The organism is Antarcticimicrobium sp., assembly GCF_029212575.1.
Taxonomy (GTDB): Bacteria; Pseudomonadota; Alphaproteobacteria; order Rhodobacterales; family Rhodobacteraceae; genus Antarcticimicrobium.
The window spans coordinates 1-56,749 of the sequence record NZ_JARGPK010000030.1 but is presented as its reverse complement, the minus strand read 5'-3'; the positions used below and the strand labels follow the sequence as shown (position 1 = coordinate 56,749).

General features: G+C 64.8%; 52 protein-coding genes, 1 tRNA gene and 2 pseudogenes (1 of these 55 cut by a window edge). 27 read left to right on the top strand and 28 right to left on the bottom strand.

From position 1 onward, the window contains the following. Positions 1-64 carry the 5' end (the start) of a MarR family transcriptional regulator gene (locus tag P1U75_RS05400; RefSeq protein ID WP_300240671.1) on the bottom strand. Its footprint begins 449 nt before the window's first position, so 64 of the gene's 513 nt are visible here — the first part of the coding sequence; the start codon lies at positions 62-64; its stop codon lies beyond the left edge, outside the window. 176 nt (positions 65-240) lie between these two features. On the opposite strand from P1U75_RS05400, the gene P1U75_RS05395 reads away from it, so the two are divergent. After that, positions 241-1,107, top strand: a complete 867-nt coding sequence (locus tag P1U75_RS05395) for a branched-chain amino acid aminotransferase (protein ID WP_300240669.1) — start codon at positions 241-243, stop codon at positions 1,105-1,107. A gap of 113 nt (positions 1,108-1,220) precedes the next feature. Further along, a tRNA-Gly gene (locus tag P1U75_RS05390) sits at positions 1,221-1,294 on the top strand. A 47-nt stretch (positions 1,295-1,341) separates the two neighbouring features. Here P1U75_RS05390 and argE read toward each other — a convergent pair. After that, entirely contained in the window at positions 1,342-2,514 is a 1,173-nt protein-coding gene (gene argE, locus P1U75_RS05385; RefSeq protein ID WP_300240667.1) for an acetylornithine deacetylase, read from the bottom strand. Beyond that, a complete protein-coding gene (locus P1U75_RS05380; RefSeq protein WP_300240665.1) occupies positions 2,511-3,695 on the bottom strand; it encodes a M24 family metallopeptidase in 1,185 nt (394 codons plus the stop codon). Before P1U75_RS05380 ends, argE begins: the two co-directional genes overlap by 4 nt. A 304-nt stretch (positions 3,696-3,999) precedes the next feature. Between P1U75_RS05380 and P1U75_RS05375 the strand changes: the two genes are divergently transcribed. From P1U75_RS05375 to P1U75_RS05360, 4 genes are all read left to right on the top strand, one after another. Further along, the gene (locus P1U75_RS05375; protein ID WP_300240662.1) at positions 4,000-5,100 is read left to right on the top strand and encodes an ABC transporter ATP-binding protein; all 1,101 of its coding nucleotides are present in this window, start codon (positions 4,000-4,002) and stop codon (positions 5,098-5,100) included. A 95-nt stretch (positions 5,101-5,195) separates the two neighbouring features. Continuing rightward, positions 5,196-6,302: an extracellular solute-binding protein gene (locus tag P1U75_RS05370; RefSeq protein WP_300240660.1), complete on the top strand. Its 1,107-nt coding sequence runs from the start codon at positions 5,196-5,198 to the stop codon at positions 6,300-6,302. Positions 6,303-6,481: 179 nt separating this feature from the next. Beyond that, complete coding sequence (locus P1U75_RS05365) at positions 6,482-8,134, top strand: ABC transporter permease (protein ID WP_300240658.1); 1,653 nt, start codon at positions 6,482-6,484, stop codon at positions 8,132-8,134. Positions 8,135-8,210: 76 nt separating this feature from the next. After that, positions 8,211-9,389: an ABC transporter permease gene (locus P1U75_RS05360; RefSeq protein ID WP_300240656.1), complete on the top strand. Its 1,179-nt coding sequence runs from the start codon at positions 8,211-8,213 to the stop codon at positions 9,387-9,389. Between the two features lie 1,115 nt (positions 9,390-10,504). Here the strand turns inward: P1U75_RS05360 and P1U75_RS05355 are convergent. The 5 genes from P1U75_RS05355 to dapE form a co-directional block, all read right to left on the bottom strand. Beyond that, positions 10,505-11,449, bottom strand: coding sequence for a toll/interleukin-1 receptor domain-containing protein (locus tag P1U75_RS05355; protein WP_300240652.1), 945 nt, complete (start codon positions 11,447-11,449; stop codon positions 10,505-10,507). Positions 11,450-11,908: 459 nt separating this feature from the next. Beyond that, positions 11,909-13,063, bottom strand: a complete 1,155-nt coding sequence (locus P1U75_RS05350) for a lytic murein transglycosylase (protein WP_300240675.1) — start codon at positions 13,061-13,063, stop codon at positions 11,909-11,911. A gap of 282 nt (positions 13,064-13,345) precedes the next feature. After that, positions 13,346-15,598, bottom strand: coding sequence for a ribonuclease R (gene rnr / locus P1U75_RS05345; RefSeq protein WP_300240650.1), 2,253 nt, complete (start codon positions 15,596-15,598; stop codon positions 13,346-13,348). 52 nt (positions 15,599-15,650) lie between these two features. Then, positions 15,651-16,223: a TIGR04282 family arsenosugar biosynthesis glycosyltransferase gene (locus P1U75_RS05340; protein ID WP_300240647.1), complete on the bottom strand. Its 573-nt coding sequence runs from the start codon at positions 16,221-16,223 to the stop codon at positions 15,651-15,653. 7 nt (positions 16,224-16,230) lie between these two features. After that, entirely contained in the window at positions 16,231-17,376 is a 1,146-nt protein-coding gene (dapE, locus tag P1U75_RS05335) for a succinyl-diaminopimelate desuccinylase (protein ID WP_300240644.1), read from the bottom strand. 140 nt (positions 17,377-17,516) lie between these two features. Here dapE and P1U75_RS05330 point away from each other — a divergent pair, with 140 nt between their 5' ends. Beyond that, complete coding sequence (locus P1U75_RS05330; RefSeq protein WP_300240642.1) at positions 17,517-18,572, top strand: transporter substrate-binding domain-containing protein; 1,056 nt, start codon at positions 17,517-17,519, stop codon at positions 18,570-18,572. A gap of 12 nt (positions 18,573-18,584) precedes the next feature. Here the strand turns inward: P1U75_RS05330 and P1U75_RS05325 are convergent, their stop codons facing one another. After that, a complete protein-coding gene (locus P1U75_RS05325; protein ID WP_300240640.1) occupies positions 18,585-18,944 on the bottom strand; it encodes a hypothetical protein in 360 nt (119 codons plus the stop codon). Between the two features lie 176 nt (positions 18,945-19,120). On the opposite strand from P1U75_RS05325, the gene P1U75_RS05320 reads away from it, so the two are divergent. Further along, a complete protein-coding gene (locus tag P1U75_RS05320; protein WP_300240638.1) occupies positions 19,121-20,689 on the top strand; it encodes a choice-of-anchor L domain-containing protein in 1,569 nt (522 codons plus the stop codon). A gap of 71 nt (positions 20,690-20,760) precedes the next feature. Here the strand turns inward: P1U75_RS05320 and dapD are convergent, their stop codons facing one another. Beyond that, on the bottom strand, positions 20,761-21,588 hold the full coding sequence (gene dapD / locus P1U75_RS05315; RefSeq protein ID WP_300240636.1) for a 2,3,4,5-tetrahydropyridine-2,6-dicarboxylate N-succinyltransferase: 828 nt from the start codon (positions 21,586-21,588) through the stop codon (positions 20,761-20,763). Between the two features lie 99 nt (positions 21,589-21,687). On the opposite strand from dapD, the gene P1U75_RS05310 reads away from it, so the two are divergent. Further along, entirely contained in the window at positions 21,688-22,083 is a 396-nt protein-coding gene (locus tag P1U75_RS05310; RefSeq protein WP_300240633.1) for a VOC family protein, read from the top strand. 17 nt (positions 22,084-22,100) lie between these two features. Here the strand turns inward: P1U75_RS05310 and P1U75_RS05305 are convergent, their stop codons facing one another. Next, on the bottom strand, positions 22,101-23,018 hold the full coding sequence (locus tag P1U75_RS05305) for a serine/threonine dehydratase (protein ID WP_300240631.1): 918 nt from the start codon (positions 23,016-23,018) through the stop codon (positions 22,101-22,103). A 176-nt stretch (positions 23,019-23,194) separates the two neighbouring features. Between P1U75_RS05305 and P1U75_RS05300 the strand changes: the two genes are divergently transcribed. Together P1U75_RS05300 and P1U75_RS05295 are read left to right on the top strand one after the other, a co-directional pair. Next, positions 23,195-24,211: a hypothetical protein gene (locus P1U75_RS05300; RefSeq protein ID WP_300240628.1), complete on the top strand. Its 1,017-nt coding sequence runs from the start codon at positions 23,195-23,197 to the stop codon at positions 24,209-24,211. 93 nt (positions 24,212-24,304) lie between these two features. Next, on the top strand, positions 24,305-25,150 hold the full coding sequence (locus tag P1U75_RS05295; RefSeq protein ID WP_300240626.1) for a TIGR00730 family Rossman fold protein: 846 nt from the start codon (positions 24,305-24,307) through the stop codon (positions 25,148-25,150). A gap of 45 nt (positions 25,151-25,195) precedes the next feature. Here P1U75_RS05295 and P1U75_RS05290 read toward each other — a convergent pair whose 3' ends face one another. From P1U75_RS05290 to P1U75_RS05280, 3 genes are all read right to left on the bottom strand, one after another. Further along, positions 25,196-25,408, bottom strand: coding sequence for a hypothetical protein (locus P1U75_RS05290; RefSeq protein WP_300240623.1), 213 nt, complete (start codon positions 25,406-25,408; stop codon positions 25,196-25,198). Between the two features lie 139 nt (positions 25,409-25,547). Next, positions 25,548-26,747 (bottom strand): 23S rRNA (adenine(2503)-C(2))-methyltransferase RlmN, encoded by a 1,200-nt coding sequence (gene rlmN / locus P1U75_RS05285; protein WP_300240621.1) that lies wholly within the window; start codon positions 26,745-26,747, stop codon positions 25,548-25,550. 122 nt (positions 26,748-26,869) lie between these two features. Beyond that, positions 26,870-27,415, bottom strand: coding sequence for an invasion associated locus B family protein (locus tag P1U75_RS05280; RefSeq protein WP_300240619.1), 546 nt, complete (start codon positions 27,413-27,415; stop codon positions 26,870-26,872). A gap of 172 nt (positions 27,416-27,587) precedes the next feature. Between P1U75_RS05280 and P1U75_RS05275 the strand changes: the two genes are divergently transcribed. After that, complete coding sequence (locus P1U75_RS05275) at positions 27,588-28,589, top strand: asparaginase (protein WP_300240617.1); 1,002 nt, start codon at positions 27,588-27,590, stop codon at positions 28,587-28,589. On the opposite strand, the gene P1U75_RS05270 is transcribed toward P1U75_RS05275, so the two are convergent. Beyond that, positions 28,579-29,466 carry a LysR family transcriptional regulator gene (locus P1U75_RS05270; RefSeq protein ID WP_300240616.1) on the bottom strand — a complete coding sequence of 296 codons (888 nt, stop codon included), beginning with the start codon at positions 29,464-29,466 and terminating at the stop codon, positions 28,579-28,581. The genes P1U75_RS05275 and P1U75_RS05270 overlap by 11 nt on opposite strands. A gap of 93 nt (positions 29,467-29,559) precedes the next feature. On the opposite strand from P1U75_RS05270, the gene P1U75_RS05265 reads away from it, so the two are divergent. Beyond that, on the top strand, positions 29,560-30,183 hold the full coding sequence (locus P1U75_RS05265; RefSeq protein ID WP_300240614.1) for a class I SAM-dependent methyltransferase: 624 nt from the start codon (positions 29,560-29,562) through the stop codon (positions 30,181-30,183). A gap of 32 nt (positions 30,184-30,215) precedes the next feature. On the opposite strand, the gene P1U75_RS05260 is transcribed toward P1U75_RS05265, so the two are convergent. Genes P1U75_RS05260 through serB form a run of 4 tightly spaced genes read right to left on the bottom strand, consistent with a single transcriptional unit; the run spans position 30,216 to position 32,299 of the window. Then, on the bottom strand, positions 30,216-30,530 hold the full coding sequence (locus P1U75_RS05260) for a hypothetical protein (RefSeq protein ID WP_300240612.1): 315 nt from the start codon (positions 30,528-30,530) through the stop codon (positions 30,216-30,218). Positions 30,531-30,558: 28 nt separating this feature from the next. Next, complete coding sequence (locus P1U75_RS05255) at positions 30,559-31,026, bottom strand: SRPBCC domain-containing protein (RefSeq protein ID WP_300240610.1); 468 nt, start codon at positions 31,024-31,026, stop codon at positions 30,559-30,561. Further along, positions 31,023-31,358, bottom strand: coding sequence for a metalloregulator ArsR/SmtB family transcription factor (locus tag P1U75_RS05250; protein WP_300240607.1), 336 nt, complete (start codon positions 31,356-31,358; stop codon positions 31,023-31,025). The genes P1U75_RS05255 and P1U75_RS05250 overlap by 4 nt, the downstream gene beginning before the upstream one ends. 53 nt (positions 31,359-31,411) lie before the next feature. Next, on the bottom strand, positions 31,412-32,299 hold the full coding sequence (serB, locus tag P1U75_RS05245; protein WP_300240605.1) for a phosphoserine phosphatase SerB: 888 nt from the start codon (positions 32,297-32,299) through the stop codon (positions 31,412-31,414). A 160-nt stretch (positions 32,300-32,459) separates the two neighbouring features. Here serB and P1U75_RS05240 point away from each other — a divergent pair, with 160 nt between their 5' ends. From P1U75_RS05240 to P1U75_RS05230, 3 genes are all read left to right on the top strand, one after another. Next, on the top strand, positions 32,460-33,605 hold the full coding sequence (locus tag P1U75_RS05240) for a phosphoserine transaminase (RefSeq protein WP_300240603.1): 1,146 nt from the start codon (positions 32,460-32,462) through the stop codon (positions 33,603-33,605). Positions 33,606-33,695: 90 nt separating this feature from the next. Then, positions 33,696-35,294, top strand: a complete 1,599-nt coding sequence (gene serA, locus P1U75_RS05235; RefSeq protein ID WP_300240601.1) for a phosphoglycerate dehydrogenase — start codon at positions 33,696-33,698, stop codon at positions 35,292-35,294. Between the two features lie 111 nt (positions 35,295-35,405). Continuing rightward, positions 35,406-36,008, top strand: coding sequence for a dimethylsulfonioproprionate lyase family protein (locus P1U75_RS05230; RefSeq protein ID WP_300240599.1), 603 nt, complete (start codon positions 35,406-35,408; stop codon positions 36,006-36,008). On the opposite strand, the gene P1U75_RS05225 is transcribed toward P1U75_RS05230, so the two are convergent. Continuing rightward, on the bottom strand, positions 35,987-36,376 hold the full coding sequence (locus P1U75_RS05225) for a hypothetical protein (protein WP_300240597.1): 390 nt from the start codon (positions 36,374-36,376) through the stop codon (positions 35,987-35,989). The genes P1U75_RS05230 and P1U75_RS05225 overlap by 22 nt on opposite strands. Before the next feature lie 613 nt (positions 36,377-36,989). On the opposite strand from P1U75_RS05225, the gene P1U75_RS05220 reads away from it, so the two are divergent. Further along, a complete protein-coding gene (locus tag P1U75_RS05220) occupies positions 36,990-37,718 on the top strand; it encodes a metallophosphoesterase family protein (protein ID WP_300240595.1) in 729 nt (242 codons plus the stop codon). Here P1U75_RS05220 and P1U75_RS05215 read toward each other — a convergent pair. The 4 genes from P1U75_RS05215 to P1U75_RS05200 form a co-directional block, all read right to left on the bottom strand. Next, positions 37,715-38,671, bottom strand: coding sequence for a cysteine synthase family protein (locus tag P1U75_RS05215; protein WP_300240593.1), 957 nt, complete (start codon positions 38,669-38,671; stop codon positions 37,715-37,717). The two genes, P1U75_RS05220 and P1U75_RS05215, sit on opposite strands and share 4 nt — an antisense overlap. 60 nt (positions 38,672-38,731) lie before the next feature. Then, the gene (gene tdh, locus P1U75_RS05210) at positions 38,732-39,769 is read right to left on the bottom strand and encodes an L-threonine 3-dehydrogenase (RefSeq protein ID WP_300240591.1); all 1,038 of its coding nucleotides are present in this window, start codon (positions 39,767-39,769) and stop codon (positions 38,732-38,734) included. Further along, positions 39,766-40,953, bottom strand: coding sequence for a glycine C-acetyltransferase (locus P1U75_RS05205; protein WP_300240589.1), 1,188 nt, complete (start codon positions 40,951-40,953; stop codon positions 39,766-39,768). The genes tdh and P1U75_RS05205 overlap by 4 nt, the downstream gene beginning before the upstream one ends. 108 nt (positions 40,954-41,061) lie before the next feature. Further along, on the bottom strand, positions 41,062-41,628 hold the full coding sequence (locus P1U75_RS05200) for an XRE family transcriptional regulator (RefSeq protein ID WP_300240586.1): 567 nt from the start codon (positions 41,626-41,628) through the stop codon (positions 41,062-41,064). A gap of 126 nt (positions 41,629-41,754) precedes the next feature. Here P1U75_RS05200 and P1U75_RS05195 point away from each other — a divergent pair, with 126 nt between their 5' ends. Further along, on the top strand, positions 41,755-42,930 hold the full coding sequence (locus tag P1U75_RS05195; protein ID WP_300240584.1) for an acetyl-CoA C-acyltransferase family protein: 1,176 nt from the start codon (positions 41,755-41,757) through the stop codon (positions 42,928-42,930). Between the two features lie 33 nt (positions 42,931-42,963). Here the strand turns inward: P1U75_RS05195 and P1U75_RS05190 are convergent, their stop codons facing one another. Genes P1U75_RS05190 through ubiE form a run of 3 tightly spaced genes read right to left on the bottom strand, consistent with a single transcriptional unit; the run spans position 42,964 to position 45,451 of the window. Further along, positions 42,964-43,137 (bottom strand): hypothetical protein, encoded by a 174-nt coding sequence (locus P1U75_RS05190; protein WP_300240582.1) that lies wholly within the window; start codon positions 43,135-43,137, stop codon positions 42,964-42,966. 29 nt (positions 43,138-43,166) lie between these two features. Then, complete coding sequence (gene ubiB / locus P1U75_RS05185) at positions 43,167-44,702, bottom strand: 2-polyprenylphenol 6-hydroxylase (protein WP_300240579.1); 1,536 nt, start codon at positions 44,700-44,702, stop codon at positions 43,167-43,169. After that, complete coding sequence (gene ubiE, locus P1U75_RS05180) at positions 44,699-45,451, bottom strand: bifunctional demethylmenaquinone methyltransferase/2-methoxy-6-polyprenyl-1,4-benzoquinol methylase UbiE (protein WP_300240576.1); 753 nt, start codon at positions 45,449-45,451, stop codon at positions 44,699-44,701. The genes ubiB and ubiE overlap by 4 nt, the downstream gene beginning before the upstream one ends. A gap of 87 nt (positions 45,452-45,538) precedes the next feature. Here ubiE and mutM point away from each other — a divergent pair, with 87 nt between their 5' ends. The 9 genes and pseudogenes from mutM to P1U75_RS20590 all read left to right on the top strand — a co-directional run. Next, positions 45,539-46,390, top strand: coding sequence for a bifunctional DNA-formamidopyrimidine glycosylase/DNA-(apurinic or apyrimidinic site) lyase (gene mutM / locus P1U75_RS05175; protein WP_300240573.1), 852 nt, complete (start codon positions 45,539-45,541; stop codon positions 46,388-46,390). A 66-nt stretch (positions 46,391-46,456) separates the two neighbouring features. Next, positions 46,457-47,233 (top strand): enoyl-CoA hydratase, encoded by a 777-nt coding sequence (locus P1U75_RS05170; protein ID WP_300240571.1) that lies wholly within the window; start codon positions 46,457-46,459, stop codon positions 47,231-47,233. Positions 47,234-47,417: 184 nt separating this feature from the next. Then, entirely contained in the window at positions 47,418-47,681 is a 264-nt protein-coding gene (gene rpsT, locus P1U75_RS05165; RefSeq protein ID WP_300240568.1) for a 30S ribosomal protein S20, read from the top strand. Positions 47,682-48,240: 559 nt separating this feature from the next. Continuing rightward, positions 48,241-49,629: a chromosomal replication initiator protein DnaA gene (gene dnaA, locus P1U75_RS05160; protein WP_300240566.1), complete on the top strand. Its 1,389-nt coding sequence runs from the start codon at positions 48,241-48,243 to the stop codon at positions 49,627-49,629. Positions 49,630-49,844: 215 nt separating this feature from the next. Then, entirely contained in the window at positions 49,845-50,963 is a 1,119-nt protein-coding gene (dnaN, locus tag P1U75_RS05155) for a DNA polymerase III subunit beta (RefSeq protein ID WP_300240564.1), read from the top strand. 55 nt (positions 50,964-51,018) lie between these two features. Beyond that, a complete protein-coding gene (gene recF / locus P1U75_RS05150; protein ID WP_300240562.1) occupies positions 51,019-52,119 on the top strand; it encodes a DNA replication/repair protein RecF in 1,101 nt (366 codons plus the stop codon). Beyond that, entirely contained in the window at positions 52,116-52,736 is a 621-nt protein-coding gene (locus P1U75_RS05145) for a LysE family translocator (RefSeq protein ID WP_300240560.1), read from the top strand. Before recF ends, P1U75_RS05145 begins: the two co-directional genes overlap by 4 nt. Positions 52,737-52,813: 77 nt before the next feature. Beyond that, entirely contained in the window at positions 52,814-55,231 is a 2,418-nt protein-coding gene (gene gyrB / locus P1U75_RS05140; protein WP_300240558.1) for a DNA topoisomerase (ATP-hydrolyzing) subunit B, read from the top strand. Positions 55,232-55,818: 587 nt separating this feature from the next. Then, positions 55,819-56,508, top strand: a pseudogene (locus P1U75_RS20590) (DUF6880 family protein); the annotation flags it as partial. Between the two features lie 107 nt (positions 56,509-56,615). On the opposite strand, the pseudogene P1U75_RS05130 reads toward P1U75_RS20590, so the two are convergent. After that, positions 56,616-56,749 (bottom strand): annotated as a pseudogene (locus P1U75_RS05130) (transposase); the annotation flags it as partial.

The following is a 56,749-nucleotide window of genomic DNA, read 5'->3' as shown; positions in this document are numbered from 1 at the left end:
GCTCGTCGGTGAGAAACAGCAGGCTCTCGCCACTGTGCACCTGCGCCGTGCGCCCGTCCGTCATGGTTGTGCCCATCCCTGCTGGCAGCCTTTCTTACCGCGTCACTCCGACTTTACGTCAGTCTTATTGACATTCCAAGACCGGACCGATATCGAATCGCATCTTTTGCGCAACTTTATGTCCGACCCGGACGTAAAATTGCAACAAAAGGAAACGCACAGAAGAATGGAGAATGTGCAATGTCGGGATATGATGACCGCGACGGCAAGATCTGGATGGATGGCCAGTTGATTGACTGGCGTGAGGCGAACGTACATATCCTGACCCACGCGCTGCATTATGCCAGCTCGGTATTCGAGGGCGAGCGGTGCTATAGCGGCAAGATCTTCAAGGGCGTCGAACACTCCCGCAGGCTGCGCAATTCGGCACAGCTTCTGGACATGGAGATCCCCTATTCGGTCGAAGAGATCGAGGCGGCGAAATATGCAATGCTCAAGGCCAACGGTTGGACCGACGCCTATGTGCGCGCGGTGGCCTGGCGTGGCGCGGGCGAGGATATGGGCGTCTCGGCGGCGCGCAACCCGGTGCGCCTGGCGGTGGCCGGCTGGGAATGGGGCGCCTATTACGGCGACGCCAAGACCACGGGCGCCAAGATCGGCATCTCGCGCTGGAAACGGCCCAGCCCCGAGACGATCCCGGTGCACGCCAAGGCCGCCGGCCTCTACATGATCTGCACCATGTCCAAGCACGCCGCCGAGGCCCAGGGATTCTCGGACGCGCTGTTCATGGATTATCGCGGCTATGTGGCCGAATGCACCGGCGCCAACATCTTCTTCGTCAAGGATGGAGAGGTGTATACGCCGCTGCCCGACAGTTTCCTGAACGGGATCACCCGCCAGACCGTGATCGCCCTGCTCAAGGAAAAGGGAATCCGGGTCTATGAACGCCACATCGAACCCAATGAGCTGGAAGGGTTCGAGCAATGCTGGCTGACCGGCACTGCCGCCGAGGTCACCCCGGTCGGCCAGATCGCCGATTACACCTTCGAGGTCGGCGCGCTCACCCGTGACATCGCCCAGGCCTATGAGGAGCTGGTGCGGCGCTGATCCGGCCGGATTCGATCACCTCGGGGGCACTCCGGCGCCCCCCATGGCCCGGTTTGACCGCGAAAGGCGCCCTTGACGGCGCCCTGCGCATTGCCTAGGACTACCGGCGCCGAGCGGGCGTTGTGTAGTGGTAAGACCTTAGCCTTCCAAGCTAATGACGCGGGTTCGATTCCCGCCGCCCGCTCCAAAATCTCCCCTGATACCTGCCTTGCACCGCCGCCCCGGCGCCTGCCGCTACTCGCCCACCAGCACCGCCGAGCGGCCCAGCTTCTCCAGCATCTCAAGGCAGGCCCGCATCTGGTCGAGGCTGACGAACTCGTCAGGCTTGTGTGCCTGGTCGATCGAACCCGGCCCGCAGACAACCACCGAGGTGCCCAGTTTCTGGAACAGCCCGGCCTCGGTGCCGAAGGGCACCACATGCGCCCCGTTGGCCCCGACCAGCCGCGCCACCAGGTCGCGGGCGGCGTTCTCTTCCATCGGCAGCAGCCCGGCGACCTCGCCGATCACCTCGGTCTCGATCCAGGCCTCGTCGCAGACCGCGCGCATCGCCGGCAGCAGCTCGTGATCGACATAGGCCGCCACCGCCTCCTTGACGAAATCCACGTCGCCGTCCTGCACCGGGCGCATTTCCCATTCCACCTCGGCCTTGCCGGCGATCACGTTATGCGCCACCCCGCCGCTGATCCGGCCGACGTTCAGCGTGGTCCAGGGCGGGTCGAATCTTCCGTCGCCGGGCGCGCGCAGCATCAGCGCCTGGCGCAGCTCCATCAGCCGCGTGACATAGCGCGCCGCGTATTCCGCCGCGTTCACCCCCCGCTCGGGCGAGGAGCCATGCCCCTCCAGCCCGGCAAAGCGCACCGTGTACTCGCAACAGCCCTTGTGCCCCTCGATCACCCGCATCGACGTCGGCTCGCCGATCACCGCCATCGCCGGGCGCAGCCCGCGTTTCTCCAGCTCTGGCACCAGCGCCCGGGCGCCAAGGCAGCCGACCTCTTCGTCATAGGTAAAGGCGAAATGCACCGGCCGGCGCAGATCGGCCTGCGCATAGTCGCCCGCCATCACCGTGGCGGCGGCGATGAACCCCTTCATGTCGCAACTGCCGCGCCCGTAAAGCAGCCCGTCCTCCTCGCGCAGGGCAAAGGGGTCGCTGCTCCAGTCCTGGTCCTCCACCGGCACCACGTCGGTATGCCCCGACAGGACGATGCCGCCGGGCCCCTCCGGCCCCAGCGTGGCAAAAAGGTTGGCCTTGTGCCCGCTGTGATCGGCAAACAGGTCCACCCGCGCGCCGGCCTCCTCCAGCCGCTGGGCCAGTTCTGCGATCATCGCCAGGTTGCTGTCGGAGGAGACCGTCGGATGGGAAATCAGGCGCTCCAGCAGCGCCACGGTTTCGGTCAGCCGCGCGCTCATGGTTTGACGAACATCTTTCTTGGCCGGTTGCAAAAGGTCTCGGCCGGCCCCTCGTCGCGGATCAGGATGCTCTCGGTGATCTCCAGCCCCCAATCAAGCATCCACAGCCCCGGCATGAAATGGAACGTCATGCCCGGCTCCAGCACGGTCTCGTCCTCCGAGCGCAGCGAGATCGTCCGCTCGCCCCAGTCCGGCGGATAGCTCAGCCCGATCGGATAGCCGCAGCGTGCGCCGCGTTCGATCCCGGCCCGTTCCAGCGGTTCGGCCAGCGCATTGGCGATGTCACAGGCCCGGTTGCCCGGCCGCGCCGCCTCCAGCCCGGCCTCCAGCCCCTCGATCAGCGCCGCTTCCGCGCGCAGCAGGAAATCCGGCGGTTCGCCGAGGAAAATAGTCCGGCAGAACGGCGTGTGATAGCGCCGGTAACAGCCCGAGACCTCGAAAAACGTCGCCTGTCCGGTCTCGAACGGCTTGCCGTTCCAGGTCAGATGCGGCGCGGCAGCATCCGGCCCCGAGGGCAGCAGCGGCACGATCGCCGGGTAGTCGCCCCAGGCCCCCTCGACCCCGCGAATCGCATCGCGAAAGATCTCGGCCACCACCTCGTTCTTGGGCTCGCCCGGCTCGACCCGCTCCAGCAGCCCGTCCACGATCTTCTCCGAGATTGCCGCCGCCTTGCGCATGAAGGCGATCTCCGGCGCCGACTTGACCGCGCGCTGCCAGTTCACCAGCGCCGTCGCATCCACCCAGAACACCTGCGACAGCGTGGTCGAGAGCGTCTCGAAGGCCTTGGCCGAAAAATAGTAATTGTCCATCTCGACGCCGATCCGGCCCTGTTCCAGGCCCAGACCCGCCAGCCGGGCGGCCAGATCCTGCATCGGGTGCCGCTCGGTCGATTGCACGTAATTGTCGGCATAGTCCCAGATTCGATCCCGCTCCATCCAGATCGTGCGCAGCGCGCCGTTTGCGTCCTGGTTGCGGCCCCACCAGATCGGATCCTGGTCTGGCAGGACGATCACCCCCTGGTGCACGTAGAACGACCAGCCGTCATATCCGGTCAGCCAGGCCTGATTCGACGGATCGGTGACAAACAGCGCATCCAGGCCCCGTTCGGCCATCTCGCGGCGGGTCAGATCCAGCCGCCGCCGGTATTCGCCATGGGAAAAAGGCAGGTCGATCACAGTCATTTTGCGCCTCGTGAAACTGTCATGGAGTCGGCCCATATGGACACAAGCAACCGCCCCTACAAATATTTTTTTCCCCAGAGCAGAGCGCGCGAACCGCCAAACCGGCCCGCTGAAAAAATATGCACCGCATCATGTTGTGGCGCCGGTTTTTTCACCCACTATAGAGGCGGAAAGACCCACCCCCGAACAGGACCGTTCCAGTCCTTTTTTCTCAAACGGGTTGCACAACGGCGGCTAACAGGTTTTATTTCAAGACAGAAAGCGGCGCAGATCGCATAATAACGATTATCACGGGGAGCCACTCTTGGCCGATACATCAAGCAACGATGCGTTCGTCGAATTCGAGCGCGTACAAAAGAGCTATGATGGCGAGACGCTTGTCGTCAAAGACCTCAACCTGACCATGCCCAAGGGCGAGTTTCTGACGATGCTCGGCCCCTCGGGCTCCGGCAAGACCACCTGCCTGATGATGCTCGCCGGGTTCGAGACCGCCACCCATGGCGAGATCAAGCTCGACGGGCGACCGATCAACAACATCCCGCCGCACAAGCGCGGCATCGGCATGGTGTTCCAGAATTACGCCCTGTTCCCGCACATGACGATCAACGAGAATCTCAGCTTCCCGCTCGAGGTCCGCAAGATCGGCAAATCGGACCGCGAGGCCAAGGTCAAGCGCGCCCTCGACATGGTCGAGATGGGCGCCTTCGGCGGCCGCCGCCCGGCGCAGCTCTCGGGCGGCCAGCAACAGCGGATCGCGCTGGCCCGTGCGCTGGTGTTCGAGCCGGAACTGGTGCTGATGGACGAACCGCTCGGCGCGCTCGACAAGCAGCTGCGCGAAAAGATGCAGTTCGAGATCACCGACCTTGCACACCGCCTCGGCATCACCGTGGTCTACGTCACCCACGACCAGACCGAGGCGCTGACCATGTCCGACCGCGTGGCGGTGTTCGACGACGGCCGCATTCAGCAGATCGCTCCGCCGGACGAGCTCTATGAAAGCCCGCAGAACAGCTTCGTCGCGCAGTTCATCGGCGAGAACAACACGCTCGAGGGCACCGTCAAGGAACTCAGCGACAAGCTGGCGCTGGTGCAGCTCGACGATGGCGAGGTGATCGACTGCATGCCGGTCAACGTCAACGCGGTAGGCGAGCGCACCAAGGTGTCGATCCGCCCCGAGCGGGTGGAATTCCAGAAGGACCGTCTGAAAGAGGGGGCGCATCTGCTCAAGGCGACGGTCAAGGAATTCATCTACATGGGCGACGTGTTCCGCACCCGCCTGAGCGTTGCCGGTAACGACGATTTCATCATCAAGTCGCGCAACGCACCCGATCAGGTCCGGCTCAAGCCGGGTGAACAGATCGAGATCGGCTGGCTCCCCGAGGATTGCCGGGCGCTCGACGCGTGAGAGGCACCCAGGTGCCCCAACCCCGGCGCTCAGACCGGGGGAGAAACAAGGAAACGCGATCAATTCAACGCGATAACCACAAGGAGAGATCTAATATGAAAATCAAATCCCTTGCCGCACTGGCCGCCAGTACGGCCCTGCTCGCCCCGATGGCGATGGCAGCGGACATGGCCGACAGCATGACCCTGGTCAGCTGGGGCGGTGCCTATCAGAAATCCCAGGTCAACGCCTACTCCGAACCCTACATGGCAATGCACCCCGACGTCGAAGTCGTCTGGGACGAAAGCTCGGCCGAGGCCGTGGCCAAGCTGCGCGCCATGAACGAGGCCGGCAACGTCACATGGGATCTGGTCGACGTGGTCGCCGCCGACGCCATCCGCCTGTGCGACGAGGGCCTGGCGATGGAATATGACCCCGACGACCTGCTGGCCGCCGCGCCCGATGGCACCTCGGCCGGGGACGACTTCGGTGACCTGATCGTCTCCGACTGCTTCATCCCGCAGATCGTCTACTCGACCGCCTTCGGCTATCGCACCGATCTGGTTGGCGATACCCCGCCGGACGACATCTGCGACGTATTCGACCTCGAGACTTACCCGGGCAAGCGCTCGCTTGAAAAGCGCCCGATCAACAACATGGAATGGGCCCTGCTCTGCGACGGCGTCGCCAAGGACGAGGTCTATGACGTGCTGGCCACTCCCGAGGGGCAGGAAAAGGCCCTCGCCAAGCTCGGCACCATCAAGGACAGCGTGATCTGGTGGTCCGCCGGCGCCGATACGCCGCAGCTTCTGGCCGATGGCGAGATCGTGATGGGCTCCACCTACAACGGCCGCCTGTTCTCGGTGATCGAAGAGCAGAAGCAGCCGGTCGCCATGCTCTGGGACGCGCAGGTGTTCGACCTTGACGGCTGGATCATCCCCGCCGGTCTGCCGGCCGATCGCCTGGCTCGCGTCAAGGACTTCGTCATGTTCGCCACCGACACCCAGCGTCTGGCGGATCAGGCCAAGTATATCTCCTACGGTCCGGCCCGTGCCTCCTCGGCCCCGCTGGTCGGCAAGCACGCCGATCTCGGCATCGACATGGCGCCGCACATGCCGACCGATCCCAACAACGCCAAGAACACGTTCCTCTACAACTACGAGTTCTGGGCCGACTATCGCGACGACATCGACGCCAAGTTCCAGGCGTGGCTGGCCCAGTAAGGCCCTGTCGTGACGATTGCCGGATGGGCCCGCCCCGGGCCCATCCACCCCCGGCCTGCCACGGCGCCCTGCCCACGGGCAACGGACGCACCGCAGGACAACCGCCCCGGCACCCTCGGGGCACGGAACTTCAACGCCACGCGACCGGCCCCGCCGTCGCCGCGGCGGAGGGCACATAGATGAGCGACCTCAAGAGCACCGGCCAACAGACCGCCGACGCCCCCACCCCCGAAGACGCGCTGCACGAAGCCGCCTCGCTCGACGCGCGCGAAGCGGCGCACGCCCCCGGGGGCAAGGCAGCCGGACCGGTGCTGGCCGCCGACGGCACCCCGCTCAAGCGCAGCCTCGCCCGCGCCCTCAGAAGGCAGAAGATGCGCGCGCTGGCGCTGATCGCGCCGTTGCTGATCTTCGTGCTGCTCACCTTCATCGCGCCGATCGCCGACATGCTGTTCCGCTCGGTCGAGAACCAGATTGTCTCCGAAACGCTGCCCGAAACCGTCGTCGCCCTGAAGGACTGGGATTCCGAGGGCGGTGTGCCGCCCGCCGATCCGGTGTTCGCCGCGCTCTACGTCGATCTCTTCATCGCCGAGGCGCAAAAGCTGCACACCCGACTCGGCACCCGCCTGAACTACGAGAAAACCGGCGTGTCGTCGCTGTTCCGCAAGACCGGCCGCCGCGTCGGCCGCTTCGACACCGACACCTATACCGACCAGATCACCGCGCTGGACCCCAGCTGGGAGGATCCGGCAACCTGGGTCGCGATGATGGAAAGCGACGCCAATCGCGCCGCGCTGCCCTTCACCGCCCGCAGCTGGGATCGCTGGACCGCCTACCAGCTGTCCGAGGGCGACGACCCGGCCAAGGAGGATATCGAGGATGTCCTCTTCACCACGCTTTACCTCGACCTGCGCGAAACCGGCGGCACCGGCGCCGCCGACGCGCGCATCGCCCAGATTGCCGCCGCGGTCGGAGATTTCGATACCGTCTCCCTGTCCGAACAATTCGCCGATGCCGACAAAGACTGGCTCGATCCGGAGGTCTGGGGCACGATCAAGGCCTTCGCGCCAAACTATACCCCCGGCTATTTCCTGAACTCGGTGGACATGCAGAAAACCCCGCACGGGATCGAAGCGCGCCCCGAGAACCAGCAGATCTACATGAAGCTGTTCAAGCGCACGATCTTCATGTCGATGGTGATCACCCTGTCCTGCATCATGCTGGGCTACCCGGTGGCCTGGATCCTGGCCAACCTGCCGACGCGCACCGCCAACCTGCTGATGATCCTGGTGCTGCTGCCGTTCTGGACCTCGCTTCTGGTGCGCACCTCGGCCTGGAAGGTGATGCTGCAACAGCAGGGCGTGATCAACGATACGCTGGTCTGGCTCGGCATCGTGGGCGATGCCGACCGGCTGGTGATGATCAACAACCAGTTCGGCACCATCGTGGCGATGACGCATATCCTGCTGCCGTTCATGATCCTGCCGCTCTACTCGGTGATGCAGACGATCCAGCCGACCTACCTGCGCGCGGCGAAATCGCTCGGCGCCACCAACTGGACCGCCTTCTGGCGGGTCTATTTCCCGCAGAGCGTGCCGGGCATCGGCGCCGGCTCGGTGCTCGTCTGCATCCTGTCGATTGGCTATTACATCACGCCCGAGATTGTCGGCGGCACCACCGGTACCTTCATCTCGAACCGGATCGCCTATCACATCTCGTCCTCGCTCAACTGGGGGCTGGCCGCCGCGCTCGGCTCCATCCTGCTGGCCGCCGTGATGCTGCTCTACTGGGTTTACGACAAGATCGTCGGCATCGACAACGTGAAGCTGGGCTAGGGCGATGACCGGCATCAGCATACCCCGCCATCACCGCGCCGCGGCGCCGGCGCAAAACCGAAACGGAGGCTGAGACGTGGCCGCACTGACCCCGATTTTCCGCACACCCGTCACCTTTTACGTGCCCGTCGTGGCCGCGGCAGGGGCCTTTGCCGGCCTCTTCATCGGCACCGCGCAGGGCAGCGGCCTGCTCGGCATCGTCGCCGGCGCCGCGCTGCTGGCAGTCCTGGCGCTGGCCGCCACCCGGCTGCTCGACAACGAAAGGGCGGTGCGCTGGGGCATCGTCGTGCTCTTCACGATCGGCGGCTTCCTGATCGGCAGCACGCCGGGGCTGATCCTCGGCCTCGCCTTCGGCTGGTTCTTCGGCTGGTTCATCTACTGGACATACGAGGGCCGCTACCGCGCCAAGCTGCCGCCCTACCTGACCCCGGGCCAGGTGCTCTGGCACTTTACCTTCCGGGTGATCTGCGGTGCCATCCTGGTGTTCCTGATCACCCCGATCCTGGTGGTGATGCCGCTCAGCTTCAACGCCGAGGATTTCTTCACCTTCACGCCCGAGATGCTGCGGCTCGACCCGGAGGGCTACTCGCTCAAGCATTACAAGGACTTCTTCACCAATGACGACTGGCAGCAGGCGCTGCGCAACTCGGTGATGATCGCGCCGGTGGCGACGCTGCTCTCGGTCAGCTTCGGCACGCTGGCGGCCATCGGGCTCAGCTCCGAGCATGTGCCGTTCCGCCGCGCCATCATGGCGATCCTGATCTCGCCGATGATCGTGCCGCTGATCATCTCGGCGGCGGGGATGTACTTCTTCTACTCCCGCATCGGGCTGCAGGGCACCTATTTCGGCGTGGTGCTGGCCCATGCGGCGCTGGGCATCCCCTTCGTCATCATCACCGTGACCGCGACGCTGGTGGGCTTCGACCGCTCGCTGACCCGCGCCGCGGCCAACATGGGCGCCGATCCGGTCACCACCTTCTTCCGGGTGCAGATGCCGCTGATCCTGCCGGGCGTGATCTCCGGCGGCCTGTTCGCCTTCATCACCTCGTTTGACGAGGTTGTGGTGGTGCTCTTCGTCGGCTCCGCCGGGCAAAAGACGCTGCCGTGGCAGATGTTCACCGGCCTGCGCGAACAGATCAGCCCGACCATCCTCGCCGTGGCGACGATCCTGGTGGCGATCTCGATCTGCCTGCTCACCGTGGTCGAGATGCTGCGCCGCCGCTCCGAACGCCTGCGGGGCATGAGCCCGGGCTGAGGGGGGAGAAAGCGGAGGCAGGACGCGCCCCGAACGCTGCCTGCGTCACGTGGCTTTCGGTCCGGACGGCCACATGCCCAACGCGGTAACGCAGGGGATCACTCGTGGTCAAGAAACGCTGGTAGTAAGGGGCGGAACGCCGACCTTCGCGGCACGCGCGAACTGTACCAATCTGGATTGCGAGCCTCGATCACCAGAGAAAGACACGTGCACTGAATCTGATGGAATGTATCAAGCTGAATAGCCGCCTAGAGGCGAGAAAGACGATTACGGGCCCCTAGATTGCACGAAGACAACTGTATGGCGAGTTGAGGATGCCACCATTGAGACCACTATTCTCTGCGCTGTGAGTTACGCTCGTCCAATGTTGACCATACAACGCGCTTGTTTTTCCCTTCACCGACAACAATCTGCCACCTAGCGAACGTCGCCCTAAATGCTCCCACTGGCGCTAGGTTGTCGTGTAGGGTGACGAGTGTTCGACTTCCTAGCGAATGCTCTCTCTTAGCTAAGATTGCTAGCCGAGTGTCGGTCCTAACTACAGCCAAAGAAGACACGTCAAACCGGTCGGCGTCTAGTAGGCTGGTCTCATCCACCTCAACGCGGACATTCGGAAGAATAAGGCCGCTCCAATTGTCGTTCTCCCCGCTGTTAAAGTAGAGAGACTTAAACCGTCCCGAAAGGAACACCGCCACAGCCGCGCCATCAACTTTCCCAACGAGCAAGGTCTCGTCATTTGTTTCGGTCGGGAAAACTAAGCTAAGAGGTTTTGCGATTCTGACATTTCCAACAATGAACTCACTCGGCGACAGCAAAACAACCTCCCTAAATTGAACATGGAGGAAGAAAAATCGGGACTATCCAAACAATCCAGTTGCCTCCGATTGCTAGAATAACCGCAGCGATGTTCCTGACCAGGGACCGCATACCCTTACCCGAAAGAAATGGCGTTTTGTCGTCAATCCCAACCACGTCTGACATCGGTGCGATGGCACTCGGGACAATGCACAGCGTTGGTCGGTCGGTTTTCGCGTCGGGCCTCGCGGCGCTCGTCTTCGTCAAGCACCTCGGTTTCGAAACGGTTGCCGCAGTTGTTGCAGCGGAAGCGGACGCGCTCAGGCATGGACAATCCCCGCTTGTTCAATGAACTTGTTCCACAAGTATTCCGCCGCTTGCTCCGGGTTCAGACGTTCAGGCCCATTCCCGAACATCGCCATGGTCACGACAAGAAACTGCTCGTACTCGTCCGACGAGACGTTGAACGCACCGTTCGCGGTGTTGTCACCGGCGTTCTCATTGAAGGAGTAGTAGATATCGCCCAACGCGAACCCCGCATTGCGGCAGTGTACTGTGATATGTGCGGTTCCCTGCTGGCGGCCGCGATTGACAACCGTACTGCCAAACGAGTTCGCACCTCTGTCAACAAACCGACCGCGCAAACCATCGACCGCATCTATCTCGCCAATCGCCCGCCGGAAGTAGTCCTTGATCATTGCGAACGCCGCGTCTCGATATTCGCTGCGGTCGATCTCGTCGAAGTCTTGTTGGACCCGATAACGTGGAACGTCTTGTTGTGGTGCCGCCGGTGCCGGATCGTCGTAGGCCGGTTCAGGAGCAACTGAATCGCCCGCATCTACAATCCGGCGAATCTCCTGCACAACATTCAGATAGGCGTTGTTCGCGTTTGCCCATTCAGAGATCGGCTCACCGTCCTTAGGCACGGCCTTCAACCGCCGCAGTTGGGGCATTGCGGCCCAGTCACACGGTTCGACGATAATCGGTACGACCCGCGCCTCGCCTGCGTCATGCCGTTCCAAGGCGCGTTGCATTTCTCGTTCGACGCAATAGTTGGATGCGATAAAGTCGGGGCTGACCATCAGCAAGAAAAGATCGGTCGCCTCCAGTTCCCGGCTGATCTCACCCTCCAAAACGTCACCCGCCAAAATTTCCCGGTCGTACCACGTCTCTATCCGACCTTCGCGTTGGAGGTTGGCAAGGTGGACATGCAGACGCTCAAGGGCGCCGACATCTTGATGAGAATATGAAATGAAAGCTCGCATCTAACCCTAAAACGTTCCTCTTTTGTTCCAAGATATCCGCTCGGCGCGGAAACAGCAACACTCTTTTTAAAGTTGCCGTGCGATGGAATAATCACCGAAAAACGAATTTGTACTTCATCGCCGCTCGTAATCTACGAGGGATTTGAAACGTTCTCGTTGTTAAGGCGAACGCGTTTCTTCGCACTTCCTCAACCGCACGGTTACCCGGCTCCCCATCGGATTACGACATCGCGCATTCACAATCCCGTGCGCATTAACCCTTTTTCGCCCCGAAATCCGCCCCTCGCCCGCGTTCCGTACAGAACCCGCCGGAAACTCCCCAATTCCCACCAGCCCCCGCCGGGCGGGGCCGGGCGTATTGTACGGAACCGGCCCGAAACTCCCCGATCCGGGGGCCTGCGGGACGCGAAAACCGGGGGGCGACTCAGGCTCGGCCCCCGGTGAACCCTCCGCGCGCCGCTAGCGCAACCGCGTCAGCAGGGTCAGCGAGGCATGGCCGTCCGGCAGCAGCCCGTTGGCCAGTTGATAGGCTCGCACCGCCGCCATCGTCTTCGGACCGATCCGCCCGTCTACGCCGGAGGTCGGAAAACCCTTTGCGGTCAGATGCTTCTGCATCTCCTTGCGTTCCGAGAACGTCAGCCCTCGGTCGCCGCGCGGCCAGTCGGCGCGGATCGGCCCGCCACCGGCGATCCGGTCGGCCAGGTGCCCGACCCCGATCACATAGGCATCCGCCGGGTTATACCGCTCTATCGCCTTGAAATTGTTGAAGATCATGAACGCCGCCCCCCGCCCCCCGGCGGGCAGAAGGATCGCCGCAGCACCGTGGTTCGGCACCGGTTTTCCATCCATCCCCACGACCCCCAGCCGGGCCCAGTCGGCGGGCGACCTGGTGATCGACCGCTGCGCGAGGCGAAAGTCAAAATCTTGTGGCAGCCGCACCTCGACCCCCCAGGGTTGGTGTTTGTTCCAGCCAAACCGCTTGAGATAGGCGGCGGTCGAGGCCAGCGCGTCACTGGGGTCATCCGACCAGATATCGCGCCGCCCGTCGCCGGTGAAATCCACCGCGTGCTCAAGGTACGAGGTCGGCATGAACTGGGTATGCCCCATCGCTCCGGCCCAGCTTCCGGTCATCCGCTCCGGCGTGGTGTCGCCGCTTTGCAGGATCCGCAGCGCCGCGATCAGTTGCGCCTCGAAGAAACTGGCCCGCCGCCCCTCGAAGGCCAGCGTCGACAGTGAGCGGACCACGTTGTTGCGGCCCCGGAACCCGCCATAGTTGGTCTCCATCCCCCAGACCGCGAGGACCACTTCCTTGTCCACGCCATAGTGCCGCTCGATCCGCTCCAGCACCGCGCGATGTTCCTGCAAGGCCTTGCGTCCGCTTGAAATTCTGCTGTCGGACACGGCGCTGTCGAGGTATTCCCAGATCGGTTTGACGAACTCCGACTGGTTGCGGTCCAGCCGGATCACCTCCGGGTCGAAATGCACCCCGGAAAAGGCCCGGTCGAGCACGTCGCGGCGAATTCCCTGTGCCGCGGCGCGCCGTTTGAAGGCCCGGACCCAGGCCTGAAAGCGGGCGTTCTCCACCTCATGAACCTTGGGCACGGCGATCTCCATACTGGCCGGGCGCGGGCTGGGCCGCAGCGAGGTCAGCACCGACGGGGCGGCACGCTGCACCGTGCCGGAGGCCATGGGGGGCCGGATCTCGGGGCGGGGGGATCGTATGACTGCCTCTGCCACGACGGGAGTCGCCCCGCACAGGGCCAGCCCCGCGGCATATAACCAAACACGCATTATTATTGTCCTGTCAGACTGCTCGACGCCAATCCTACCGTGAAATCGGGGTTCGCGAAAGCCATCCGTAAGCACTGCGGTCGGGCCGGCACCTTTGCGCCGGGCTCAGCGTTGTCGCCGCAGCTTGCGCTTGACCTTGTCGGCCTTCTTCCTGGCGCGCACTGGCTTGCGCTTGGGCGAGCGTCCCCGGCCCGCGCCCGGACCGCGCGGCAAGGCTTTGTCTTCCAACGACAAGAGCTCCAGCTCCAGCCCGCCGGTCATCGGCGCGGCCTCGACCAGGCGCACGGTGACACGCTGGCCGATGCCGATCGTCAGGCCGGTGTCGGACCCCATCAGCGTGCCGGCCTCGCTGTCGAAATGGAAATACTCCCGCCCCAGGGTGCGGATCGGAATCAGCCCGTCGGCGGCGGTCTCGTCCAGCTTGACGAAGGCGCCGAACCGGGCGATGCCGCTGATCCGCCCGGTGAACTCATTGCCGACCCGCTCGGACAAATAGGCCGCCAGATAACGGTCGGTGGTGTCCCGCTCGGCCATCATCGAGCGCCGCTCGGTCTCGGAGATATGCTCGGCGGTCTGGTCCAGCCGCTCGATCTCGTCCGGTTGCAGCCCGTCCTTGCCCCAGCCATGCGCGGCGATCAGGGCGCGGTGCACGATCAGGTCGGCATAGCGCCGGATCGGCGAGGTGAAATGCGCGTAATGTGCCAGCGCGAGGCCGAAATGACCGAAGTTCTCGGGGCTGTAATAGGCCTGTGTCATCGACCGCAGGGTCGAGAGGTTGATCAGTTCGGCATCGTCGCTCCCGGCGGCCTGCTCCAGCAGCGCGTTCAGATGCCGGGTCTGCAGCACCTGCCCCTTGGCCAGCGTATAGCCCGCCGCCTGCGCGGTCTCGCGCAGTGCCTCGAGCTTTTCGGGGCTGGGTTCCTCGTGGACGCGGAACAGCAGCGGCGAGCGTTTGGCGATCAACGTTTCGGCGGCCGAGACATTGGCGAGGATCATGAACTCCTCGATCAGCCGGTGCGCATCCAGCCGATCGCGGAAATTGACCGAGGCGACCTTGCCGTCATCGCCCAGCACGATCCGCCGTTCCGGCAGGTCGAGGTCGAGCGGTTGGCGCAGCTCGCGCGCGTTATGCAGCGCGCAGTAGGCGGCGTAAAGCGGTTTCAGCACCGGCTCCAGCAGCGCCTCGGTGCGCTCGTTGGGATTGCCGTCGATCGCCTCCTGCACCTCGGCGTAATGCAGCGCAGCGGCCGAGCGCATCAGCCCGCGCACGAACCGATGGCCGATCTTGTGGCCTTGCGCATCGATCTGCATCCGCACGGCGACGCAGGCGCGCGGCACGTTTTCATGCAGCGAGCACAGATCGCCCGACAACCGGTCGGGCAGCATCGGCACCACCCGGTCGGGGAAATAGGAGGAGTTGCCGCGATTGCGCGCCTCGCGGTCCAACGCATTGCCCGGACGGACGAAGGCGGCGACATCGGCGATGGCGACCCAGATGATGAAACCGCCGGGGTTCTTGGGATCGTCGTCGGGCAGGGCAAGACAGGCGTCGTCACGGTCACGCGCATCCGCCGGGTCGATGGTGATCAGCGGCAGATCGCGCAGATCCTCGCGCCCGTTCAGACCCACGGGTTTGCAGGCGTCGGCCTCGGCGATCACGTCGTCGGGGAAGTCATCGGGAATGCCGTGCTGGTGAATCGCGATCAGAGACACCGCCCGCGGCGCGCTGGGATCGCCCAGACGCTCGACGATGCGCGCACGTGGCAGGCCCATGCGGCCCTTTGGCCCCGATTGCTCGGCCTCGACCAACTCGCCATCCTTGGCGCCGTGGCGGGCGTCCTCGGGGACCATCCATTCGGTGCTGGTGCCCTTGTCGATCGGCACGATGCGGCCACCCTCGGCGCCCTTGCGAAAGACGCCCAGCACGCGTTTGGGGTTGGTGCCGATACGGCGGATCAGCCGGGCCTCGTAATTGTGATCCTCTTCATGCACTTGGGTCAGCCGGGCGAGGATGCGATCACCCTCGCCCAGAGCCGGGTCCGAGGCGCGCGGCATGACCAGAACGATGGGTTCCACCCCCTCGCCGTGCCATTCCAGTGGCCGCGCGAAGAGATCGCCATCGGCATTGGGCGCCTTGACCTGCAGCACGGTCACCGGCGGCAGGCCCTCGGGGTCGCGGTAGGTTTTCTTGCGCTTTTCCAGATGTCCCTCGGCCTCGAGTTCCTTCAGAACCCGTTTCAGGTCGATCCGGTCGGCCCCCTTGATCCCGAACGCCTTGGCGATATCGCGTTTCGACGATTGGGTCGGGTGGGCGGAAATCCAGTCGAGGATTTCCTGTTTTGAGGGTATGCGCGTCATGGCTTTGGCCTAGCACGGTGCGCCGGGCGCGTCATCGCGAAAAGCGACCGGATCAGGGGCGGAGCAGGTCGGCCGCGCGGTCTACGTCGCGCAGGGTATCGGCCAGTGCGATGCGATGCCCGGGCAGGGTGGCGAGACTGTCGCTCAGCGCGTGTTCGCCGGACCAGCGCACACCCGAGAACAGGCCGTGCGGCAGGCGCGCGGGGTGCTGCGCGCCGACCAGCCAGAACCCGCCATCGGACGCGGGACCAAAGACCGCGTCATGGGACCCGAGCAGCGCAAAGGCGCGGGCGATATGCCGTGGCAGGACGCCGGGGATGTCCGAGCCGATCAGGCAGGCCGGGCCGGGTGCTGCGCGCAGCAGTCGCGCCATCCGCGCCCCGAGATCGCCGCACCCCTGAGGCACGCGGGCCAGATGCCCCGGCCAGAGCCGCGCGCCCAAGGCCCGGTCCGGCGCCACCGCCAACAGCATATCCCAGCGCGGATCGCGCAGGCGCCTGAGCAGGCGCGCGCATTGATGCCGGTACCACCAGGCCGCCGGCACTGCGCCGATCCCGCGCCCCAGCCGGGTTTTCACCCGGCCCGGGCGCGGCTCTTTCACCATCACGATCAGGGTGCCGCGCATCGGGGTGTTACGCGAAATAGTCGCGCAGGATCCGGGTGTAGATCGCCTTGAGTTGGTGGATCTGTGCGACCGGTACCCGCTCGTCGACCTGGTGCATGGTCTGTCCGACCAGCCCGAATTCCACCACCGGGCAGTGATCCTTGACAAACCGCGCGTCCGAGGTGCCCCCGGTGGTCGACAACTCGGGGCGGGTTTCGGTTTCTGCCTCGACCGCCGCCGACACCAGATCCGAGAGCGGCCCCGGTGGGGTGAGGAAGCTTTCGCCGGAGATCTTCACCTTCATCTCCACCGCGACGCCGAACTCTTCGGCCACCTTGTCGGCCTCGGCACGCAGCCAGTCGCTCAGGCCGATGCCGGTATGGGTATCGTTGAAGCGGATGTTCACCGTGCCGCTACAATGCGCCGGGATCACGTTGGTCGCGGGGTTGCCGGCGTCGATGGTCACCACCGCCAGGGTCGAGGGGTCGAAATGATCGGTGCCCCTGTCCAACTCGTGGCTGGCCAGCCGGTCCATCAGCCGGGCCATCGCCGGCAGCGGGTTTTTCGCCCGGTGCGGATAGGCCGAATGCCCCTGCTTGCCCACCACCGTGAACCAGGCCGTCATCGAGCCGCGCCGGCCGATCTTGATCATCTCGCCCATGGTCTCGGGGCAGGTGGGTTCGCCCACCAGGCAGACCGACATCTTTTCGCCGGCCTGCGCCATGTAGTCGAGCAGCGCAACGGTGCCGTCCAGCGCGTCGCCCTCCTCGTCGCCGGTGATCGTCAGGATCACCGCGCCGTCGGGCGGGGTGTTGGAGACAAAGTCGATGGCGGCGGCGGCAAAGGCGGCAACCCCTGATTTCATGTCGGTGGCGCCGCGCCCGTAGAGCACGCCATCCTTTTCGACCGCGCCAAAGGGCGGCACAGTCCAGGCGGCCTCGTCGCCCACCGGCACCACGTCGGTGTGGCCGTTGAAGCCGAACGTGCGCGCATGCCCCTTGTCGCCCCAGCGGGCAAAGAGGTTGCAGACTCCGCCACGGTCGGCGCGGGTGCAGGTGAAACCGGCCGCGCTCAACCGCTCCTCCAGCAGGACCAGCGCGCCGCCTTCTTCCGGCGTGACCGAGGGACAGCGGATCAGATCGGCGGTCAGCCGGGCGGGATCGGTAGCGGGCATTTGCGGATATTCCTTCTGCCTGGTGTCGCGGGCGGCGCCAACTTGCGGTCAAACCGGCAAAATGCCAACCCCTGCCTAACGTGTACGCGCGCTTGCCCCGTTTACGAATTCTGCGTAAGCAAAGCAAAAAACCGGGACAGATGAAAAGATTTTTCGCCATACTTGCCGTTGCTACGGCACTCTGGGCACAGGCCGCCGCCGCCCAGACCCTGACCGTGACCACTGTCACCCGTGTCCCCTTTTCGATGGTGGAGGGGGGCGAGGACAGCGGATTCTCGATGGAACTTCTGGCTGCGCTGGCCGAGGCGCTGGCCTGGGATTATCGAGTCGAACGGCTGGAGAGGTTCGGCGACATGCTGACCCGGATCGGCGACGGGACGGCGGATCTTGCCATTGCCAATATCTCGATCACCGCCGCGCGCGAGGGGGTGATGGATTTCAGCCAGCCGATTTTCGAGGCCGGGCTGCAGATCATGGTGCCACCGGGCGAGAGCGCCGGGTCGTCGGTGTGGCGGGCGATCCTGTCGCCCGACCTGCTGTTGGCCATTGGCGCGGCCTTCGTGCTGCTGATCGGCGGCGGCATGCTGATGTGGGTGTTCGAACGCCGCGCGCAGCCCTATTTCGACCGCCCCGTGCACGAGGCCTGGTTCCCTTCGTTCTGGTGGGCGCTGAACCTCGTGGTGAACGGCGGCTTTGAAGAGCGCGTGCCCCGCACCTTTCTGGGCCGCATCTTTGGGGTGCTTCTGGTGATCTCGTCGCTTTTCATCGTGTCGGTCTTCGTGGCCAAGATCACCACGGTGATGACGGTCGAGGCGATCAGCGGCTCGGTCAACTCGATCAACGATCTCTACGGCAAGCGGGTGGCCACGATCGAAGGCTCGACCGCCGCCGCCTTTCTGGACCGGCGCGAGATCACATATGACGGGTACAGCGCGCTAGAGCCGATGCTGAGCGCCTTCGAGGCGGGGGATGTCGAGGTGGTGGTCTTCGATGCGCCGATCCTGTCCTACTACGCCAATCATGACGGGCGGGACGTGGCGCGTCTGGCCGGGCCGGTGTTCCTGCGCGAGAACTACGGGATCGCCTTTCCCACCGGCAGCCCGCTGGTCGAGGAGGTGAACCAGGCCCTGCTGGCGCTGCGCGAGGATGGAACCTATGACCGCATCTACAGCGAGTGGTTCGGGCAACGCCGCTGAGCGCGGCGTGTCTCAGTGCATGATGTCTTCGGGATCGGGCGCATCGCCATAGAACGGCGTCATCTGCGCCACGATCACCGCGTTCTCGTCCAGCGCCCGCTGCATCAGCGCGCGTTCCTCGTCGTCGATCTCGTGCCCGGCCTCCTGGCGTTCCTTCAGGGTGCCGTAGCCGGTGACGTCCAGCGGCGCGGTATCGGCCTGTTTCAGGATCGCCACGGTTTCGCGCACCGCCTCGGCCTCGTCCACGCCGGAGGCGTAGCATATCAGCCCGGCGCCGGTGGCGCCCTTGGGCAGCCCGTCGCCGGATTTCCGGCCAATCTGGACCAGGAGCGTATAGACCTGCTGGCGGGAGGGTTTGGCTTTGCTGTTCATGTCGCGGGCCTTAGCCGCATTGCCCGGTGGCGGTCAAGCACGGTGGTTCAGGCACCCTATGTCCGAACATTTTCGAAAAAACTTATGAGAACTGCACATTTTCGCCCAATTCTTTGTTCATAAGTGGCGTTTAAGAAAAACCGCGCAAAGCGGCTCCTAATTATTGAGGCATTGTTATGGTTACGGCTTCCGAGCTTCCTATCGACACGTCCGCCTCCGCGATGGACATGGCCGAGGCCATGTTCGGCAGCGGGATCACCATCAATTCGGCCAGTTTCACCGGCGACTCCGATGCCTCCGGCATCTATTCGAACGGCGACACGGTCGCCCCGGACCTGACGCCGTCGGACAGCGGCGTGATCCTGTCGACGGGCAAGGCCGAGGATATCACGCATGCGTCGGGCGACCCGAACCAGAGCGAGAAGGAATCCACGGACCATCACGCGCCGGGCGACTCCGATCTTTCGGACATTTCCGGGCAGACGACCTATGATGCCGCTGTGTTCGAGGCCACCTTCGTGCCCGAGGGCGATACCCTGACCATGCAGGTTACCTTCTCGTCCGAGGAATACCTGGAATGGGTCGACAAGGGATTTAACGACGCGGTCGGGATCTGGGTGAACGGGGAGCAGGCCGAGCTGACGGTGGGCACCGGCGACATCACCATCAACAACATCAACGACGAGAGCAACGAGAACCTCTATATCGACAACCCGCGCGAACTCGATCTCCACAACACCGAGATGGATGGCTTTACCGTCACCCTGACGCTGAAGGCGCCGGTGAACGCGGGCGAGGAAAACACCATCAAGATCGGCATCGCCGACGCCGGCGACGGGATCTATGACAGTAACCTGCTGATCGCCGGGGATTCGGTCCAGACCGCCCTGATCGCCGGCGACGACGTGATCGAGGTGCCGGGGGCCGAGGGCACCTTTGACCTGCTGGCCAACGACGTCAGCAACACCGGCGGCACGCTGACCATCACCCAGATCAACAACCAGCCGGTTCTGGCGGGCGACACCATCATACTGCCAACCGGCGAGGCGGTGACGCTGAACGGTGACGGCACCGTAACCGTCGAGGCCGACGGCGATTACGAGACCAATACCTTTACCTATCAGGTCGAGGACGATGACGGGAACACCGACACCGCCTTTGTCGAGATGACGACGCTGCCCTGTCTTGTGGCCGGAACGCTGGTCGAGACGCCGAATGGCCCGGTCGCGGTGGAAGATCTGAAACCGGGCGATCTGGTCATGACCCGTGATGACGGCCCGCAGCCGGTGCGCTGGTGCGGCCGGGCGATACGCCGCGCCTCCGGGATCGACGCCCCGGTGGTGATCGAGGCCGGTGCGCTGGGCGATCACGCACGGTCCGAGCTTTCGCCGAACCACCGGGTGCTGATGCGCTCGCCTGGCGCCGAGCTGCTGTTCGGCGAGGGCGAGGTTCTGGTCAAGGCCAGGGACCTCGTGAACGGATCGACCGTGCACCTGCGCCGGGATGGCGGGCCGGTGACCTATGTGCATGTCATGTTCGACCGTCACCAGATCATTCGTGGAAACGGGCTGGACAGCGAAAGCTACCATCCCGGCCGTGAGACCATCGACAGTTTTGACGCCGAGACGCGCGAAGAAATTCTGCGGCTGATGCCGGACGCCGCCGATCACGACGGCTTTGGCTACGGCCCGGCGGCGCGCCCCTCGCTCAAGGGGTATGAGAGCCGGGCGCTGATCGGCGCCTGAACCGGGCGTGAAACGAAACAGGGGCGGCCCGCTGGCCGCCCCATTTTTTGTTCGGAAACGGATCTCCGCGATCAGTCGCGCAGCAGCTCGTTGATGCCGGTCTTGGAGCGGGTCTGCGCATCCACCCGCTTCACGATCACCGCGCAATAAAGGTTGATGCCGTTCTTGGACGGCATCGAGCCCGCGACCACCACCGAATAGGGCGGCACCTCGCCATACATCACTTCACCGGTCTCGCGATCGACGATCTTGGTTGACTGGCCGATGAAGACCCCCATGCCAAGGACCGATCCCTCGCGCACGATGCAGCCCTCGACCACCTCGGAGCGGGCACCGATAAAGCAGTTGTCCTCGATGATCGTGGGGCCCGCTTGCATCGGCTCCAGCACGCCGCCGATGCCGACTCCGCCGGACAGGTGCACGCCCTTGCCGATCTGGGCGCAGCTGCCAACCGTGGCCCAGGTATCGACCATGGTGCCCTCGTCGACATAGGCGCCGAGGTTGACGAAAGAGGGCATCAGCACCACGCCGGGGGCGATATAGGCCGATTTGCGCACCACGCAGTTGGGCACCGCGCGGAACCCGGCGGCCTTCCATTCGGCCGCGCCCCAGCCCTTGAACTTGCTGTCGACCTTGTCCCACCAGCCCGAGCCCTGGGGGCCGTTGTCGTGCACTTCCATGTCCTTGATGCGAAAGCCGAGCAGAACCGCCTTCTTGGCCCACTGGTTCACATGCCAGGACCCGTCGGCCTGTTTCTCGGCCACGCGCAGGCTGCCGCTGTCGAGCGCGTTCAGCGTGTCTTCGATCGCTTGGCGGGTTTCGCCACCGGTCGAGGGGGTGATGGTGTCGCGGTTCTCCCACGCGGATTCGATGGCGGTTTCCAGTTGGGCGTTGGGCATCTTTCTCTCCTCGTCCGATCGGGTTTCATGCCCTATAGCGGGCGCGTCGCGTTGCGACAATCCACCTGTCTCCATCGGAGCAAGAGAAGGACAAGACACATGGCCAAAGCCATCCACAGCATGATCCGCGTCTTGGACGAGGTGCGTTCGGTCGCGTTCTACCAGGTCGCGTTTGGCCTGAAGGTCGCAGACCGGCTGGATTTCCCTACGTTCACGCTGGTTTACCTCAGCAATGACGAGACCGGATTCGAGCTGGAACTGACGGTGAACAAGGACCGGACCGAGCCTTATGACCTGGGCGACGGCTATGGTCATCTGGCGGTATCGGTGGCGGATCTGGCGGCGGAGCATGCGCGGCTCAAGGCCGCCGGGCTGGCCCCGCGCGACATCGTGGCCTTTGCGCCCGCAGGCGAGGTGATCGCCGAGTTCTTCTTTCTCGCCGATCCCGACGGCTATCAGATCGAGGTGCTCCAGCGCGGCGGGCGGTATCTGTAACGGTCCTCAGCGCCCGGTCACCCCAACGGATCGGGCGCGATGTTACCGCCGCAGACCAGCACCGCCACCCGCTCGCCCGGGGCCGGAACATAGGCGCCCGACATCAGCGCCGCCAGCGCCGCGGCGCCCGCCGGTTCGACCAATTGCCGCCGCTCCTGCCAGAGCGCGCGCTGGGCGGCGATGATGGCGGCGTCCCGGACCAGCACCGATGGCGAGTCGAACTCCCGCACCAGATCGAAACAGATCCGCCCGATCCGCCGCGCCCCCAGCGCGTTGGCGGCGACACCGGAGACCTCGACATCCACCGGTTCACCGGCCGTGAGCGCCGCGTTCAGCGCGCAGGAGGTTTCCGGCTCCACCGCCACCACCTTGCGCGCACCGCGCAGCCAGGCCAGCGCGCCGGCGATCAGTCCGCCACCGCCGACCGCGATCAGCACGGTATCGGCGACCAGGCCCTGATCCTCCCATTCGCGCAGGCAGGTGCCCTGACCGGCCACCGTGGCGGGCGAATCATAGGCATGGATCTGCATCGCGCCGGTTTCGGCCTCATGGGCCTGCGCGGCCTGTAGCGCGTTGGCATATTCCCCCGGAACCACATGCAGGTCGGCGCCGATCCGTTCGATCAGGGCAATCTTGGACGGACCGGCCATCTCGGGCACGAAGATCGCGGCCCTGTGCCCCAGCGCCCGCGCCGCATAGGCCGCCGCCGCGCCGTGATTGCCGCCCGAGGCCGCGACCAGACCCGCGCCGGGCACATCGCAACTGAGCAAGGTGTTGAACGCGCCGCGGGCCTTGAAGCTGCCGGTATGCTGGACCTGCTCGAGCTTCATCTCGACGGCATAGGGCAGCCCGAAGCCCGAAACCTCCATCACCGGGGTGCGCACGACATGGGGGGCGATCCGCGCCGCCGCCGCGTCGATATCCTGACGATCCACCACTGCCTGTCCTTCCGAATTCAAGATGGCTCCAGATAACCGGCCTTGGCCGGAAAGGGCAACGGCGGGGCCGGGTGGCCGCAACACTTGTGCGAGATATCGTTTGATTTTTTCACGCAGAGGGGGTTCATTTGCGACATTCAAAAACCGTCATGTTTTAGGAATCAGGGGGCTACATGGCCAGGGCAAAACTCATTAACTACACGGCCGGGGGGACATCCCTGACGGAAAATCCGATCCATCAGGTCACCTCGAGTCGGCTGCCGATCGACGCGACAACCTGGAGCGACGCGGACCCGGGCGGCAAGAAGGCCTCCAAGTTCACGCTGGAAACCATTTATACCGAGCCGGTCTACGGCGAGGATGATTTCGAGATGGCCGTGGACATCACCTTTACCGGCTCGTTCAAGAAAACGGCGGCCGGCTGGAAGGGAAAGATCGAGCACACCGACATCTTCAAGGACGGCGAGCTGGCCGCCACCGTCGTGTCCAACGGCAAGGTCAACCTGTCCGATTTCTACGGTCAGACTTATTCCGGCGTAATCTGGGACGAACTGGCCTTGAACGGGCTGAAGGGGTCGCTGTCGAAGGCTGACAACTATTTCAATGCGTCCAGCGGCAATGACGTTATCAAGGCAGGCGCGGGGCACGATCGTGTGGGCGGCTACGACGGCAACGACAAGCTGTTCGGGCAGGCGGGCCATGACTGGCTGGTGGGCTTCAACGGCGATGACAAGCTGTTTGGCGGCAACGGAAATGATGACCTTCAGGGTCTTGCGGGCGACGATGTTATTTTCGGGGGCCGTGGCCGCGACGTTTTCCGCGCCGAGGATGCCCTGGGCACCGATACCTGGACCGGCGGTGCCGGCAAGGACAAGTTCGAGGTGGGCTATTTCGACGAGGGCCGCTTTGGCGCCACGGTGACGGACTTTGACCGCAAGGGGGGCGACAAGGTCGATCTGACCTCGGATCAGGCGTTCTTCTTTTTCGAGTTCGACGAGATCCGGTATATCCGCGATGCCGCCTTCAGCGGCGAGGCGGGCGATTACGAGGTGCGGATGGAAAACGGCATCGTCGAAATCGACAACGACGGTGACGGCGAGGCCGATCTGGGGATCAAGCTGGAGGGCATGGATACCTTTGGTGGCAAGACCAACTGGCTGGTGCTGCCCGACGGATTCGATTTCGTCTGATGCTGCCGCCCCGGCCGCCATGCCGGGGCGTCTGGCCACCGCTACGGGAACGCGATATGGCTGGCCCCTGATTGTTTATCCGGGGCCATGTTCATGAACGACGACCGCCACAGCGTTTTCCGCGACGCCAGTTTCGACCGCACCACCGCGCGCAAGGTTCCCGATACGCCGCAAAGCCGGTCGCCGACCTACCGGCTGGCCTTTACCGACGAGGAATTCATGTGCCGGGACGAGTTGCGCCCGGTCCGGTTGCAGCTGGAGCTTCTGAAACCGCAACTGGTGCTGGAAGAGCGCCAAATCGAAAGCACCATCGTCCTGTTCGGCGGTGCGCGCATCCCCGAGCCGGCACAAAAGCACACCGCGCGCACCAAGACCCTGGCAGAGTTGTCCGCGTTCTATGAGGTGGCGCGCGAGTTTTCCCGGCTGATGACGCAAAAGGCGATCGCGACGGGCAACCGCGAATACGTGATCGCCACCGGCGGCGGGCCGGGCGTGATGGAGGCGGGCAACCGGGGCGCGCATGAGGCGGGGGGCGTTTCGCTGGGCCTGTCGATCGTGCTGCCGCACGAGCAGGCGCCGAACCAGTACGTGACGCCCGAGCTCAGCTTCAACTTCCACTATTTCGCGATCCGCAAGATGCACTTCCTGATGCGCGCGCGGGCCATCGGGGTGTTCCCTGGCGGCTTCGGGACCCTTGACGAAACCTTTGAGGCGCTGACCCTGATCCAGACCGGCCGGATGGACCGGGTGCCGTTCCTGTTCTTCGGGCGCAGCTTCTGGGAAAGCGTGATCAACTGGCAGGCGCTGGCCGATGCCGGCACCATCTCGGACGAGGATCTGAGCCTCTTCCGGTTCGTCGATAGCGCCCAGGAGGCGGCCGAGATCATCGAAAACTGGGAGCCCGCGCCGCCGCGCGACGTGATTCCGGGGCGCGGCTGAGCGGTTTGGCGCCAGACGAACCGGCGTCTGCGATGTCCACAAAAATCAGTGGATCTGAACCTCAAGCACGCCCAGTTCGGTGTTCTGGGGCAGCTTGGTCACCACCTGGGCGCCGCCCACATCCTTGATCGCGTAGCCGTAGCCGGCCAGGCGGAATTTCCATTCCCGCGGGCTGACCGCCATCGCGCGTTCGCGCATCAAAAGATCCAGGACCGGGGCCTCGACGGGGGTGCGGCAGATCATGTGAACCTGTGCCATCTTCATTTCCTCCTGCACTCATTACATTGTTTGCAGTTTGGAAACTGACTGTTGATGGCGGCTTAATTGGTCCCGGATTGTGGAAATTTAGGGGCAGAACGTACAATCCGTTCACGTATTGCAAACAATGACCCGGGGGTCAGCCGTTCAATCCGGCCTCGGCCTCGATCTGTTTGCGCGACTTGCGGGCGCGCTCGGTGGCCGATTTCAACTGGCCGCAGGCGGCCATGATATCCTCGCCGCGCGGGGTGCGGATCGGGCTGGCATAGCCGGCCTTGTAGACGATGTCGGCGAAGGCGCGGATGCGGTTGTTCGACGACCGCTTGTAGGGGGCGCCGGGCCATTCGTTGAACGGGATCAGGTTGATCTTGGCCGGGATGCCGTGATCCTTGATCAGCTGGATCAGGCGGCGGGCGTCGTCGTCGCTGTCATTCACCCCGTTCAACATCACGTACTCAAAAGTGATCCGCTCGGAGTTCGAGACCTTGGGATAGCTCGCCAGAGCGGCCAGCAGTTCCTCGATGTTCCAGCGCTTGTTGATCGGCACCAGAACATCGCGCACCTCGTCCGTGGTGGCGTGGAACGAGATGGCGAGCTGGCAGCCGATCTCTTGCGCCGTGCGGGCGATCTCGGGCACCACGCCGGAGGTCGAGAGCGTGATGCGACGGCGCGACAGCTGGATGCCCTCGGGGTCCATGGCGATCTTCATCGCATCGCGCACGTTCTCGAAATTATAGAGCGGCTCGCCCATTCCCATCAGCACGATGTTGCTGAGCAGCCGTGTCTCGTCCTTTGGCGCACCGGGTACCGGCCATTCGCCCAGATCGTAGCGCGCCATCATCACCTGGCCGACAATCTCGCCGGCGGTCAGGTTGCGCACCAGCTTCTGGGTGCCGGTATGGCAGAACGAACAGGTCAGGGTGCATCCCACCTGAGACGAGACGCAGAGCGTGCCGCGATCCTCCTCGGGGATATAGACCACCTCGACCTCGTGCCCGCCGGCGATGCGCACAAGGTACTTTCGGGTGCCGTCGCTGCTGACCTGGCGGCTCACCACCTCGGGGATCCCGATGGTGAAATGCTCGGTCAGCAGCGCGCGATAGGGTTTGGCCAGGTTGGTCATCTGCGCGAAATCGCGCACGCCCCACTGGTAGATCCACTGCCAGATCTGGCCCGCCCGCATCCGGGCCTGTTTCTCGGGCGTGCCGGCCTCGATCAGCGCGTCGCGCATCCGCTCGCGGGTCATCCCGACAAGATTGATCGGCCCCTCCGGCGTCTTGCGGGGGATCGTCATGACATCCTGGGTGATCGGCGCGTTGGGGGCGTTGGGGGCGGACATGGGTGGCGGCTTTCGCGGTTTCGGTGCGGAATGGCCCCTATATAGGCTTTTTCGCCGATTTCAAAAAGATTCGGCCGCACCCCAAGGGGCACGGCCTGCCTGTTTACGCGATTTTCGCCGGGTCAGTTGGTGCAGCGCTTTTCCGCGTCTTCCAGGGCGGCGGTGAAGCCCAGCAGCGAGAAAGTGTCCTGAGTCCGGGTTCCGCGGGTCGACCGCGCGGACAAAATGGCGCTGGTGCCGCGCTTCATCGCAGTGATGATCTTGGCGTCGTCGGCCTCGGTCGCGGGCCAGGCCCATTCGCCGTCGGTGAACAGTTCGAACTCGGTTCCGCCGATGTCCAGGTTCACGGTTGAGCCATCGGCGAAGGGATAGCCGCCGGTGAAGGTGACCTGACCGTTGACCCCGGCGCCGGGCCGGTAGAACACGAACAGCAAAATGTCACCGCGCCGGACCGCCACCACACGTCCGTCGCGGGTATTCACGGTTTCCTTGGGCGCTGACACGCTCCAGCATTCCTTTGGATCGTCCTCGACGAAGACGCTCCAATCGGTTTCCGCAGCGACGCGGTTGGTGCTTTCATCCTGCGCGAATGCGGTGGTTGCTGCGAAGGTTGCGGCCATTCCGGCCAAGCACAGGCCCGCCAGCGCGCGGGCGTGTTTCGATCCCATCTGTCCAGACTCCCAGACTGTCCTTTACCTCAATCAACAGGGGCGCACGCGGCGTTGTTTCGCCGTCTGTCCCGTCGCGCACCCGACGCTTGCCGACTTAGGCACAGTAACGTAACTTGCGCCACGGGCGAAAGAGCGATTGGCGGGAAATCGCCAAAATCCGGAGCAATTCATGACAGACCCTGTACCGATGGCCGAACTTTGGCGGGCAGACTTGTTGGAATGCCTGCATCTTGGCCATGGCGTCATCTGCGACGACAGCGGCCAGATCGTGCAGGCCTGGGGCGATCCGGAGGCGCTGATCTATCCGCGCAGCTCGTGCAAGATGGTGCAGGCATTGCCGCTGGTCACATCCGGGGCGGCGGCGAAATACGGACTGACGTCGGAACAGCTGGCGCTGGCCTGCGCCTCGCACAACGGGGCGGCGATCCACACCAGCCGCGTGCGGGCCTGGCTGGGTGACCTGGGGCTGGACGACAGCGATTTCCGCTGCGGCCCGCAGATGCCCGACGACCGCGAGGCGCGCTATGCGCTGATCCGCGGGGATGAGGAGCCCTGCCAGTACCACAACAACTGTTCGGGCAAGCATTGCGGGTTCCTGACCTTGGCGCAGCATATGGGCGCCGGGCCGGAATACTGCGAGATCGACCACCCGGTGCAGCGCGCGGTGCGCGAGGCCTTCGAGGAGGTCACCGGAGCGGCAAGCCCCGGTTATGGCATCGACGGCTGCTCGGCGCCGAATTTCCAGACCACGCTGCACGGGCTGGCGCGGGCGATGGCGTGGTTCGCCAGTGCCGGTGATCGGAGCGACCGGCAGAGCATGGCGGCACAACAGCTTGTCGCGGCGATGGTCGCTCACCCCGACCTTGTCGCCGGCGAGGGGCGCGCCTGTACCGAGCTGATGCGCGCGATGGAGGGCCGCGTCGCAGTCAAGACCGGGGCCGAGGGGGTGTTTGTCGCGATCCTTCCCGAGCGGCGCTTGGGCATCGCGCTCAAGATCGCCGACGGGGCGACGCGGGCCAGCGAATGCGCGATTTCAGCGATCCTGACCGGGCTGGACGTGCTTGACCGCGATCTTGCGGCGACTACCAAGCGGCTGAACCCGCCGCTACTGAACCGCCGCAATATCGAGGTCGGGCAGATCCGCCCGGCCGCGGGCCTGCTCAGCCGCTGAGTTCCTCGACCAGCAGGTCAAAGACCAGACGGATACGCCGGTTGGTCCGCAATTCCCGGTGGCTGACCAGCCAGGAGGGCACCCGGATCGGCGTGAAGCCGGGCAGGATCGGGCGCGCATCGGGGATGTGGGCGGCGATCGCGGGCGAGAGCACGCCGATCGCCTCGCCTCGCCGGATCATCTCCAAAAGCACCATGCCATTGCCCGAGGACACCCGGACATTGCTGCGCGTCAGCGCCAGCCCGCGCGTCTGCATCTCGGACACGAAACGCTCCAGGGGTTCGAACCCCGCGAACACCGCGCCGCGCAGGTCGGTCGGATCGGTCGGCTCGCCGTAGCGCGCGAGATAGGCGCCGGTGGCGTAGCAGTGCGCCTCTTCCTCGCCCAGCTTGCGCGCGATCAGGTCGGGCTGGTCGGGGCGCAGATGGCGGATGGCGATGTCGGCCTCGCGCCGGCGCAGGTTCTGCACCTCGTTCGAGGCGATGACCTCGACGGTGATTCCAGGGGCCTCCCGCGACAGCCGGATCAAGGCTGGGGGCAGGATCAGGGCGGCGGTGATGTCGCCGGCGGTGATCGAAACATGCCCTTCGACAGCCTCGTTCTGGCCGGTCGCGACCAGCGAGAACTGACCGGCGGCCTCGCCCATGCGGCGCACCTGCTCCAGCAGTTCCAGCCCGGCCTGCGTCAGTTGCAGCGCCCGCCCGGTCCGGTCGAAGAGCTGGACGCCCAGACGGTCCTCCAGCGCCGCGACCTGCCGGCCCAGCGTCGGCTGGGTCATCCCCAGCGCCCGCGCCGCGGCCGAGAGCGACCCCTCTTCCGCGGTCACCAGAAAGGCTCGCGCCTGGTTCCAGTCAAACCGGATGCTGCTCCAATTCATGCATAACCGTATACAGAGGATGCGAAAACGGGCAATTCCAAAAAGCCCGCGTCCTGATATCCCGTCCCCAACCGATAGTGATAGGATAGAACGATGAGCACCTCCGCAGCCTTTTGGGACGGAATCGCGGCGAAATACGCCAAGAGCCCGGTCCGCAACCCGACCGCCTACAGTGAAACCCTTGCCGCGAGCACAGCGCTGTTCTCTCCCGGCGACCGGGTGCTGGAGCTGGGCTGCGGCACCGGGACCACCGCGCTGAAACTCGCGCCCTATGTGAAATCATACACCGCCAGTGACATCTCTTCCGAGATGATCGCCATCGCCGAGCACAAGCGGCGCGCCGAGGGCGCGGGGAACCTGCGCTTCGTGACGTCCGGCATCGAGGAGCCGGAAGAGGGGGCGGAGCCGCATGACGTGGTGCTGGCGTTCAACCTGCTGCACCTGATCGAGGATCTCGACGGCGCGCTTGCCGCGATCCGCAAGCTGGTGAAGCCGGGCGGCCTGTTCATTTCCAAGTCCGGCTGCGTCGGCGAGATGAACCCGTTGTTCCGCCCGCTTATCCGGGCGATGCAGTTCGTTGGCAAGGCGCCCTACGTCAAGATCCTGAAGGCCACAGAACTGGAGGCGGCGATCGCCCGCGCCGGGTTCGTGCTGGAGCAGTCTCGGACCTTTACCGGCGCGCGGGAATCGCTCTTCGTGGTGGCGCGACGGCCCTAAGGCGGGTCACCGCGCCAATCCTGAGCGGGGTGTCACATCTGGATGATCTCGGCCACTTCGACCGAACCGGATCCGTCCACCACCATCGGGTTTGACATGGCGATGGCACAGGCGGCGTCGAGGTCGGCGGCCTCGATGATGGTATAGCCCGAGGCCGGGTTGGCGCCGCCGTCACCGGCCACGCCGCCGGCGCTGACCGTTTTCGACTGGCCCACCGGGTTGCCCGGCTCGACCAGGCTGGCGCCGTTGTCGCCCATCCATTTGCTCCATGCGGCCATGACCGCCTGGGCTTCGTCGTCGGAGTCCGGGGCTTTGCCGCCGTGGTAGACGTAAAGAAATCTGGGCATTTCAATCTCCTGTTTCTGGGGGGGCGGATCAGGTTTCCAGGCCGGCTGCAAAGCTGTCCAGCTTGGTCAGGGTGGACAGCCAGCCGCGGCTGTGGCCTTGCGCCGACTCGATATCGGGCAGGGCCCGGTGCGTCACCGTCAGGCGGGCGCCGGACCCGGTGGCGGCGACGGTAAAGGTCACGTGACTTTCGGCGCCGCGTCTGTCGTCGTCATCGTGCCAGGCCCATGTAAACCCGACCGAGCCGGCGCGTCCGTCCCCGGGCGGGCGAATATGGGTGACAACGCCGGTGACCTTGAAGCGAGTGCCGCTTTCCAGCCCTATCATTTCGCAGGACCACGGCCCCTCGCGGCTGAAATTGAGGGCGCAGCGCTCCAATCGCACGCCTTCGGGGCCGAACCATTGCACCAGGTCGGCCGGATCGGTGACCGCGCGCCACAGACGATCGACGCTGACCGAATAGTCGCGGATGAATTCGATTTCCTGAGTGTCTTTCATCGGTTGTCCTCCGGTCCGGGGTCGAGCGCGAGCAGACCCTCCAGCCGCTCCAGCCCGCCTTTCCAGAACTGCCGATGGTCCATGGTCCAGTCGGAGATCGCCTGAATCGCCTCGGGCTGCACCGAGCAGTACCTGCGGGTGCCTTCGACCCGCTGCCGGATCAGCCCGGCCTGGCGTAGCACCTTCAGGTGGCGGGAAATCGCGGGGGCGGAAATCCCTGCGCCCGCGGCCAGCTCTCCAACCGGCAATTCGCCCCGCGTCATCATCTTTTCGACCAGCTGAAGGCGGGTCGGGTCGGACAGGGCGGAAAAGGTATGGGCCAGATCTTTCATAGCCCAGTGTCGCCCGGAACAGTTATTAACGCAAGCGTTAATTAACGAAGTGGCTAAATACAGGAGAAATCGTCCCGCGCGTAGCCCTGGAGGTAAAGCAGCGCAGTCAGGTCGCCGAAGTTCACCCGCAGGTCGCATTGCGCCGCGACCGAGGGTTTGGCGTGCAGCGCCACGCCGGTGCCGGCCCGACCCAGCATTCCCAGATCGTTGGCGCCGTCGCCCACCGCGATCACCTCCGATTCTGCGATGCCCAGCCGCGCGGTGACCTGCTCCAGCGCCTCGACCTTGGCCGCCCGGCCGAGGATCGGGCGCTGCACATCGCCGGTGAGCCTGCCGTTCTCAACCAGCAGCGTGTTGGCGCGGTTTTCGTCAAAGCCGAGTTGTTCCGCGACAGACCGGGTAAAGGCGGTAAACCCGCCCGAGACCAGCAGCGCATAGGCGCCGTTCGCCCGCATCGTCGCCACCAGATCCCGCGCGCCCGGCATCAGGGTGATCCGCTGCTCCAGCACCTGCCCGATCACCGCCTCTGGCAACCCCTTGAGCAGGCCGACACGCTCGGTCAGGGCGCCTTCGAAATCCAGCTCGCCGTTCATCGCCCGCGAAGTGATTTCCTTGACCCGGTCACCGACGCCGGCCATGTCGGCCAGTTCGTCGATGCATTCCTGCTGGATCATGGTGCTGTCCATGTCGGCGACCAGCATCTTCTTGCGCCGCCCTTCGACGGGTTGAACCACCAGATCGACGCGCATCTTCTGCACCTCGTCCCAGACCTCCCAGCGATTGCCGGGCATCTCGGGCAGGGCAAACTCCGCCGCATGTCCTGGTGCCAGCCAGACCGCATCGCCGCCGCCCCAGGCATTGCGCAGCGAAGAGACCAGCGCCGGGTCGATTCCGGGGCCGGCGGGATCGGTCAGGAGGGTGGCGATATACTTGGGCATCATGGCGGCAGGGTTTCCGATAGGCGGCGAGAATGTCGCGTTTGATTTCTCAAGCGGCGCTCTAGCGGCATTTTGGCGCTTGTGGAACCCCGGGCGCCCGTTTATCTCGGTCCGTGGGACACCCCTCCCCAACGAGGGGCGCTTATCTGGAAGGGTAGCTGACATGGCTATGCAAGAACCGGCAACGCGGCCGGCCAATCCGCGTTTTTCCTCGGGCCCCTGTGCCAAACCCCCCACATACGAGCTGAGCAAGCTGGCCGACGCCCCGCTGGGCCGCAGCCACCGTGCCGCCGTTGGCAAGGCCAAGCTGAAGGCCGCGATCGACGGCACGCGCGAGATCCTCGGCATCCCGGCCGAGTACAAGATCGGCATCGTGCCGGCCTCGGATACCGGCGCGGTCGAAATGGCGCTGTGGTCGATGCTGGGCGCCCGCAAGGCCGAGATGCTGGCCTGGGAAAGCTTCGGCTCCGGCTGGGTCACCGACGTGGTCAAGCAGCTCAAGATCGACGCCGAGGTGAAAACCGCCGACTATGGCCAGATCGTCGACCTTGGATCGGTCGATTTCGACAATGACGTCGTCTTTACCTGGAACGGCACCACCTCGGGCGTGCGGGTGCCCAACGGCGACGCGATCCCGGCGGACCGCGCCGGCCTGACCATCTGTGATGCCACCTCTGCCGCCTTCGCCCAGGACCTGCCCTGGGACAAGCTGGATGTGACCACCTTCTCCTGGCAAAAGGTGATGGGCGGCGAGGCGGCCCACGGCATGCTGATCCTGTCGCCGCGTGCGGTCGAACGGCTGGAAAGCTATACCCCCGCCTGGCCGCTGCCCAAGATTTTCCGCCTGACCAAGGGTGGCAAGCTGATCGAGGGCATCTTTACCGGCGCCACCATCAACACCCCCTCCATGCTGGCGGTCGAGGATTACCTCGTCGCACTGGACTGGGCGCGCAAGATCGGCGGTCTGCCCGAACTGATGAAACGGGCCGATACCAACGCCAAGGTGCTGTGGGATTTCTGCGACCGGAACGACTGGCTGGCCAACCTGGCCGAGGATCCGGCGACGCGCTCGAACACCTCTGTCTGCCTGAAGTTCACCGACGACCGGATCACCGATCCGGCGGCCTTCGCCAAGGCGGTTGCCAAGAAGCTGGAAACCTATGACGCGGCCTATGACATCGGTGCCTATCGCGATGCGCCGGCCGGCCTGCGGATCTGGTGCGGTGCGACCATCGAGGCGGCGGATGTCGAGAAACTGACGCTCTGGCTCAAATGGGCCTTCGAGGAAGCGCTCGAAGCGCAGGCGTAACCGCGCCCCCGGATTTCCCTGATCCCCAGCCGCCCCGGACCCGACCCGGGGCGCGCCTTTCCCCATATTCATATGCAAAGGACCAGACAGATGGCCCCCAAAGTACTCGTCAGCGACAAGCTCAGCGAAACCGCCGTCCAGATCTTCCGCGATCGCGGCATCGACGTGGATTTCATGCCCGACGTGGGCAAGGACAAGGAAAAACTGGCCGAGATCATCGGTCAGTATGATGGCCTTGCCATCCGTTCGGCCACCAAGGTGACCGAAAAGATCCTTGAGAAGGCAGATAACCTCAAGGTGGTCGGTCGTGCCGGGATCGGCACCGACAACGTCGACAAGGAAGCCGCGTCGAAAAAAGGCGTGATCGTGATGAACACGCCGTTCGGCAACATGATCACCACTGCGGAACACGCGATTGCGATGATGTTCGCCGTCGCCCGTCAGATCCCCGAGGCCAGCGCCAGCACCCAGGCCGGCAAGTGGGAAAAGTCCAAGTTCATGGGCGTTGAGCTGACCAACAAGACCCTGGGCGTGATCGGTGCCGGCAACATCGGCGGCATCGTCTGCGACCGCGCCCGTGGCCTCAAGATGAAAGTCATCGCCTTTGATCCCTTCCTCAGCGAGGAAAAGGCCGACAAGATGGGCGTCGAAAAGATCGAGGATCTCGACGACCTGCTCAAGCGCGCCGATTTCATCACCCTGCACGTGCCGCTGACCGACCAGACCCGCAACATTCTTGGCAAGGAAAACCTGGCCAAGACTAAGAAGGGCGTGCGCATCATCAACTGTGCCCGTGGCGGCCTGGTCGACGAAGAGGCGCTGGCCGAACTGCTGAAATCGGGCCATGTGGCCGGGGCCGGCTTTGACGTGTTCTCCAAGGAACCGGCCACCGAGAACCCGCTCTTTGGTCTCCCCAACGTGGTCTGCACCCCGCACCTGGGCGCGGCCACCACCGAGGCACAGGAAAATGTCGCCCTGCAGGTGGCCGAACAGATGTCGGATTACCTGCTGACCGGCGCGGTGCAGAACGCCCTCAACATGCCCTCGGTCACCGCCGAAGAGGCCAAGGTGATGGGTCCCTGGATCCAGCTGGCCGGCCATCTGGGCGCCTTTATCGGCCAGATGACCAACGAGCCGATCAAGGCGATCAACATCCTCTATGACGGTGTCGCTTCGCAGATGAACCTCGACGCGCTGAACTGCGCTACCGTGGCCGGGATCATGAAAAGCGTGAACCCCGAGGTGAACATGGTCAGCGCGCCGGTGATCGCCAAGGAACGCGGGATCAAGATCAGCACCACCAACCAGGACAAGTCGGGCGCCTTCGAGGGCTATATCAAGCTGACCATCGTCACCGACACCCTCGAACGCTCGATCGCCGGGACCGTGTTCAGCGACGGCAAGCCGCGCTTCATCCAGATCAAGGGCATCAACATCGACGCCGAGATCGGCGCGCATATGGTCTATACCACCAACGAGGACGTGCCGGGCATCATCGGCACCCTGGGCCAGACCATGGGCGAGAACGGCGTCAACATCGCCAACTTCACCCTCGGCCGAAAGGCGGCCGGCGGCGAGGCGATCGCGCTGCTTTATGTCGATGCGGAACTGCCGGACGAGGTTGCCGAAAAGCTCAAGGCAACCGGGCTGTTCCGTCAGGTCCGCCCGCTGGTCTTCGACGTGGCCTGATCCAACCCGCAATCAAAAAACGACCCATCGAAGGTCGCCGCGCAGGTAGTCGCGGCGGCCTTTTCTTTTTACCCATCACGGTCAGTTGCGGCTTTGCAGGGAGGTAAGCCGATGACCGACGTGATTCGACGGGCGCTGGCCGAAATTGCGCATGCCTTTCGGGCCGAGCGCCGCGACGATGCCCTTGCCACGGCGGCGGCGCTGCAGAGCGCGCCGTTCCAGGGCCAGGCCAATCCGCTGGCCGCCGCCGACGATGCCGCGATTCGCGCCCTGCTTTTTGCCTCGGGCCATCCGACTGCGGTGGCCTTGCTGGCCGCGCACGACCGCATGCCCTGGGGCGTCAATCCGGTGGCGCGCCAGGTCAGCGCCGACCACATGGAGCTCTACGCGGTGTGCGACCTGATGGGGCCGGACTCTCCGATCCGCTCCGCGCATCTACGGGCCGGCCTGTATTATCAGCGGCCCAACTGCCGCTATGCGCTGCATTCCCATGCGGCGGCCGAAACCTATGTCATCATTGCGGGCAGCGCCCTGTGGACGGCGGGCGATGCCCGCAAGCTGATTGGCCCGGGCGATTCGGTGCATCACTCAACCTATCTGCCGCACGCCTGCCAGACCGGGCCGGAGGGTGTGGTCGCCCTCTGGCGCTGGAGCGGAGACATCGGTGTCGAATCCTATCGCTTGCACGATGGTCAGGATGCTTTCGCGGCCTGACCTGCCGAAGTGCCGCGCAGAACGACGGCGGCAAAGAGCAGCATCGACAGCAACGTCAGGATCGAGCCGATCTTGGCCAGGGTTTCGCCCCGTTCGGTGACCGCCATGGCGATCCCGGGAATCATCAGCACCACGCCGACCACCGCCGCCGCGAAATGCAGCTTGGGCAAAATCCCCGCACCCGCGCCGGGGACGAGGTGATAGTAGAATGCAAAGATTGCGAAACTGACCCAGCCCACCAGGTTGAGGTGTGCGTGCGCCGGTGACAGCGTATGATTGTGCGCCGCCGACATCTGGATGCCCCAGGCCATTCCGATGATGGCCCACAGCACCGCCAGCAGCATGAAGTATCGTGCTATTCCGTTCATTGTGATTTTCGTCCCTGTTGTTTCAGCCGCTCAGGGGCGGCCCTGTAAAGTCAGGTTTCCGGCGCCCGGCGAGCCCGGCCAAGCGCGCCATCTCCCTCAGACTCCCGCGGTGCGCGTCGGCACGCGCGCAAAAGACGGCACGCATCCGATCGCCCGTTTCCGGATGCGCAACCGCTGTCATGTCGCCTGCCTCAGTTCGCGGCAAAGGCAATATGACCGGTTGGAAGGATGCACGGAAAAGGCATATGTGAAAAACAAATTCTCAGTGTCAATCGTATTTGCCTATGAGTTTGGCGGATTTCGATCTCAATCTTTTTCGGGTGCTCGATGCCCTGCTCGACACCTGAGGCCGGGCGGCAGGTGGGGCTGTCGCAGTCGAACGCCTGCTGTCCGATACGCAGAGCTTTGATCCGGCCGAGGCGGGCCGGTCGTCCCGCATGTCGGCAGCGAATTCTTCGCCGAACTGCTGATGCCGCAGCGGCCTGATCCCCCGCGCACCTCTGGCTGCGCGACCGGATCGCGGAGATTCTCGCCGCGCTTGACGCGCCGCGGCCGATCGCCCCTTTCGGTCGCCGGACGGTTAGGGCATCAAGGCGCCGAAAGGACAGCCGGCATGACCGACACGATCTATGCCGTGGGCGATATCCACGGCCACCTGAACCAGCTTGACCGCGCGCTTGCCCTGATCGCCGCCGATGGCGGGCCGGAGGCCGAGGTCGTTTTTCTGGGCGACCTGGTGGATCGTGGTCCCGACAGTCGCGGCGTGATCGATCGGCTGATGCAGGGGCAGGCGGCGGGGAGGCCCTGGCGCGTCCTGCGCGGCAATCACGACGACATGTTCCGTCGATTCCTGCACGGCGGCGTGGTGAACAATGCGCGGATCAAGTCCGGCTTGACCTGGACCCATCCGCGTCTGGGCGGGCTGGCGACGCTGGCCTCCTACGGCATCGCGGCCGGGGAGGGGACGCCGGAGTCCGCGCTTTTCGACGCGGCCCGGGGTGCGGTTGCCTTGGATCATCTGGCCTATCTCGACAGTTTGCCGCGCCGGATCGAGCAGGGCGAACTGCTGTTCGTCCATGCCGGAATCCGCCCCGGCGTGCCGCTTGCAGCGCAGGACCCGGAAGATCTGCTCTGGATTCGCGGTGCCTTCCTCGACGATCCGCGCCCGCACCCGTGGCTGGTGGTGCATGGTCACACCGCGCTGGAGTATCCCCGGCATTTCGGCAACCGGATCGACCTGGACGGTGGCGCGGGCTATGGCCGCCCGGTGGTTCCGGCGGTGTTCGAGGGGCGCGATTGCTGGTTGCTCACCGACGCAGGAAGGGTGCCTCTGATCCCTTAGGGCCAGAGGTCGGTCGAAAGATACTTCAGCCCGCTGTCGCAGATGATCACACCGATCACGCCCCCCTGTTCCGGTCCCGTCAGCAGGTCCAGCGCGGCAGCCACGTTGGCGCCGCCGGAAAACCCGCCAAAGATCCCCTCTTCGCGGGCCAGGGCGCGGCCGGTGTCCCGCGCCGTCTCGCCGCTGATCGAGAGGTAGCCGTCCACCGGCGCACCGGACAGTTGGTCAAGCGCGGTCATCGCGTAACCGCCGCCCTGGATCGGGTGCCCCGGATGCGACAGCGGCAGCCCTGACAGCACCGCCGCGCCTTCCGGCTCGACCAGGTAACCGCGCAGCTCCGGGTTGCGCGCCTTCAGCGCCCGGATCGTGCCGCCGTAGGTGCCCCCGGAGCCGGCGAAATCAGCGAATGCGGTGAGTGTGCCGCCCGAGTCCGCCCAAAGCTCCGGTCCGGTGGTTTGCTCATGTGCGGCGGCGTTGCCCGGATGCCCGAACTGGTCCGCACGAAAGGCGCCGCGCTCTGCCGTGATCCTCTGCGCCTCTTCCTCGACCCGGGCCAGATCCGCGCCCGAGACCTCGCCCGGCACCGATCCCGGCGCCTGATCGACCAGCACCACCTCGGCCCCCAGCGCCGCCATCATCCGCGCGCGTTCCGGCGAATTGCCCCGGCTCATCACTGCGACGAACGGATACCCCTTGATCGCGCAGACGATGGCGAGCCCTGTGCCCATGTTGCCGCTGGTCAGTTCCACCACCACCTGCCCCGGGGCCAGCGCGCCACTGGCCTCGGCCGCCTCGACGATGCCCATCGCCGCGCGGTCCTTCTTGGAGAACCCGGGGTTCAGGTAATCCAGCTTGGCGAGGATCCGCCCCTGCAGCCCGCGCGCCGTGACCATCCGGTCCAGCCAGACCGAGGGCGTGTTGCCGATTGCCCCAAGGATCGAATTGAATGCCATCTGTCCGCCCTTTTTCTGGCTGCAAATACTCCGGGGGTCCGGGGGCAGGGCCCCCGGTGATCAGGTCCAGTCCAGCACCACCATGCCGCTCTGGCCCCAGCGCATTGCCGCGAACCCCGGTTCGAATTCCTCCGCCGCGAAACGGTGCGTGACAATGCGCGAGATATCCAGCCCGTCTTCCAGCATGGCAATCATCTTGTACCAGGTCTCGAAGATCTCGCGCCCGTAGACGCCCTTGATGGTCAGCGCCTTGAACACGATGCGGCGCCAGTCGACCTGCGACTTGCCCGGCGGCAGCCCCAGCATGGCGATGCGCCCCCCCATCACCATCGCCTCGACCATCTGCTCCAGCGCGACCTGATTGCCCGACATCTCCAGCCCGACGTCAAACCCCTGCTTCATGTCCAGGTCGGACATCACATCGCGCAGGTTGGCCTCGGCCACGTTCACCGGGACCACATCGGTGACCCGCCCGGCCAGTGACAGCCGGTAGGGGTTCACATCGGTGATCACCACATGCCGCGCGCCCACGTGCTGGGCCACCGCCGCCGCCATGATGCCGATCGGACCCGCCCCGGTGATCAGCACGTCCTCGCCCACCAGATCGAAGCTCAGCGCGGTGTGCACCGCGTTGCCCAGCGGATCGAGGATCGCGCCGATCTCGTCCGGGATCGCGTCGGGCAGGGGGACGACGTTGAAGGCGGGCAGGCGCAGGTACTCCGCGAAACAGCCCTGTTCATTCACCCCGATGCCGCGGGTTTCCGGATCCAGATGGTATCGCCCGGCACGCACCTGGCGCGAATGGTGGCCGATCAGATGCCCCTCTCCGCTACAGCGCTGACCGATCTCCAGGTCATCGACGTGGCGCCCCAGCTCGACGATCTCGCCGGCGAACTCGTGGCCGGTGATCAACGGCACAGGCACGGTGCGTTGCGCCCAGTCGTCCCAGTTCCAGATGTGGATGTCGGTGCCGCAGATGCCGGTCTTGTGCACCCTGATCAGCACGTCGTCGGGGCCGATCTCGGGCACCGGCGCCTCGACCCTCCACAGCCCCTCGCGCGGGTGCGACTTTTCGAGCGCTTTCATCGTCCGGGTCATGCAATCACCCCGCAGGCCTTGCCGGCGGCCTCGAACGCCGTCAGCGCGCGGTCCAGCTCCGCGCGCGTGAGCGCGGCGTTCATCTGGGTGCGGATGCGCGCCTGTCCCTGCGGCACCACCGGAAAGAAGAAGCCCGAGACATAGACGCCCCCGTCGAACAGCCGCGTTGCCATCTCCTGCGCCAGCTTCGCCTCGCCCAGCATGACCGGAACGATCGGATGTTCGCCGGGCAGAAGGTCGAACCCGAGCGCCTCCAGCCCCGCGCGCCAATAGGCGGCGTTGTCATGCAGCCGCTTGCGCAGGGCACCGCCCTGTTCGATCAGCCCGATCGCCTCGATCCCGGCGGCCACCACGGCGGGCGGAAGCGAATTGGAAAACAGATAGGGCCGCGAGCGTTGGCGCAACAGGTCGATCACCGGCTGCGGGCCCGCGGTATAGCCGCCGATGGCCCCGCCCAAGGCCTTGCCCAGTGTGCCGGTCAGGATATCGACGCTGGTGCCGAAATGATCCGGCGTGCCCGCCCCGTTCGGCCCCATGAAGCCGGTGGCGTGGCAATCGTCGACCATCAGGACCGCGCCGTATTTGTCCGCCAGCGTGCGGATCTCCGGCAGTTTGGCGAGGTAGCCGTCCATGCTGAACACCCCGTCGGTTGCGATCATGACATGGCGCACGCCGTCCGCGCGCGCGGTTTGCAGCTGCCGCTCCAGGTTCGCCATGTCACTGTTGCCATAGCGATAGCGTTTCGCCTTGCACAGGCGGATGCCGTCGATGATCGAGGCATGGTTCAGCGCGTCCGAGACGATGGCGTCCTCTGGCCCCAGAAGCGGCTCGAACAGCCCACCGTTGGCGTCGAAACAGGCGGCATAAAGAATCGCATCGTCCATCCCAAGGAATTCCGCCAGCCGTTCCTCCAGGGCGCGGTGGAGGTCCTGCGTGCCACAGATGAAGCGAACGCTGGCCATGCCAAAGCCGCGTTCGTCCAGCGCTCGTTTCGCCGCCGCGATCAGGGCCGGGTGATCGGCAAGGCCAAGGTAGTTGTTGGCGCAGAGGTTGATGACATGGGCCTCCCCGACGGCGATCTCGCCGCCCTGAGGCGAGGCGATCAACCGCTCCCGCTTGTAGAGCCCCTCGGCCTCGATCTCGGCGAGCGTTTGCGACATCTGGTTCAGGAATCGGTCCGGCATCGGGTTCTCCTCGGTTGCCGGAAAGGTAGCACAGCGCGGCGGCGATCGAAAGGAAAATGTACGCTAAGTTGGAGGAAATTCTGTTTTAACGGATAACTGCGGATCGTTTCAGGCGTTCTTGACGATCAGAAAGACCCGCGCGGCCCCGCCTTCTGCGCCGATCGCATGGTCGATATCGGCCCGGTAACGCGCGGTATCGCCGGCCTCCAACACCTCAACCGCCGTGCCCGAACTCACCCGCACCCGCCCCTCCAGCACGGTCAGGGCCTCTTCCGCGCCGTGCCGGTGCGGCTGGCTCACCAGTCGGCCATCGGGATCGAAGGCGATGTCATAAACCTCGTGCTGGCCCGCCTCCTCCGGCGGCGACAGGATGCGGATGCGGCAGCCGTCGCCCATGTTGTCGATCCGCGGGACCTCGGACGCGCGCAGCACGCCGATCCGGTCGCCGCCCTCGTCCTGATCCAGCAGACCGGCGAAATCCACCTGCAGGGCACGGGTCAGGTTCCACAGGGTGGCGATGGTCGGGCTGGATTCACCCCGCTCGATCTGGCTGACCATGGAGCGTGACACACCCGAGAGCCGCGATACCGCTTCGAGCGAAAGGCCCTTGTCCCGCCGGGCCTGTTTCAACCGGGCGGGCAGAAGCGACAGGATGTCGTCAAGTTTTTCCGTCATGGTGGAATTTTGTGGCGGGATCGGAGGCATCTGTCAATCCCCGCCTTTCCGTTACGGAACGTTCCGGCTGGTCCGTCCATTCTGCATCTGCATAATGGCGCAACCTTGGAATCGGGAGAGAGCACTATGACCGACATCGTAATCCTGGACGGCGCGCGCACCGCCATAGGCACCTTCGGCGGCGCCCTGGCCGGCACCCCGCCGATCGAGCTTGGCACCGTGGCGGCCAAGGCCGCGCTCGAACGCTCCGGCGTCGAGGGGGCCCAGATCGGGCATGTGGCCTTTGGCCATGTGATCAACACCGAGCCGCGCGACATGTATGTTTCGCGCGTGGCGGCGATCCAGGCGGGTATCCCCAACGGCACGCCGGCGATGAACGTCAACCGCCTGTGCGGGTCGGGTGCGCAGGCGATCGTCTCGGTCGTGCAATCGCTGATGCTGGGCGATGCCGAATTCGGCCTGGCGGGCGGTGCCGAATGCATGTCGCGCAGCCCCTTCATCATGCCGCAGGCACGCTGGGGTGCGAAGATGGGCGATGTGAAATCGCTCGACATGATGCTCGGCGCGCTGAGCTGCCCCTTCGGCACCGGCCACATGGGCGTGACCGCCGAGAACGTGGCCGAGGAGCATGGCATCAGCCGCGAGGCTCAGGATGCCTTTGCGCTGGAAAGCCAGACCCGCGCCGCCCGTGCCATCGAAGACGGGCGTTTCGAGCGCGAGATCGTGCCGGTCGAGGTCCGCGTCAAGCGCGACATGGTCGAGTTCAAGGTCGATGAGCATCCCAAGGCGACCTCGGCCGAGGCGCTGGCCGGCCTCCGCCCGGTGTTCCGCAAGGACGGCACCGTCACCGCCGGCAATGCCAGCGGCATCAATGACGGCGCCGCCGCACTGGTGCTGGCGACCGCCGCAGCCGCCGAACATGCCGGGCTGAAACCCAAGGCGCGCATACTGGGCTATGCCCATGCCGGCGTGCGGCCCGAGGTGATGGGCATCGGCCCGATCCCGGCGGTTCAGGCCTTGCTGAAGAAAACCGGGCTGACGGTCGGCGATTTCGACGTGATCGAGAGCAACGAGGCCTTTGCCGCGCAAGCCCTGGCTGTCAGCGCCGAACTGGGCTTCGATCCGGCCAAGGTGAACCCGAACGGCGGCGCCATCGCGCTGGGCCACCCGGTCGGCGCCACCGGCGCGCTGCTCACCGTCAAGGCGATGTACGATCTGGAGCGCACTGGCGGCTCCCGTGCGTTGATCACCATGTGCATCGGCGGCGGTCAGGGTATCGCCCTGGCCATCGAGCGGCTGTAACGCGCAAACGCCGGGCAGTAAAACAGGGCGCGGCTATTCGGCCGCGTCTTTTCTTTGCGACCGTCTCGCCAGCTTGGCGGCGAGGTTCAACCCCACCCCGGGGTGGGACCAGGGACAGACGGCGATGCAGATCGCGCACCCGTTGGTCTGGTTGAAGAACGGCAGGCATTTGTCGAAATCGACGTACCACTTGGTTGCGCCGCGCACCCTCTGCTTGCCCGGAGACAGCGCCCCGGTCACCCCAGCAGGATCAGCGCCGCCATCGCCGCGGCGCCCCCCGCGGCGAGGCCGCCGACGGCCGCCAGCGCGACCGCACGGCGCCCGAACCGCCCGTTGCGTTTGGGCCGCTGGGTCTGCGCGATCAGCGCCTGTTCGATCAGCCCGGGCAACCGCGGGCCAAAGCGTGACATCACCTGTACCGCCTGCACGAAATCGGTCAGCACGGCCTTGGGGCCGATCGACTGGGCAATGTAATCCTCGACCACCGGGTGGGCGACCTCCCAGATGTTGATATGCGGATCGAGCGAACGCGCGACCCCCTCGACCACCACCATGGTGCGCTGCAGCAGGATCAGTTCGGTCCGCGTCTCCATGCCGAAGCGTTCGGTCACCTCGAACAGATAGGCCAGCAGCCGGCCCATCGAGATCTGGCTGGCGTCCATGCCGAAGATCGGCTCGCCTACCACGCGCAGGGCGCGGGCGAACTCGTCGATATCGCGGTCGGCGGGCACGTAGCCGGCCTCGAAATGCACCTCGGCCACGCGCCGGTAGTCGCGTTTGATGAAGCCGAACAGGATCTCGGCATAGACCCGGCGGGTATATTCGTCGATATGGCCCATGATGCCGAAGTCATAGGCGATCAGGTCGCCGTTGGCAGCAACCTTGAGGTTGCCCTGGTGCATGTCGGCATGAAAATAACCGTCGCGCAGCGCATGGCTGAGAAACAGCGTCAGCACCCGTTGGGCCAGCGCGCGGCGGTCATGACCGGCGGCGTCCAGCGCCTCGTTGTCGCCCAGCGCGGTGCCGTCGGCCCAGCCCAGCGTCATCACCCGGCGCGCCGACAGGTTCCACAGGATCGGCGGCAGACGAAAGCCTTTGTCGTCGCCGGTGTTGGCGGCAAACTCCGAGGCAGCCGCGCTTTCCAGCCGCAGGTCCAGTTCGCCCTGCACCACTCCGTCGAAATGGGTGATCACGTCCATCGGTTTGAGCCGACGCGCGCCCGGCGCAAAAAGGTCGATGATGCGGGCGGCAAAGTAAAACGCGTCGATGTCGCGGCGAAAGGCGCGTTCGATGCCCGGGCGCAGCACCTTCACCGCCACGTCCTGCCCGGTGTCGGAGAGCCGCGCCCGATGGACCTGGGCGATCGAGGCCGCGGCGATCGGTTCGGAAAACTCGGAGAACAGCTGGTCCACCGGCAAGCCAAGCTCACGCTCGACCTCGGCCATGGCGATATCGCGGGAAAACGGCGGCAGCTTGTCCTGCAGCACCCGCAGTTGTTTTGCCAGATCGCCGCCCACCACGTCGGGCCGGGTCGAAAGCACCTGGCCGAACTTGATATAGGCCGGGCCGAGTGCGGTCAGCGCGCGGGTCGCGGGCGGCATCGCCGGGTTGCCCTTGTAGCCCAGCCACTGAAATGGCTTGCCCAGCGTATGGGCCAGGATGCGCAGCGAACGCGGTGCCTCGAAGGCATCGAGCACCACACCCATCGCGCCGGTCCGCTCCATCGTGGCGCCGGTCCGGATCAACCGCCAGATGTTGTGCGGCCCTCTCAAAGTTTCCAGCCCGAATGCAGCGCCGCGACGCCCATCGTCAGGTTGCGGTATTTGGCGTTCTCGAACCCGGCGGTCCGGATCATCTGCAGGAACGTCTCCTGGTCGGGAAACCTGCGGATCGATTCGACGAGGTATTGATAGCTGTCGTGGTCATTGGCGATCAGCTTTCCCATCCGCGGGATCACGTTGAAACTGTAGAGATCATAGAGCTTCTGCATCCCCGGGTTGGGCAGCTGGCTGAACTCCAGCACCATCAGCCGCCCGCCGGGTTTGAGCACGCGGTAGGCCTCGGCCAGCGCATCGGCAGGGCGGGTCACGTTCCGGATACCGAAACTGATCGTGTAGACGTCGAAGGTATTGTCGGCAAAGGGCAGCGCCATCGCGTCGCCCACCACCCAATCGAGGCTGTCTGCCATCTGATCGGCCTCGGCGCGCTTGCGCCCCTCGATGAGCATCGGCTCGGTCAGGTCCAGAACCGTGGCGTGACCGTGCCCGGCGCGCTTGAGGAACCGGAACGAGATGTCGCCGGTGCCGCCCGCCACATCCAGCAGCGTCTGCCCGGGCCGGGGGGCCAGCCAATCCATCATCGCGTCCTTCCAGACCCGGTGGATTCCCATGCTCATCACGTCGTTCATGATGTCGTATTTCGAGGCGACCGAGTTGAACACGCCCTGAACGCGCCCCGCCTTTTCCTCTTCCGGCACGGTCTGAAAGCCGAAATGCGTGGTCTTGTCCGTCTGGTCTGCCATGGGGTCTTGCCGTTCGTTGCGATCCGCCCTTGTTATAGGGTGCTTGCGGGCAGGCACAATGCGGCCCGATGCACGAGGAGGCACAGGATGCCCGAATTGCCCGAGGTCGAGACTGTACGTCGCGGCCTGGCCCCCGTGATGGAGGGGCAGGTGTTGGAAAAGGTCGCGGTGAACCGCCCCGATCTGCGCTGGCCGTTCCCGGATCGCATGGCCGAACGGCTGACCGGGGCCCGCGTGCTGCAATTGCGGCGGCGGTCGAAATACCTTCTGGGCGATCTCGATTCGGGGGAAACGCTGCTGATTCACCTGGGCATGTCGGGGCGGATGACGGTTTCGGGCGATCGGCTGGGGCGGTTCGTGCACGATCACCCGATGCCGGAAAAACACGACCACGTGGTCTTTGACATGGAGGGCGGCGCGCGCATCACCTTCAACGATCCGCGGCGTTTTGGCGCGATGGACTTGATGCCCACCGCGACGGCCGAGGCGCACAGGCTGTTGTCGGTGCTGGGGCCGGAGCCGCTGGGCAACGATTTCCACGAGGGCTATCTGATCGCCGCCTTCAGGGGTAAGAACACGCCGGTGAAATCGGCGCTGCTGGATCAGGGAATCGTCGCCGGGCTGGGCAATATCTATGTTTGCGAGGCCTTGTTTCGCACCGGGCTTTCGCCCCTGCGCAAGGCGGGGCGGATTGCCGCGCCACGGGTCGCGGCACTGGTCCCCGCGATTCGCGACGTGCTGGAGCGGGCCATCGCGGCGGGCGGGTCATCGCTCAAGGATTTCCGCCAAGCCGATGGAGAACTTGGATATTTCCAGCACGCTTTCGATGTCTACGGGCGCGAGGGCGCGCCCTGCCACACCCCGGGTTGCGGCGAGACGATCCGCCGCGTCGTCCAGTCGGGGCGCTCAACCTTCTATTGCCCGACCTGCCAAAGATAACTTGAACCGCTCGGCGCGCGTGGTAAGGAATCGCACCAGATTGCAACAAGCGAAAGCGGATAGCCAATGGCCTTCGAGACGATCAACGTCGAAGTGGACGATCACGTCGCCCTAATCAAGCTGAACCGCCCCGAGGCACTGAATGCGCTGAACGGCCAGTTGCTGGGCGAGGTGTGCACGGCCCTGCAGGAGGCGGACGCGAACGACAAGGTGCGCTGCATCGTCATCACCGGCTCGGACAAGGCCTTTGCCGCCGGGGCCGACATCAGGGAGATGGCGGAAAAAAGCTATGTCGACGTGTTCACCGAGAACCTGTTCGCCGATGCCATCGACAAGATCGCCGCTGTGCGCAAGCCGATCATCGCCGCGGTGGCGGGCTATGCTCTGGGCGGCGGTTGCGAACTGGCGATGGCCTGCGATTTCATCATCGCCGCCGACACCGCCAAGTTCGGCCAGCCCGAGATCAATCTCGGCGTCATCGCCGGAATGGGCGGCACCCAGCGGCTGACCCGGTTCGTCGGCAAGTCCAAGGCGATGGACATGAACCTGACCGGCCGATTCATGGAGGCCGAAGAGGCCGAGCGGTCTGGCCTCGTCAGCCGCGTGGTTCCCGCCAAGAAGCTGATGGACGAGGCGATGGGCGCGGCGCAGAAGATCGCCGAGAAATCCATGCCCTCGACCATGGCCGCGAAAGAGGCGGTGAACCGCAGCTACGAATCGACGCTGAACGAAGGCATCCTGTTCGAGCGCCGCGTGTTCCATTCGATGTTCGCGACCGAGGACCAGAAAGAGGGCATGGCCGCCTTCCTCGAAAAGCGCCAGGCCCAGTTCCGCGACAAGTGAACCGGCGGGCTTGGGCGCAACCGCGATTTTCCGGTTGGCAAAGCCGCCCAAGTTGGCTAATGAGCGCCGCTATACATGCGCGTGCGGCCCGCTATGGCCAGAATCGCATCCCGCCGGGGTGTCTGGGCCGGGTTCGGCTGTACGCATCTGAGACGTAACCGAACCCGAAAAGGTCAGACCCAATATGGCAAATTCGCTTCAAGCCAAGAAACGCGCCCGCCAGAACGAGCAGCGCTTCGCCGTCAACAAGGCGCGCCGCTCGCGCATCCGCACCTACCTGCGCAAGGTCGAAGAGGCCATCGCCTCGGGCGATAAGGATTCGGCGCAGGCCGCATTGCGCGCGGTTCAGCCCGAATTGATGCGCGGCGTGACCAAGGGCGTGTTCCACAAGAACACCGCTGCCCGAAAAATGTCCCGCCTGTCGGCCCGCGTCAAAGCGCTGGGATGACGCGCGAGCGAGACAACCTAAAATTGTTGTGCTTGAAGGCGTTGCGGTTCGCAGCGCCTTTTTTCATTGGCGCCGAGGCGTCCGGTTTTTCCGCAGGTGCGAGAGATTCTTTGCGCCCGATGTCTGAGTCAACATCATAGTTTCATTGCCGCTCCGCACCGCCTCTTGCTAATCATAATCCTGCGATTCACTCGCTTGGGGGGACAGGCGACATTCGGATCGGACCGACGGGCATCGGGTCGATTTCGAGTCTTGTTTCGATCGGAATGAAATCATTCATTCCAGTTGATCTGCTGTGTGCAAGCCAATTTTGGCGGCGCAGCCCTGTCATGAACTATGAGTGCATAGCGGCGCTGTTTCGGTGGTCCACACTGGTTTGTGGTTGACTCTGTATCGTTATCGTTTTCCCGCGCCGCCATGACGCCCCGATGGGGGGGCGACGTCTGCCGAAATGGGCGGCAGGCGCATAGTCCTTGCGTGACGTGAATCCCACCGGGCTTGCCCGGTCAATGACAGAGAAAAGGCCGCAAGGCCGGGGATACGGGATGTGAGGCGCCGCATGACGCAAGAAAAATGGGGACAGTTGAGGCAACGTCTGTTGAAGACTGTGGGTCAGAACAACTACAGGACCTGGATCGAACCGCTGGAGTTCGAGACGCTGCAGGACGGGGTCGCGGTCTTCAAGGTGCCGACCACCTTCATGGGAAATTACGTCAATCAGAACTTTTCGGATCTGATTCTGTACGAGCTGAGCACCTCGGGTGAGACGGTTCAGCGGGTGTCGTTTCATGTGGCGGCCAATTCGACGGCGCGCCCGGTTGAAGATCGCGTTGCCGCGCCAGTGAAATCCAGTGAAAGACCCGCGCCGATGGAGACCGCCGAAACCACGTCCGGCCTGGCCGAGGCCCTGCAGGCCGCGCCGCTCGATTCGCGGTTCACCTTCGAAACCTTCGTTGTCGGCAAGCCGAACGAACTGGCCCACGCGGCGGCCCGAAGGGTGAGCGAGGGCGGCGTCGTCACCTTCAACCCGCTGGTTCTTTATGGCGGCGTTGGCCTCGGCAAGACCCACCTGATGCATGCGATCGCCTGGGAGCTGCGCGCGCAGAAACCCGAGCTGAATGTCCTGTATCTTTCGGCCGAACAGTTCATGTACCGCTTTGTCCAGGCCCTGCGAGAACGCAAGATGATGGACTTCAAGCATCTGTTCCGCTCGGTCGATGTGCTGATGGTCGATGACGTGCAGTTCATCGCCGGCAAGGATTCCACGCAGGAGGAGTTCTTTCACACCTTCAATGCGCTGGTGGACCAGAACAAGCAGATCATCATCTCGGCCGACCGCGCGCCGGGCGAGATCAAGGATCTCGAGGACCGGGTTCGCTCGCGTCTGCAATGCGGCCTGGTGGTGGACCTTCATCCGACCGATTACGAGCTGCGTCTCGGCATCCTGCAAAGCAAGCTGCTGCAATACAGCGGTTCCTATCCCGATCTGCAGGTCGCGGACGGGGTGCTCGAATTCCTCGCCCACCGGATCAGCACCAATGTTCGCGTGCTCGAGGGGGCGCTGACCCGGCTGTTCGCCTTTGCGTCCCTGGTCGGGCGCGAGATCGACATGGAGCTGACGCAGGACTGCCTCGCCGACGTGCTGCGCGCCTCCGAACGCAAGATCTCCATCGAGGAGATTCAGCGCAAGGTCTCGGACTATTACAACATCCGCTTTTCGGACATTATCGGGCCGAAACGTGTGCGCTCCTACGCCCGGCCGCGGCAGGTTGCGATGTACCTGTGCAAGAACCTGACCAGCCGTTCCCTGCCCGAGATCGGGCGCCGGTTCGGCGGGCGCGATCACACCACGGTCATGCACGGGGTGCGCCGCATCGAAGAGCTCAAGGTGACGGACGGCCAGATCGCCGAGGATGTCGAAATGCTGCGCCGCGCGCTCGAGGCCTAGGGCGCGGTCCGGGGCGAGCCCGAGTAAATCGAGACACCGGCGATCCGCGCCGGGTCTTCGGGCGGGGCGGCGGGTAAATCCCACACATGCCGCCCGCCTGCCCCCCGGGGCCTTGACGCCCCGGGCTTTCCAGCAGAGAAATCCATAAAAAAACTTGTGCCGAAGGGGTAAACGGATAGTGTGCCCTTCCCGGCAGATGCGGAGGGTGAGGGACTATGAAGATCAGCATCGAACGTGGCACGCTTCTGAAAGCCGTGGCGCAGGCCCAATCGGTGGTGGAGCGGCGCAACACGATTCCGATCCTGGCCAATGTGCTGATCGAGGCCGAGGGCGACCAGGTCCAGTTCCGCGCCACCGATCTGGATGTCGAGGTGGTCGACAAGGCCCCGGCGCAGGTCGAACGCGCCGGCGCGACGACCGTGGCGGCCACGACCCTGCACGAAATCGTCCGCAAACTGCCCGATGGCGCGCTGGTGACCCTCACTGCCGATAGCGCCGCCGGGCGGCTCACGGTCGAGGCCGGGCGCTCCAACTTCTCCCTCGCGACCCTGCCAAAGGAAGATTTCCCGGTCATGGCCTCGTCGGAGTACCAGTCGAATTTCTCCGCCCCGGCGACCGTGCTGCGGCGGCTGTTCGACAAGTCGAAATTCGCCATCTCGACCGAAGAGACCCGCTATTACCTCAATGGCGTCTACATGCATGTGGCCGACGGCGAGGGCGGCAAGGTCCTGCGCTGTGTGGCCACCGACGGCCACCGCCTGGCGCGGATCGACGCCGACCTGCCCGCCGGCGCCGAGGACATGCCCGGCGTGATCGTACCACGCAAGACGGTGGGCGAGATGCGCAAGCTGCTGGAAGACGACGACATGCAGATCGCCGTCTCGGTGAGCGAGACCAAGGTGCGTTTCGCCACCCCCGACATCACCCTGACGTCAAAGGTGATCGACGGCACCTTCCCCGATTACTCGCGCGTGATTCCGCAGAACAACACCCGCCGGATGGAGGTGGACGCGGCCGATTTCGCCAGGGCCGTCGACCGGGTCGCCACCGTGAGCTCGGAACGCTCGCGCGCGGTGAAGATGCAGCTCGACGAGGACCGGCTGGTGCTTTCGGTCAACGCCCCGGACAGCGGCGCCGCGGAAGAGGAACTGGCGGTCGCCTATGCCGACGAACGGCTGGAGATCGGATTCAACGCGAAATACCTGCTGGAGATCGCCAGCCAGGTGGACCGCGAGAACGCGGTGTTCATGTTCAACTCCTCCGGAGATCCGACCCTGATGCGCGAAGGCAACGATACCAGCGCCGTTTACGTGGTCATGCCGATGCGCGTGTGATCGGCTGCGCCGACGCCTCCGGCGGGAGTATTTTCAACGAGAAGAAGGGGCGCAGATGTCCCTGGCCCTGACAGACCTGGCCCTGTCGTATTTCCGGTCGCACCGGCAGGCGCGGATCGCCGGGGACGGCCGGCCAATGGCGATCTACGGGCCCAACGGCGCCGGCAAGACCAATATTCTCGAGGCGGTCTCGCTGTTCTCGCCCGGGCGCGGTCTGCGCCGCGCCAGCGCCGAGGAGATGGCGCGGCGTCCCGAAAGCCTGGGTTGGAAACTGAGCGGTCTCATGCGGGCGGCGGATCGTACGCATGAGGTCGAGACCTGGTCGGACCGCGGCGCGGCGCGGCAGGTGCGGATCGACGGCAAACCGGCAACGCAACTCGATCTGGGGCGTCTCTCGCGCGTGGTCTGGCTGGTTCCATCGATGGACCGTCTCTGGACCGAGGGGGCAGAGGGGCGGCGGCGGTTCCTCGATCGGCTGGTGATGAGTTTCGACCCGGCTCATGCCGAAGCCTCCCTTACCTATGAAAAGGCGATGCGGGACCGCAACCGGCTGCTCCGGGACCAGGTCCGCGACGCCGCCTGGTACGGCGCGCTGGAGGCGCAGATGGCCCGGGCAGGCCTGGCGATCCAACGGGCGCGGGCGGCGGCGCTGGAGCGCCTCACGGCGGCCCAGGCCGAGGCGGAAACCGCCTTTCCGGTTGCCGAGCTGACGCTGGTGCAGGCCGAGGGCGACATGCCTGAAAGCGAGGAGGCGCTGCGCGCCGCCCTGGCCGAGAGCCGGACGCGCGACATCGCCTCAGGCCGCACGCTGGTCGGTCCGCACCGCGCCGATCTGGATGCCACCTATGCCGCCAAGGCGGTTGCGGCGCGCGATTGCTCGACCGGCGAGCAGAAGGCGCTGCTGGTGTCGCTGATCCTGGCCAACGCCCGGGCGCTGGCGGCGCGCGACGGCGACGCGCCGATCCTGATCCTGGACGAGGTGGCCGCGCATCTGGACGCCGGGCGCCGGGCGGCGCTGTTCGACGAAATCTGCGCGCTGGGGGCGCAGACCTGGATGACCGGCACCGGCCCCGAGCTTTTTGCCGAACTGGGCGAGCGGGCGCAGTACCTGGAGGTGACCGAGCGTGACGGCCTGTCGGAGGTGCGGGCGCGATGACCCTCTCTCCGGGCGATCTGCTGGTCTATGCCGGCGCCCTGTTCATCCTGTTCCTCACCCCCGGCCCGGTCTGGCTGGCGGTGATGGCGCGGGCGGTCTCGGGCGGGTTCACGGCCGCCTGGCCGCTGGCCTTCGGCGTGGCGGTGGGCGATGTGGTCTGGCCGTTCCTGGCCATCCTCGGCGTCAGCTGGGTGGTGGCCGAGTACGAGGGCGTGCTGAGCGTCCTGCGGTGGCTGGCCTGCGGGGTGTTCCTCTACATGGGCTGGACGACGATCCGCCGCGCCGACGCCGTGATCGCCGCCGACCGGCGGCTGACGCGGCCCGGGTTCTGGGCCGGGTTCCTGGCCGGCATCGCCGCGATCCTGGGCAACCCCAAGGCGATCCTGTTCTACATGGGGGTGCTGCCCGGCTTTTTCGATCTGGGCGCGGTCACCGGCCCGGACATCGTCGTGATCGTCGTTCTGTCTGCGGTTGTGCCCTTTGTCGGCAACCTCGGCTTTGCCCTCGTGGTGGACCGGATGCGACGCGTCCTCGCCGCACCTGCGGCGCTGCGGCGGCTAAATCTGGGGGCCGGTTTCCTGCTGATTTGCGTCGGTCTGATCCTGCCGTTCATCTGACACAAAATATGGGGCGGGGACGTGACATTCCCCCCTAGGAATCGTATAAAATGACAAAAATATAAAGGAACTTCGCGATGGCCGAAGGCAACCAGGCGTCGACCGAATATGGCGCCGAATCCATCAAGGTTCTCAAGGGGTTGGAAGCGGTCCGCAAGCGCCCCGGGATGTACATTGGAGACACCGACGACGGATCGGGCCTGCATCACATGGTCTATGAGGTGGTCGACAACGGCATCGACGAGGCGCTGGCCGGTCACGCCGATTATGTGTCGGTGAAAATCCACCCGGATTCCAGCGTTTCGGTGTCTGACAACGGGCGCGGGATTCCGGTTGGCATCCACGAGGAAGAGGGCGTCTCGGCGGCCGAGGTCATCATGACCCAGCTGCATGCGGGCGGCAAGTTTGACAGCAATTCCTACAAGGTGTCGGGCGGTCTGCACGGGGTCGGTGTCTCGGTTGTCAACGCGCTCTCGGTCTGGCTCGAACTGCGGATCTGGCGCGACGGGAAAGAGCATTTCGCCCGTTTCGAACACGGCGATTGCACCGAGCATCTGAAGGTGGTTGGCGAGTGCGGCGACCGGACCGGAACCGAGGTGCGCTTTCTCGCCTCGACCGGCACGTTTTCCAACCTCGACTACGTGTTCGAGACCCTGGAAAAGCGGCTGCGCGAACTGGCCTTTCTGAATTCCGGTGTGCGGATCCTGCTGGAGGACGAGCGCCCGGCAGAGCCGCTGAAATCCGAGCTGGTCTATGAGGGCGGGGTCAAGGAATTCGTCAAGTACCTCGACCGCCACAAGAGCGCGATGATGGAAGAGCCGATCTATATCGTCGGCGACCGCGACGACATCGGCGTGGAAATCGCCATGTGGTGGAACGACAGTTATCACGAGACGGTGCTGCCCTTTACCAACAACATCCCGCAGCGCGATGGCGGCACCCATGTCGCGGGCTTTCGCGGTGCGCTGACCCGCACCCTGACCCGCTACGCCCAGGAGAGCGGGATCGCCAAGCGCGAAAAGATCAACTTCACCGGCGACGACGCCCGCGAGGGGCTGACCTGCGTGCTCTCGGTCAAGGTGCCGGACCCGAAATTCTCCAGCCAGACCAAGGACAAGCTGGTCAGCTCCGAGGTGCGTCCGGCGGTCGAGAATCTGACCGGCGAGAAGCTTTCGGAATGGCTGGGCGAGCATCCGAACGAGGCCAGGATCATCGTCGGCAAGATCGTCGAGGCCGCCCTGGCGCGCGAGGCGGCGCGCAAGGCGCGCGAACTGACCCGACGCAAGACGGCGATGGACGTCAACTACCTCGCCGGCAAGCTCAAGGATTGCTCCGAGAAGGATCCGTCCAAGACAGAAGTCTTTCTGGTCGAGGGTGACAGCGCCGGCGGCTCGGCGCAGACCGGGCGCGACCGGCGCACCCAGGCGATCCTGCCACTGCGCGGCAAGATCCTGAACGTGGAACGGGCCCGGTTCGACAAGATGCTCGGCTCGCAGGAGATCGGCAACCTGGTGATGGCCCTGGGCACCGGGATCGGCCGCGACGAATTCAACATCGACAAGCTGCGCTACCACAAGATCGTCATCATGACCGACGCCGACGTCGATGGCGCGCATATCCGGACGCTGCTTTTGACCTTTTTCTATCGGCAGATGCCGGAGTTGATCGAGGGGGGATTTTTGTACATTGCGCAGCCGCCCTTGTACAAGGTCGCGCGCGGCAAGTCCGAGGTCTACCTCAAGGACCAGGCGGCGCTGGACGATTACCTGATCGACATGGGGGTCGAGGGCGCGGCTTTGCGGCTGGGAACCGGCGAGGAGATCGTCGGACAAGACCTCAAGCGCGTGGTCGAGGATGCTCGCCAGCTTCGCCGCGTGCTCGATGCCTTTCCCACCCACTACCCGCGTCACATCCTGGAACAGGCGGCGATTGCCGGAGCCTTCGTGCCCGGCGCGGTAGAGGCCGACCTGCAGGGGGTGGCCGACCGGGTCGCGGACCGGCTCGACCTGATCGCGCTGGAGTACGAACGCGGCTGGCAGGGCCGCATCACCCAGGACAAGGGCATCCGCCTGGCCCGCATCCTGCGCGGGGTCGAGGAGGTGCGCACGCTGGACGGCCCGATGCTGCGCTCGGGCGAGGCGCGCAAGACCGGCAGCTTCACCCAGGCGCTGCAAGAGGTTTACGGAACCGCTGCGCATCTGGTGCGCAAGGAGCGGAGCCAGGTGATCTACGGGCCGCTCGGCCTGCTCAAGGCGATCCTGGACGAGGGCGAGAAGGGCCTGACGCTGCAACGCTACAAGGGGCTGGGCGAGATGAACCCCGAACAGCTGTGGGAAACCACGCTGGACCCCGAGGCGCGCACCCTGCTGCAGGTCAAGATCGACGACGTGGCCGAGGCCGACGACCTCTTTACAAAGCTGATGGGAGACGTGGTGGAACCGCGCCGGGAGTTCATCCAGAAGAACGCGCTGAGTGTGGAGAACCTGGATTTCTGAGCCGGTATAGGATCGCGTGTAATCATGCGCGGTCCCCATAAGTTCGCGCGAATTGCCCAAAGGTTTGCGCGCTGGAGATCACGTAGGATCTTCGGATCTTCGGGCCGAGCAGCAATAGCTGCTGTTAGGGGTAAGCCTGCCGTGGAGGATGCTGACGGTCATTGGATCGGGAGAGCGAGTCTCGTTGGTAAGGGTCGAACTGGAGTAGCCAGCCTGATGTGCTACCCGGCGTGATCTCGGCCAGGGCCGGATTTTCCGCGCCTCGATCATGCCGACGCGCTGGATGCGCCTGCTGATTTCTTCAGTGCCGCCGGGACGTTGTTTCCGATGGCGCTGTAAAATCGGATAAACTCAAACATCAGAAATGGACGCCTACGACCATATCCAGTGTGTCGTTTTCAGGTCCTTATCGCCAGAATCCGGTTTAGTGTCGGGGTGGCCGAGCCAAGCCAGCTGGCGCGACCGGCCCAGAACCGCCATCCGGTTCTCTCGAGCGGCCGCGTGGGCCCCGCCATTGGTGCTTGCCGTAGCAGGACCAGTGGGACATTGTCCGCGGACCCCACCGCAACGAAACCCGGCACCATACCATGTCCAAGAAGACCCTGAACCAGGCCAACCTTGAAAAGCTGGGCGCAAAGACGCTCGCCGCATTGGTCATGGACCTGGTCCAGGGAAGCGCCGCGCTTCAGCGCCGCGCGAGGATGGAGCTCAGCGCCGCCCAGGGGCCCAGGGAAGTGGCTGCCGATCTCCGCAAACGCTTTGCCTCGCTGTGCCGCGCGACCAGCTTCGTCGACTGGCGCAAGCAAAAAGCGCTGGTCAAGGATCTGGAGGGGCTGCTGGGCATGATCGCAAACACCATCGCTCCCCATGACGCGGATGAGGCGTTCGAACTGCTCTGGTCGTTCCTGCAACTGGCCCCCTCGATCCACGAACGCATGGATGACAGCAACGGCGCGGTCGGTGCTGTCATGAGCGACGCGGTGGAGCTGATCGCGGAACTATCGCCCTCCGTTTCCCTGGACCGCACCGCCCTGGCGGAACGGGTTCTCGACGCTGTCGCAGATGCCGGCTACGGCGAGTTCGACGGGATCATCCCCGCGACGGCCGAGGCGCTGGGGCGAGAGGGGCTGGAGCATCTCAAGCAGATCACCGAAGCTTGGGCGGAGGCCCCGCCGACCGAGCACGACCTCGAGCAATACCGGGGCTACGGCCTCAGGTCTTCTCCCGAGGACATCGTGCGGCGCAACAAGCAGGTAACACGGTCGATCATCCTTGCGGATGTGGCGGACGCCCAGGGGGATGTCGATGCCTACATGGCCCGCTATCCCGAACAGGATTTCCATTCCCTCTCGGGACAGTGTTGCACACTGCCCTGCCGGGCAGCGGTCAAACAGGTCTGGATCGCCGCGTCACTGAATTGCTGCTGTCGACCACGCTTGCCGCTCGGCGGCGGCACCCGGATCATCCCGGGATCAAACCAGATCGAAAGCGATCCGCGTTGCTTCAGTGCGGTGTTGT

Bases quoted from the DNA above. Each gene is read 5' to 3' on its own strand.
- P1U75_RS05395 (WP_300240669.1), top strand. From the start codon at position 241: ATGTCGGGATATGATGACCGCGACGGCAAGATCTGGATGGATGGCCAG.
- argE (WP_300240667.1), bottom strand. From the start codon at position 2,514: ATGAGCGCGCGGCTGACCGAAACCGTGGCGCTGCTGGAGCGCCTGATT.
- P1U75_RS05380 (WP_300240665.1), bottom strand. From the start codon at position 3,695: ATGACTGTGATCGACCTGCCTTTTTCCCATGGCGAATACCGGCGGCGG.
- P1U75_RS05370 (WP_300240660.1), top strand. From the start codon at position 5,196: ATGAAAATCAAATCCCTTGCCGCACTGGCCGCCAGTACGGCCCTGCTC.
- P1U75_RS05365 (WP_300240658.1), top strand. From the start codon at position 6,482: ATGAGCGACCTCAAGAGCACCGGCCAACAGACCGCCGACGCCCCCACC.
- P1U75_RS05355 (WP_300240652.1), bottom strand. From the start codon at position 11,449: ATGCGAGCTTTCATTTCATATTCTCATCAAGATGTCGGCGCCCTTGAG.
- P1U75_RS05350 (WP_300240675.1), bottom strand. From the start codon at position 13,063: ATGGAGATCGCCGTGCCCAAGGTTCATGAGGTGGAGAACGCCCGCTTT.
- rnr (WP_300240650.1), bottom strand. From the start codon at position 15,598: ATGACGCGCATACCCTCAAAACAGGAAATCCTCGACTGGATTTCCGCC.
- P1U75_RS05340 (WP_300240647.1), bottom strand. From the start codon at position 16,223: ATGCGCGGCACCCTGATCGTGATGGTGAAAGAGCCGCGCCCGGGCCGG.
- dapE (WP_300240644.1), bottom strand. From the start codon at position 17,376: ATGCCCGCTACCGATCCCGCCCGGCTGACCGCCGATCTGATCCGCTGT.
- P1U75_RS05330 (WP_300240642.1), top strand. From the start codon at position 17,517: ATGAAAAGATTTTTCGCCATACTTGCCGTTGCTACGGCACTCTGGGCA.
- P1U75_RS05325 (WP_300240640.1), bottom strand. From the start codon at position 18,944: ATGAACAGCAAAGCCAAACCCTCCCGCCAGCAGGTCTATACGCTCCTG.
- P1U75_RS05320 (WP_300240638.1), top strand. From the start codon at position 19,121: ATGGTTACGGCTTCCGAGCTTCCTATCGACACGTCCGCCTCCGCGATG.
- dapD (WP_300240636.1), bottom strand. From the start codon at position 21,588: ATGCCCAACGCCCAACTGGAAACCGCCATCGAATCCGCGTGGGAGAAC.
- P1U75_RS05310 (WP_300240633.1), top strand. From the start codon at position 21,688: ATGGCCAAAGCCATCCACAGCATGATCCGCGTCTTGGACGAGGTGCGT.
- P1U75_RS05300 (WP_300240628.1), top strand. From the start codon at position 23,195: ATGGCCAGGGCAAAACTCATTAACTACACGGCCGGGGGGACATCCCTG.
- P1U75_RS05295 (WP_300240626.1), top strand. From the start codon at position 24,305: ATGAACGACGACCGCCACAGCGTTTTCCGCGACGCCAGTTTCGACCGC.
- P1U75_RS05290 (WP_300240623.1), bottom strand. From the start codon at position 25,408: ATGGCACAGGTTCACATGATCTGCCGCACCCCCGTCGAGGCCCCGGTC.
- rlmN (WP_300240621.1), bottom strand. From the start codon at position 26,747: ATGTCCGCCCCCAACGCCCCCAACGCGCCGATCACCCAGGATGTCATG.
- P1U75_RS05280 (WP_300240619.1), bottom strand. From the start codon at position 27,415: ATGGGATCGAAACACGCCCGCGCGCTGGCGGGCCTGTGCTTGGCCGGA.
- P1U75_RS05275 (WP_300240617.1), top strand. From the start codon at position 27,588: ATGACAGACCCTGTACCGATGGCCGAACTTTGGCGGGCAGACTTGTTG.
- P1U75_RS05270 (WP_300240616.1), bottom strand. From the start codon at position 29,466: ATGAATTGGAGCAGCATCCGGTTTGACTGGAACCAGGCGCGAGCCTTT.
- P1U75_RS05265 (WP_300240614.1), top strand. From the start codon at position 29,560: ATGAGCACCTCCGCAGCCTTTTGGGACGGAATCGCGGCGAAATACGCC.
- P1U75_RS05260 (WP_300240612.1), bottom strand. From the start codon at position 30,530: ATGCCCAGATTTCTTTACGTCTACCACGGCGGCAAAGCCCCGGACTCC.
- P1U75_RS05255 (WP_300240610.1), bottom strand. From the start codon at position 31,026: ATGAAAGACACTCAGGAAATCGAATTCATCCGCGACTATTCGGTCAGC.
- P1U75_RS05250 (WP_300240607.1), bottom strand. From the start codon at position 31,358: ATGAAAGATCTGGCCCATACCTTTTCCGCCCTGTCCGACCCGACCCGC.
- serB (WP_300240605.1), bottom strand. From the start codon at position 32,299: ATGATGCCCAAGTATATCGCCACCCTCCTGACCGATCCCGCCGGCCCC.
- P1U75_RS05240 (WP_300240603.1), top strand. From the start codon at position 32,460: ATGGCTATGCAAGAACCGGCAACGCGGCCGGCCAATCCGCGTTTTTCC.
- serA (WP_300240601.1), top strand. From the start codon at position 33,696: ATGGCCCCCAAAGTACTCGTCAGCGACAAGCTCAGCGAAACCGCCGTC.
- P1U75_RS05230 (WP_300240599.1), top strand. From the start codon at position 35,406: ATGACCGACGTGATTCGACGGGCGCTGGCCGAAATTGCGCATGCCTTT.
- P1U75_RS05225 (WP_300240597.1), bottom strand. From the start codon at position 36,376: ATGAACGGAATAGCACGATACTTCATGCTGCTGGCGGTGCTGTGGGCC.
- P1U75_RS05220 (WP_300240595.1), top strand. From the start codon at position 36,990: ATGACCGACACGATCTATGCCGTGGGCGATATCCACGGCCACCTGAAC.
- P1U75_RS05215 (WP_300240593.1), bottom strand. From the start codon at position 38,671: ATGGCATTCAATTCGATCCTTGGGGCAATCGGCAACACGCCCTCGGTC.
- tdh (WP_300240591.1), bottom strand. From the start codon at position 39,769: ATGACCCGGACGATGAAAGCGCTCGAAAAGTCGCACCCGCGCGAGGGG.
- P1U75_RS05205 (WP_300240589.1), bottom strand. From the start codon at position 40,953: ATGCCGGACCGATTCCTGAACCAGATGTCGCAAACGCTCGCCGAGATC.
- P1U75_RS05200 (WP_300240586.1), bottom strand. From the start codon at position 41,628: ATGACGGAAAAACTTGACGACATCCTGTCGCTTCTGCCCGCCCGGTTG.
- P1U75_RS05195 (WP_300240584.1), top strand. From the start codon at position 41,755: ATGACCGACATCGTAATCCTGGACGGCGCGCGCACCGCCATAGGCACC.
- ubiE (WP_300240576.1), bottom strand. From the start codon at position 45,451: ATGGCAGACCAGACGGACAAGACCACGCATTTCGGCTTTCAGACCGTG.
- mutM (WP_300240573.1), top strand. From the start codon at position 45,539: ATGCCCGAATTGCCCGAGGTCGAGACTGTACGTCGCGGCCTGGCCCCC.
- P1U75_RS05170 (WP_300240571.1), top strand. From the start codon at position 46,457: ATGGCCTTCGAGACGATCAACGTCGAAGTGGACGATCACGTCGCCCTA.
- rpsT (WP_300240568.1), top strand. From the start codon at position 47,418: ATGGCAAATTCGCTTCAAGCCAAGAAACGCGCCCGCCAGAACGAGCAG.
- dnaA (WP_300240566.1), top strand. From the start codon at position 48,241: ATGACGCAAGAAAAATGGGGACAGTTGAGGCAACGTCTGTTGAAGACT.
- dnaN (WP_300240564.1), top strand. From the start codon at position 49,845: ATGAAGATCAGCATCGAACGTGGCACGCTTCTGAAAGCCGTGGCGCAG.
- recF (WP_300240562.1), top strand. From the start codon at position 51,019: ATGTCCCTGGCCCTGACAGACCTGGCCCTGTCGTATTTCCGGTCGCAC.
- P1U75_RS05145 (WP_300240560.1), top strand. From the start codon at position 52,116: ATGACCCTCTCTCCGGGCGATCTGCTGGTCTATGCCGGCGCCCTGTTC.
- gyrB (WP_300240558.1), top strand. From the start codon at position 52,814: ATGGCCGAAGGCAACCAGGCGTCGACCGAATATGGCGCCGAATCCATC.